This window comes from Roseinatronobacter alkalisoli, assembly GCF_028745735.1.
GTDB classification, from domain to species: Bacteria; Pseudomonadota; Alphaproteobacteria; order Rhodobacterales; family Rhodobacteraceae; genus Roseinatronobacter; species Roseinatronobacter alkalisoli.
On record NZ_JAQZSM010000007.1, the window covers coordinates 1 to 54,641 of the forward strand.

The 54,641-nt window shown below is 62.6% G+C and carries 61 protein-coding genes, 1 pseudogene and 1 riboswitch (1 of these 63 running past the window's edge); of the genes and pseudogenes, 44 read left to right on the forward strand and 18 right to left on the reverse strand.

All coding sequences use genetic code 11. From position 1 onward, the window contains the following. From PUT78_RS09360 to PUT78_RS09390, 7 genes and pseudogenes are all read left to right on the forward strand, one after another. A pseudogene (locus PUT78_RS09360) lies at positions 1–115 on the forward strand (IS5/IS1182 family transposase); the annotation flags it as partial. Positions 116–167: 52 nt separating this feature from the next. After that, positions 168–845 (forward strand): hypothetical protein, encoded by a 678-nt coding sequence (locus PUT78_RS09365; RefSeq protein WP_274351999.1) that lies wholly within the window; start codon positions 168–170, stop codon positions 843–845. Positions 846–1,118: 273 nt separating this feature from the next. Beyond that, positions 1,119–1,826, forward strand: coding sequence for a 50S ribosomal protein L21 (locus tag PUT78_RS09370; protein ID WP_274352000.1), 708 nt, complete (start codon positions 1,119–1,121; stop codon positions 1,824–1,826). A 6-nt stretch (positions 1,827–1,832) separates the two neighbouring features. Further along, positions 1,833–2,102, forward strand: a complete 270-nt coding sequence (gene rpmA, locus PUT78_RS09375; protein ID WP_274352001.1) for a 50S ribosomal protein L27 — start codon at positions 1,833–1,835, stop codon at positions 2,100–2,102. 128 nt (positions 2,103–2,230) lie between these two features. Beyond that, entirely contained in the window at positions 2,231–2,779 is a 549-nt protein-coding gene (locus PUT78_RS09380; protein ID WP_274352002.1) for a GNAT family N-acetyltransferase, read from the forward strand. Positions 2,780–2,792: 13 nt separating this feature from the next. After that, positions 2,793–3,341: a GNAT family N-acetyltransferase gene (locus tag PUT78_RS09385; RefSeq protein ID WP_274352003.1), complete on the forward strand. Its 549-nt coding sequence runs from the start codon at positions 2,793–2,795 to the stop codon at positions 3,339–3,341. A 95-nt stretch (positions 3,342–3,436) separates the two neighbouring features. Continuing rightward, positions 3,437–4,210: a gamma-glutamyl-gamma-aminobutyrate hydrolase family protein gene (locus PUT78_RS09390; RefSeq protein ID WP_274352004.1), complete on the forward strand. Its 774-nt coding sequence runs from the start codon at positions 3,437–3,439 to the stop codon at positions 4,208–4,210. A gap of 296 nt (positions 4,211–4,506) precedes the next feature. Here the strand turns inward: PUT78_RS09390 and PUT78_RS09395 are convergent, their stop codons facing one another. The 5 genes from PUT78_RS09395 to PUT78_RS09415 all read right to left on the reverse strand — a co-directional run bounded on the left by PUT78_RS09395 (position 4,507) and on the right by PUT78_RS09415 (position 9,836). Next, on the reverse strand, positions 4,507–5,223 hold the full coding sequence (locus PUT78_RS09395; RefSeq protein WP_274352005.1) for a L,D-transpeptidase: 717 nt from the start codon (positions 5,221–5,223) through the stop codon (positions 4,507–4,509). A gap of 152 nt (positions 5,224–5,375) precedes the next feature. Further along, positions 5,376–6,017 (reverse strand): bifunctional 4-hydroxy-2-oxoglutarate aldolase/2-dehydro-3-deoxy-phosphogluconate aldolase, encoded by a 642-nt coding sequence (gene eda / locus PUT78_RS09400; RefSeq protein ID WP_274352006.1) that lies wholly within the window; start codon positions 6,015–6,017, stop codon positions 5,376–5,378. Between the two features lie 336 nt (positions 6,018–6,353). After that, positions 6,354–8,189, reverse strand: coding sequence for an SLC13 family permease (locus PUT78_RS09405; protein WP_274352007.1), 1,836 nt, complete (start codon positions 8,187–8,189; stop codon positions 6,354–6,356). A 265-nt stretch (positions 8,190–8,454) separates the two neighbouring features. Next, entirely contained in the window at positions 8,455–9,309 is an 855-nt protein-coding gene (locus PUT78_RS09410) for a TIGR00282 family metallophosphoesterase (RefSeq protein ID WP_274352008.1), read from the reverse strand. 53 nt (positions 9,310–9,362) lie between these two features. After that, the gene (locus tag PUT78_RS09415; RefSeq protein ID WP_274352009.1) at positions 9,363–9,836 is read right to left on the reverse strand and encodes a D-galactarate dehydratase; all 474 of its coding nucleotides are present in this window, start codon (positions 9,834–9,836) and stop codon (positions 9,363–9,365) included. An 83-nt stretch (positions 9,837–9,919) separates the two neighbouring features. On the opposite strand from PUT78_RS09415, the gene moaA reads away from it, so the two are divergent. From moaA to PUT78_RS09510, 19 genes are all read left to right on the forward strand, one after another. Next, on the forward strand, positions 9,920–10,924 hold the full coding sequence (gene moaA / locus PUT78_RS09420; protein WP_274352010.1) for a GTP 3',8-cyclase MoaA: 1,005 nt from the start codon (positions 9,920–9,922) through the stop codon (positions 10,922–10,924). A gap of 421 nt (positions 10,925–11,345) precedes the next feature. Further along, positions 11,346–11,861, forward strand: coding sequence for a hypothetical protein (locus PUT78_RS09425; RefSeq protein WP_274352011.1), 516 nt, complete (start codon positions 11,346–11,348; stop codon positions 11,859–11,861). Then, positions 11,830–13,131 carry a DNA-packaging protein gene (locus PUT78_RS09430; protein ID WP_274352012.1) on the forward strand — a complete coding sequence of 434 codons (1,302 nt, stop codon included), beginning with the start codon at positions 11,830–11,832 and terminating at the stop codon, positions 13,129–13,131. The genes PUT78_RS09425 and PUT78_RS09430 overlap by 32 nt, the downstream gene beginning before the upstream one ends. Positions 13,132–13,279: 148 nt before the next feature. Continuing rightward, entirely contained in the window at positions 13,280–14,503 is a 1,224-nt protein-coding gene (locus PUT78_RS09435) for a phage portal protein (protein ID WP_274352013.1), read from the forward strand. Next, positions 14,500–14,742 (forward strand): GTA head formation protein, RCAP_rcc01685 family, encoded by a 243-nt coding sequence (locus PUT78_RS09440; protein WP_274352014.1) that lies wholly within the window; start codon positions 14,500–14,502, stop codon positions 14,740–14,742. The genes PUT78_RS09435 and PUT78_RS09440 overlap by 4 nt, the downstream gene beginning before the upstream one ends. A gap of 11 nt (positions 14,743–14,753) precedes the next feature. After that, a complete protein-coding gene (locus tag PUT78_RS09445; RefSeq protein ID WP_274352015.1) occupies positions 14,754–15,284 on the forward strand; it encodes an HK97 family phage prohead protease in 531 nt (176 codons plus the stop codon). Between the two features lie 100 nt (positions 15,285–15,384). Then, positions 15,385–16,584, forward strand: coding sequence for a phage major capsid protein (locus tag PUT78_RS09450; RefSeq protein WP_274352016.1), 1,200 nt, complete (start codon positions 15,385–15,387; stop codon positions 16,582–16,584). A gap of 213 nt (positions 16,585–16,797) precedes the next feature. Continuing rightward, entirely contained in the window at positions 16,798–17,385 is a 588-nt protein-coding gene (locus PUT78_RS09455; protein WP_274352017.1) for a head-tail connector protein, read from the forward strand. Then, the gene (locus PUT78_RS09460) at positions 17,382–17,726 is read left to right on the forward strand and encodes a head-tail adaptor protein (protein WP_274352018.1); all 345 of its coding nucleotides are present in this window, start codon (positions 17,382–17,384) and stop codon (positions 17,724–17,726) included. The genes PUT78_RS09455 and PUT78_RS09460 overlap by 4 nt, the downstream gene beginning before the upstream one ends. Beyond that, positions 17,723–18,136, forward strand: coding sequence for a DUF3168 domain-containing protein (locus PUT78_RS09465; protein ID WP_274352019.1), 414 nt, complete (start codon positions 17,723–17,725; stop codon positions 18,134–18,136). The genes PUT78_RS09460 and PUT78_RS09465 overlap by 4 nt, the downstream gene beginning before the upstream one ends. A gap of 24 nt (positions 18,137–18,160) precedes the next feature. After that, positions 18,161–18,574 carry a phage major tail protein, TP901-1 family gene (locus PUT78_RS09470; protein ID WP_274352020.1) on the forward strand — a complete coding sequence of 138 codons (414 nt, stop codon included), beginning with the start codon at positions 18,161–18,163 and terminating at the stop codon, positions 18,572–18,574. A gap of 2 nt (positions 18,575–18,576) precedes the next feature. After that, positions 18,577–18,891: a gene transfer agent family protein gene (locus PUT78_RS09475; RefSeq protein ID WP_274352021.1), complete on the forward strand. Its 315-nt coding sequence runs from the start codon at positions 18,577–18,579 to the stop codon at positions 18,889–18,891. After that, positions 18,888–19,094 carry a rcc01693 family protein gene (locus PUT78_RS09480; RefSeq protein ID WP_274352022.1) on the forward strand — a complete coding sequence of 69 codons (207 nt, stop codon included), beginning with the start codon at positions 18,888–18,890 and terminating at the stop codon, positions 19,092–19,094. Before PUT78_RS09475 ends, PUT78_RS09480 begins: the two co-directional genes overlap by 4 nt. Further along, on the forward strand, positions 19,094–19,753 hold the full coding sequence (locus tag PUT78_RS09485) for a phage tail tape measure protein (RefSeq protein ID WP_274352023.1): 660 nt from the start codon (positions 19,094–19,096) through the stop codon (positions 19,751–19,753). Before PUT78_RS09480 ends, PUT78_RS09485 begins: the two co-directional genes overlap by 1 nt. A gap of 20 nt (positions 19,754–19,773) precedes the next feature. After that, positions 19,774–20,406: a DUF2460 domain-containing protein gene (locus PUT78_RS09490; RefSeq protein WP_274352024.1), complete on the forward strand. Its 633-nt coding sequence runs from the start codon at positions 19,774–19,776 to the stop codon at positions 20,404–20,406. Continuing rightward, complete coding sequence (locus PUT78_RS09495) at positions 20,403–21,281, forward strand: DUF2163 domain-containing protein (protein WP_274352025.1); 879 nt, start codon at positions 20,403–20,405, stop codon at positions 21,279–21,281. The genes PUT78_RS09490 and PUT78_RS09495 overlap by 4 nt, the downstream gene beginning before the upstream one ends. Positions 21,282–21,285: 4 nt before the next feature. Continuing rightward, positions 21,286–21,732, forward strand: a complete 447-nt coding sequence (locus tag PUT78_RS09500) for a C40 family peptidase (RefSeq protein ID WP_274352026.1) — start codon at positions 21,286–21,288, stop codon at positions 21,730–21,732. Between the two features lie 17 nt (positions 21,733–21,749). Then, complete coding sequence (locus PUT78_RS09505; RefSeq protein ID WP_274352027.1) at positions 21,750–25,697, forward strand: baseplate multidomain protein megatron; 3,948 nt, start codon at positions 21,750–21,752, stop codon at positions 25,695–25,697. 115 nt (positions 25,698–25,812) lie between these two features. Next, entirely contained in the window at positions 25,813–28,068 is a 2,256-nt protein-coding gene (locus PUT78_RS09510) for a DUF7742 family protein (protein WP_476453965.1), read from the forward strand. Between the two features lie 310 nt (positions 28,069–28,378). Here the strand turns inward: PUT78_RS09510 and PUT78_RS09515 are convergent, their stop codons facing one another. From PUT78_RS09515 to PUT78_RS09525, 3 genes are all read right to left on the reverse strand, one after another. Beyond that, positions 28,379–28,885, reverse strand: a complete 507-nt coding sequence (locus PUT78_RS09515) for a DUF2383 domain-containing protein (RefSeq protein WP_274352028.1) — start codon at positions 28,883–28,885, stop codon at positions 28,379–28,381. A gap of 29 nt (positions 28,886–28,914) precedes the next feature. Beyond that, positions 28,915–29,088, reverse strand: coding sequence for a DUF1328 domain-containing protein (locus PUT78_RS09520; RefSeq protein ID WP_274352029.1), 174 nt, complete (start codon positions 29,086–29,088; stop codon positions 28,915–28,917). 238 nt (positions 29,089–29,326) lie between these two features. After that, the gene (locus PUT78_RS09525) at positions 29,327–30,121 is read right to left on the reverse strand and encodes a response regulator (RefSeq protein ID WP_274352030.1); all 795 of its coding nucleotides are present in this window, start codon (positions 30,119–30,121) and stop codon (positions 29,327–29,329) included. A 217-nt stretch (positions 30,122–30,338) separates the two neighbouring features. On the opposite strand from PUT78_RS09525, the gene PUT78_RS09530 reads away from it, so the two are divergent. From PUT78_RS09530 to PUT78_RS09585, 12 genes are all read left to right on the forward strand, one after another. Continuing rightward, complete coding sequence (locus PUT78_RS09530) at positions 30,339–30,518, forward strand: NepR family anti-sigma factor (protein WP_274352031.1); 180 nt, start codon at positions 30,339–30,341, stop codon at positions 30,516–30,518. Beyond that, positions 30,515–31,093: a sigma-70 family RNA polymerase sigma factor gene (locus PUT78_RS09535; protein WP_274352032.1), complete on the forward strand. Its 579-nt coding sequence runs from the start codon at positions 30,515–30,517 to the stop codon at positions 31,091–31,093. Before PUT78_RS09530 ends, PUT78_RS09535 begins: the two co-directional genes overlap by 4 nt. Before the next feature lie 120 nt (positions 31,094–31,213). Further along, the gene (locus tag PUT78_RS09540; protein WP_274352033.1) at positions 31,214–32,935 is read left to right on the forward strand and encodes a sensor histidine kinase; all 1,722 of its coding nucleotides are present in this window, start codon (positions 31,214–31,216) and stop codon (positions 32,933–32,935) included. Positions 32,936–32,967: 32 nt separating this feature from the next. Continuing rightward, the gene (locus tag PUT78_RS09545) at positions 32,968–33,477 is read left to right on the forward strand and encodes a DUF2231 domain-containing protein (RefSeq protein WP_274352034.1); all 510 of its coding nucleotides are present in this window, start codon (positions 32,968–32,970) and stop codon (positions 33,475–33,477) included. Positions 33,478–33,529: 52 nt separating this feature from the next. Beyond that, positions 33,530–34,942: a ferredoxin reductase family protein gene (locus PUT78_RS09550; RefSeq protein ID WP_274352035.1), complete on the forward strand. Its 1,413-nt coding sequence runs from the start codon at positions 33,530–33,532 to the stop codon at positions 34,940–34,942. A 405-nt stretch (positions 34,943–35,347) separates the two neighbouring features. Beyond that, the gene (locus tag PUT78_RS09555; protein WP_274352036.1) at positions 35,348–35,530 is read left to right on the forward strand and encodes a PLD nuclease N-terminal domain-containing protein; all 183 of its coding nucleotides are present in this window, start codon (positions 35,348–35,350) and stop codon (positions 35,528–35,530) included. Between the two features lie 266 nt (positions 35,531–35,796). After that, positions 35,797–36,807, forward strand: coding sequence for a PRC-barrel domain-containing protein (locus PUT78_RS09560; protein ID WP_274352037.1), 1,011 nt, complete (start codon positions 35,797–35,799; stop codon positions 36,805–36,807). A gap of 397 nt (positions 36,808–37,204) precedes the next feature. Beyond that, entirely contained in the window at positions 37,205–37,930 is a 726-nt protein-coding gene (locus PUT78_RS09565) for a cytochrome c oxidase assembly protein (RefSeq protein WP_274352038.1), read from the forward strand. Further along, entirely contained in the window at positions 37,927–38,433 is a 507-nt protein-coding gene (locus PUT78_RS09570) for a CopD family protein (protein WP_274352039.1), read from the forward strand. The genes PUT78_RS09565 and PUT78_RS09570 overlap by 4 nt, the downstream gene beginning before the upstream one ends. Further along, a complete protein-coding gene (locus PUT78_RS09575) occupies positions 38,430–39,143 on the forward strand; it encodes a cytochrome c oxidase subunit II (protein WP_274352040.1) in 714 nt (237 codons plus the stop codon). Before PUT78_RS09570 ends, PUT78_RS09575 begins: the two co-directional genes overlap by 4 nt. Beyond that, entirely contained in the window at positions 39,140–41,689 is a 2,550-nt protein-coding gene (gene ctaD, locus PUT78_RS09580) for a cytochrome c oxidase subunit I (protein ID WP_274352041.1), read from the forward strand. Before PUT78_RS09575 ends, ctaD begins: the two co-directional genes overlap by 4 nt. Then, complete coding sequence (locus PUT78_RS09585) at positions 41,686–41,988, forward strand: hypothetical protein (RefSeq protein WP_274352042.1); 303 nt, start codon at positions 41,686–41,688, stop codon at positions 41,986–41,988. The genes ctaD and PUT78_RS09585 overlap by 4 nt, the downstream gene beginning before the upstream one ends. 92 nt (positions 41,989–42,080) lie before the next feature. On the opposite strand, the gene PUT78_RS09590 is transcribed toward PUT78_RS09585, so the two are convergent. From PUT78_RS09590 to PUT78_RS09610, 5 genes are all read right to left on the reverse strand, one after another. Continuing rightward, on the reverse strand, positions 42,081–42,719 hold the full coding sequence (locus tag PUT78_RS09590) for a LysE family translocator (protein ID WP_274352043.1): 639 nt from the start codon (positions 42,717–42,719) through the stop codon (positions 42,081–42,083). Between the two features lie 444 nt (positions 42,720–43,163). Beyond that, complete coding sequence (locus tag PUT78_RS09595) at positions 43,164–43,451, reverse strand: hypothetical protein (RefSeq protein ID WP_274352044.1); 288 nt, start codon at positions 43,449–43,451, stop codon at positions 43,164–43,166. Between the two features lie 317 nt (positions 43,452–43,768). Continuing rightward, the gene (locus PUT78_RS09600; protein ID WP_274352045.1) at positions 43,769–44,155 is read right to left on the reverse strand and encodes a phage holin family protein; all 387 of its coding nucleotides are present in this window, start codon (positions 44,153–44,155) and stop codon (positions 43,769–43,771) included. Continuing rightward, a complete protein-coding gene (locus PUT78_RS09605; RefSeq protein WP_274352046.1) occupies positions 44,155–44,556 on the reverse strand; it encodes a hypothetical protein in 402 nt (133 codons plus the stop codon). Before PUT78_RS09605 ends, PUT78_RS09600 begins: the two co-directional genes overlap by 1 nt. Before the next feature lie 124 nt (positions 44,557–44,680). Continuing rightward, positions 44,681–44,878 carry a CsbD family protein gene (locus PUT78_RS09610; protein ID WP_274352047.1) on the reverse strand — a complete coding sequence of 66 codons (198 nt, stop codon included), beginning with the start codon at positions 44,876–44,878 and terminating at the stop codon, positions 44,681–44,683. A 199-nt stretch (positions 44,879–45,077) separates the two neighbouring features. Between PUT78_RS09610 and PUT78_RS09615 the strand changes: the two genes are divergently transcribed. Together PUT78_RS09615 and PUT78_RS09620 are read left to right on the forward strand one after the other, a co-directional pair. Next, entirely contained in the window at positions 45,078–45,773 is a 696-nt protein-coding gene (locus PUT78_RS09615) for a GntR family transcriptional regulator (RefSeq protein ID WP_274352048.1), read from the forward strand. Between the two features lie 27 nt (positions 45,774–45,800). After that, positions 45,801–45,933: riboswitch (FMN riboswitch) on the forward strand. A 70-nt stretch (positions 45,934–46,003) separates the two neighbouring features. Continuing rightward, positions 46,004–46,474, forward strand: coding sequence for a 6,7-dimethyl-8-ribityllumazine synthase (locus PUT78_RS09620; protein ID WP_274352049.1), 471 nt, complete (start codon positions 46,004–46,006; stop codon positions 46,472–46,474). 146 nt (positions 46,475–46,620) lie between these two features. Here PUT78_RS09620 and PUT78_RS09625 read toward each other — a convergent pair whose 3' ends face one another. The 4 genes from PUT78_RS09625 to PUT78_RS09640 form a co-directional block, all read right to left on the reverse strand. Further along, positions 46,621–48,570 (reverse strand): TadE/TadG family type IV pilus assembly protein, encoded by a 1,950-nt coding sequence (locus PUT78_RS09625; RefSeq protein WP_274352050.1) that lies wholly within the window; start codon positions 48,568–48,570, stop codon positions 46,621–46,623. Between the two features lie 6 nt (positions 48,571–48,576). Continuing rightward, on the reverse strand, positions 48,577–49,128 hold the full coding sequence (locus tag PUT78_RS09630) for a TadE/TadG family type IV pilus assembly protein (RefSeq protein WP_274352051.1): 552 nt from the start codon (positions 49,126–49,128) through the stop codon (positions 48,577–48,579). Further along, positions 49,125–50,450, reverse strand: a complete 1,326-nt coding sequence (locus PUT78_RS09635) for a TadE/TadG family type IV pilus assembly protein (RefSeq protein WP_274352052.1) — start codon at positions 50,448–50,450, stop codon at positions 49,125–49,127. Before PUT78_RS09635 ends, PUT78_RS09630 begins: the two co-directional genes overlap by 4 nt. 182 nt (positions 50,451–50,632) lie before the next feature. Next, positions 50,633–51,301, reverse strand: coding sequence for an SDR family NAD(P)-dependent oxidoreductase (locus tag PUT78_RS09640; protein ID WP_274352053.1), 669 nt, complete (start codon positions 51,299–51,301; stop codon positions 50,633–50,635). 215 nt (positions 51,302–51,516) lie between these two features. On the opposite strand from PUT78_RS09640, the gene nrdR reads away from it, so the two are divergent. The 4 genes from nrdR to PUT78_RS09660 all read left to right on the forward strand — a co-directional run bounded on the left by nrdR (position 51,517) and on the right by PUT78_RS09660 (position 54,542). After that, on the forward strand, positions 51,517–51,984 hold the full coding sequence (gene nrdR, locus PUT78_RS09645) for a transcriptional regulator NrdR (RefSeq protein WP_274352054.1): 468 nt from the start codon (positions 51,517–51,519) through the stop codon (positions 51,982–51,984). Positions 51,985–52,014: 30 nt separating this feature from the next. Continuing rightward, positions 52,015–53,088 (forward strand): bifunctional diaminohydroxyphosphoribosylaminopyrimidine deaminase/5-amino-6-(5-phosphoribosylamino)uracil reductase RibD, encoded by a 1,074-nt coding sequence (gene ribD / locus PUT78_RS09650; protein ID WP_274352176.1) that lies wholly within the window; start codon positions 52,015–52,017, stop codon positions 53,086–53,088. 341 nt (positions 53,089–53,429) lie between these two features. Next, positions 53,430–53,882 carry a nucleoside deaminase gene (locus tag PUT78_RS09655; protein WP_274352055.1) on the forward strand — a complete coding sequence of 151 codons (453 nt, stop codon included), beginning with the start codon at positions 53,430–53,432 and terminating at the stop codon, positions 53,880–53,882. Positions 53,883–53,888: 6 nt separating this feature from the next. Continuing rightward, entirely contained in the window at positions 53,889–54,542 is a 654-nt protein-coding gene (locus tag PUT78_RS09660; protein ID WP_274352056.1) for a hypothetical protein, read from the forward strand. Between the two features lie 80 nt (positions 54,543–54,622). On the opposite strand, the gene PUT78_RS09665 is transcribed toward PUT78_RS09660, so the two are convergent. Next, positions 54,623–54,641 carry the 3' portion of a hypothetical protein gene (locus PUT78_RS09665; RefSeq protein ID WP_274352057.1) on the reverse strand. The gene runs 260 nt beyond the window's last position, so 19 of the gene's 279 nt are visible here — the last part of the coding sequence; the start codon falls outside the window, past its right edge; the stop codon is at positions 54,623–54,625.

Below are 54,641 nucleotides of genomic sequence, written 5' to 3' on the forward strand. Positions count from 1 at the left end.
AATCATGTTTGGCAGGCTCAAGGACTGGCGGCGTGTCGCAACCCGCTATGATCGCTGCCCAAAAGTCTTCCTCTCAGCCATCGCGCTCGCCGCTACAGTCATCTATTGGCTATGAGTCCTGACCCTAACATCTACCAGTCTCATTTGAGAACATGAGGAGATCACCTTTGGCTTGGTCGACTGTTATACAAACATTTTCGGCAATGGTTGCCGCTATCTCAGTTTTATTTGGGGTTACTTCTTGGCGAAGGACGGAGCTTGGGAAACGGCGCGTTGATTTAGCGGAAGAAACGGTGGAGATTTTTGGCAAGCTCCGAGATGCCTTCCAACATATCCGGTCACCATTCAGTTTCTCAGGTGAAGGATCATCTCGAGAGCGTAATGAAGGAGAAACACCAGAGGAATCCGAGATTCTTGATCGAGCGAATATAGTATTTGAAAGGTACAGAAAATACGAAAACACATTCAACAGGGCATACGCGCTGAAATTTCGAGCCAAGGCGTATTTTGGCAAGGACGTTGGCAACTGCTTTGATGAAATGTTCATTATTAGAGCAGAAATTTTTTCTGCTGCTCAGAGTCTTGCTCGTTCTTGGCGAGATCAGGGGCGGAGAAAAATGAATCAAGGGCAACTTGCTCAGCATATAGAACGAATGCATAAGAACGAGGAGATATTCTGGGAGACCGGAGGTGAAGATGAAATTAAAAAAAGAATTAACAATTCGGTTCAGCGGATAGAGGATGTTTGTACGGGAATCATTCAACCGCGACCAACGCTAAAGGTTCATGCAAAGTCTATCTGTTGTGCGATCGCTCGATACATAGGCTTAGCTTCATATGAGTAACGTTGGTAATTGAGCATACCTCAATGCGATGACCATATCGCGTGCCCAAGGTGATTCAGCAACACCGTGAGGACATTGATTTGCGAATGCACACCCCCATCCCCCCGCTTGACACCCGTCCCTGTTTCCCCCATAGGACAGCTTCCGTTCGGGCATGCGGTCCGCGCGGGGTTATGGTATTGTCCGCGCAGGCGGGCACGCCGCCCGAGGCAGAGCAACGCCCGCATCAGCGCGGGGGCCACAGGGCGCGGCAGATGATGAAGGAACAGACCGATGTTTGCGGTCCTTAAAACTGGTGGCAAGCAATACCGCGTGCAGGCAGGCGATGTGCTGCGCGTGGAACGTATTGCTGCGCAAGCTGGCGACAAAGTCCAGTTCAACGAAATTCTCATGCTGGGCGGTGATGCGCCTGTGATCGGTGCGCCTGTTGTTGATGGCGCTGCCGTGCAGGCCGAAGTCATTGACCAGATCAAGGCCGACAAGGTCATCCATTATGTCAAGCGTCGCCGCAAGCACAGCTCGCAGCGCACCAAGGGCCACCGCCAGAAACTGACACTGGTGCGTGTGACCGACATTCTGGCCTCCGGCGCGGATGCATCGGGCGTGATGGCCGCTATCGGCACCGGTTCGGTATCGGGCTTCGCTATTGAAGCGGCGGCTCCTGCGAAAGCGGCCAAACCTGCGAAAGCCAAACCCGCAAAAGCCGCCAAGGCAGACGCCCCAGCAGTTGAAGGCACCAAGCCCGCCAACCTGCTGAGCGAGGCCCGCGATGGCCAGCCTGATGACCTGAAAAAGATTTCCGGCGTCGGCCCCAAGCTGGAAGGTTTGCTGCATCAGAATGGCGTGTTCCATTTTGACCAGATTGCCGCTTGGAATACCGCAGAGATTGCCTATATGGATGATCAACTGTCATTCAAGGGCCGGATCGAACGTGATGGCTGGATTGATCAGGCCAAACAATTCGCAGCCGAGAAGGAGTAAAACCTCATGGCACATAAGAAAGCAGGCGGTTCCTCCCGCAACGGTCGCGACTCTGCGGGTCGCCGTCTTGGCGTCAAGCTCTATGGTGGGCAGCACGCGATTCCCGGCAATATCATCGTGCGTCAGCGCGGCACCAAGCATTGGGCCGGCGATGGCGTGGGCATGGGCCGCGATCACACCCTGTTTGCGCTGTCCGAAGGTCGCGTGACCTTCACCAAAGGTCTGAAGGGGCGCAGCTATGTGTCCGTGACCCCGATGGTGGATGCAGCAGAGTAAGCCGAACTTTTACATTTTGCATGTAGAACAGGGTCGGCAGCAATGCCGGCCCTGTTTCTTTTCCGGCATCCCACACGCCTGGAGGAGTGGGCAGTGGTATCGCCAACCCCATGTTTTGGAGGAGTAGAATGACCGTGACGACCCCAATTCTTGCAGATCAGCCGGTTCTGACATCGGAACGGCTGGTTCTGCGGCCCTTGCAGAAATCCGATTCCGCACTTCTGGCGATGCATTCGGGCGACAAGCGCGTGGCCGAAGGCACGCGGTCCATCCCGCACCCGTTGCCACCCGGCGCGACAGAGCAATTCATCGAACGCGCCCTCTCGCCCAAGCGCGATGAAGATGTGTGGGTCATGGACGGGTCGGCCACGGGGTCTGCGCATGTGCTGGGCCTGTTGTCGCTGAAACCACTGGACCGCCAGCAAAGCCAGATCGGGTTCTGGGTCGCGCCCGCCTTCTGGAATGCAGGCTATGCCTCGGAGGCGCTGCGTTGCGTTATCAAGGCCAACCCGCACCAGTCGCGCACGCTGTTTGCCGAAGTGTTTCAGGACAATACCGCATCCGCGCATGTGCTGACCAATGCCGCGTTCGATTATCTGGGCGATGCAGAGGCCTATTCCGTCGCGCGCCGCGCCAATGTGCCGACATGGACCTATCTGCGCCGGATGTCTGCCTGACAGGGGGGCGGAAATGCTGCCACTCCCCCTGGCCATACCCCATGCGGCCTTGCCGGGCCTGCATCTGCGCCGGTTACAGCCGCAGGATGCAGGCCCGTTGCGCGCCATCGTCACCCGGCCCGAAGTCGGACGCATGTTGCTGGCCTTTCCCGCAGACTGGACGCTGGAACAGGCGCAGGCACTGATTGCGAAAACCGCGCCGCGCAACACGCCGCCCTTCCGGCTGGCGATTGATACGGGCAATGGCGCGCTGATCGGCACTGTGGGTTTCGTGCAGGGAAAGGCCGATGAAATCGCCTATTTCCTGGACCCCGCATGTCAGGGACAGGGCATCATGCGCGCCTGTCTGGCGGGGTTCATTGACATGATCTTCACGCAATTTGCGTGCGAAAACCTGCGTGCGGAAGTGTATCATGACAATCCCGCGTCCATGGGGTTGCTGAAGGCGCTTGGGTTTGCGCAAACCGGCATCTATACCGGCACATGTTCAGCCCAGCGTGCCAGTGCCGAAAGCCTGCATGTTTTCGATCTGCCGCGCGCGGTGTGGCAGGCGGGCAGGTGATGAATTCTTTGGCGTTTTATGCGCTTTGGCCGCGTGCCCTCTCGACCTTTTGCCGGGGTTTGCTACAGTAGGCGTATCAGGCAACAGGACATGTGATGCGCAGACCAGTCGTCGGAATCATTGGCAACGCTTTTCTGATCAATGATCAATACCCCGCCCATGCCGGCGGCACCATGAATTCCGAAGCAGTGGCCGAAGTGTCCGGCTGCCTGCCGCTTCTGGTGCCGTCCGATCCGCGTTTTGTGTCGGTCGCGGAATTGCTGGATGTGTGCGACGGGTTCCTGCTGACCGGCGGGCGACCCAATGTCCACCCCGAAGAATATGGCGAAGACCCGACCCCCGCGCATGGCGAATTCGACCGCGCGCGCGATGCGATTGCCCTGCCGCTGGTACGCGCCTGCGTGGAACGCGGCCAGCCGTTTTTCGGCGTCTGTCGCGGCTTTCAGGAAGTGAATGTGGCGATGGGCGGCACACTTTACCCCGAAATCCGCGACCTGCCGGGGCGGATGAACCACCGCATGCCGCCCGATGGCACGCTGGCGGAAAAATTTGCCCTGCGCCATAAGGTCCGCTTTTCCGAAGGCGGGGTATTTCACCGCCTGATGGGGGCCCCCGAAGTGATGACAAACACCCTGCACGGGCAGGGCATCAAGACAGCAGGACAGCGCGTGGTCATTGACGGACATGCCCCCGATGGTACGCCAGAGGCGATCTATATCGAGGGTGCGCAGGGCTTTACCCTGTCAGTGCAATGGCACCCCGAATGGCAGGCAGGGGCTGATCCTGTGTCGCGCCCGCTGTTCGAAGCCTTCGGCGATGCAGTGCGCGCCTGGGCAGACGGGCGCAGGGCATGGCCGCTCAGCGCATAAGCGCCCCGGTGTCTGGCTGACTGAACCTGCATGGCGGGGTGTTTCACGGCGTGGAACGGTTGTTTGCGCATCCAAAGGCGCGGAATCAAGGCCGCAAGGCTGGCCCACGCCATAGGCCCGGCCGTCCCGCGGCCTGCCGGTTCCGCTGGCGGTGACTCACGCCTTGAATGCCGGTGTATGCCGCCTGCATAAAGTGAACCCCTATCACGCAGGACCGGCAGCCCCCGGCCCACCGCTGACGCGGGCTTGGTGCATAGGTCAACACCCACCCCCGTCGATAACCACCCCGGCCCGCCTCAGATGGTCACAACGCGGGTGCCGTTGGGCACACGGCCAAACAGGTCAATCACATCATGATCGACCATGCGGATACAGCCCGATGACACATATTGCCCGATCAGCCACCATTCCGGCGTGCCGTGAATGCGGTAGCCCTGATCGCGCCCGCCGGTCATCAGGTAAAGTGCGCGCGCGCCCAGCGGGTTTCGTGGCCCGCCCGGCATGCCGCCCGCAAAACGCGCCAGCCATGGCTCGCGCCGGATCATGTTGGCGGTTGGTGTCCATGTCGGCCAATGCGCGCGCCGGTAAATAGTGCCGGTGCCGCGCCAGGTGAACCCTTCGCGCCCGACCGCAATGCCATAGCGCAGCGCATGCCCGTCGGGCAGCACCAGAAACAGCTTCCGTTCCGGGTTGTCGATCACGATGGTCCCGGGGCGGAAGCGGGTGGCATAGGGCACCACATCGCGGTGGAATTCAGGGGGGATCATGCTCATGCCGATGGCGCGCAGGGAATGCGCACCATCAGGGCGGGCCTCATAGCTGAGGGGGGCAATACCATAGCGCGCGGCAATCGGGGACATCGGTTCAGTGCGCGTGGTGGCAATGGGACGGCCGTCTTCGGTCATGCGCGGGCTTGCCAAAGGGGCGGTGCTGGTGGATTCACATGCGCCAAGGGCCAGCGCAGATGCAGCTGCGCCCGTGGTCAGAAATCCGCGTCGAGAAATCAAGTTCATGGTGCAACCTGTTATGGTTGCCTGTATTTTTATCTGCCTCTGATCACAGTGATACGCAGGCACCGCTTGCCGCGTCCAGCGTGCTGAGTGGCAAACAGGCCCGCATCCGGGGTTTCGGGGCGCAGTGTTGCCAATGCGCCACCGTTGTGGTGTCAGCGTGGCAGGCTGGCCGCGTCGCGCGCAAGTGCCGTGATCCCCGCCCAGTCGCCCGCATCCATCATGGATTTTGGTGCGACCCAACTGCCGCCGACACAGGCGACATTGGGCAGTTTCAGGTAATCTGGCGCAAGGGCAGGGGTAATGCTGCCGGTCGGGCAGAATGTGACCTGCGGCAATGGCCCGCCAATGGATTTCAGCGCGCCCGCCCCCCCGATGGATTCGGCGGGAAAGAATTTCTGCACTGTATAGCCCAGTTCCAGCAGCGCCATCACCTCTGAGCAGGTCTGCGCGCCGGGCAGCAGCGCCATGTCATTCGCGCGCGCGGCGTCGGTCAGTGCAGGGGTGGACCCGGGAGAGACCGCAAAAACGGCGCCAGCGGCGCGCGCGGCTTCCATCTGCGCCGGGGTCAGCACTGTGCCCGCGCCCAGAATCGCCCCGTCAACCTGCGCCATCTGCGCGATTGCTTCCAGCGCGCAACTGGTGCGCAGGGTGACTTCCAGCACCGGCAGACCGCCCGCAACCAGCGCTTCGGCCAGCGGGCGCGCATGGGCCAGGTCATGAATGACCAGAACCGGAATGACAGGGGCCAACTGGCAGAGTTTCAGGGCGCGGTCGCTTTGTTCAGTGGGGGTCATGTCGGTGGCTCCTGCGGGATGCTTGCGCTAACGGGAATAGCGCGAAGCAGTGGCCCGCGCAAGACCGGGCTGCGCCGCCCGGACGAAACGGCAGGATGTTGCGGGGGGTGGGCGGAACCGGCAGTCGCGCGCCCCAAAGCGCGGAACAAGGGCGAAGCCCGCCGCGCCACAGGTCTGGCCGTCCCGCGGCCTGCCGGTTTCGCCAGCGCATTACCAAGCCAGGAATGCCGGAGTTATGCCGCCAGCATAAAGTGAACTTCTCCCATGCCGGACTGGCAGACCCCGGCCCACCGCTGGCGCGGCTCCGTCTGTGGCCCCGACACGCTGCGCCCGCCCCTATAGCGGCCAGAAAATCGGGATGAAAAACGCAGCAGTCGGCGCCATCACGAAATGCATCGGGATACCGACACGCATGAAATCGGTGAACTTATACCCGCCCGGCCCGTAAATCAGCGTGTTGGTCTGATACCCGATCGGCGTTGCAAATGCCGCCGATGCCCCGATCATCACCGCCACCACCAGCGGGCGCGGGTCCACCCCGATGGCCAGCCCCAGACCTATGACAATGGGCGTCAGCACCACCGCGACGGCATTATTCGTCACCAGTTCGGTCAGGGTTATCGTCAACAGATAGATTGTCAGAATCAACAGGAATGGCGGCAGATCAGCCAGCTTGGGGGCAACACTGCCCACAATCAGCGACACCGCCCCAGACGCTTCCAGCCCCGCGCCCACAGCCAGCATGGAAAACACCAGCGCCAGCAACCGGCCATCGATGAAGCCAAAGGCCTCGTCCGCGTCAATGCAGCGCGTCAGCAGCACCACCGCCACACCGGCAAAGGCCATCAGCGAAATCGGGGCCAGATTCAGCGCCGAGAAGATGACAATCGCCATCAATGTCGCAATCACAATCGGCGCATGCCCGCGCCGGTAGGCGCGTTCCGATGTCAGCGTCACATCGCCCAGATTCATGTCCTGTGCCAGCCGCTGGATGTCCTCTGGCGTTCCCTCCAGCAGCAGCGTGTCGCCCACGCGCACCACCAGATTTTCAAAATTTGTGCCGATATTCTGGTTCCTGCGATGCACTGCCAGCGGATAGACACCATAGCGCCTGCGCAACCGCATACCGCCCAGCGCGCGGCCCACCATCTTGCAGTCCGGCGCAATCAGCACCTCGACCGTGGTGGTCTGCACGGATGACAGGCGGTCCACATCATGCGCCGCCGCGGGGTCTGCGGGCAAAGCGCCTGCTTCGCGGGCTTCTTCCACCTGGGTGACATCCTTGTTGGCCTTCAGTCCCAGCACTTCGGAAATCTGGGTGCGCAGAACCACGCGGTCCCCCGCCTGCAACACCACCGCGCCCATATCCCAGCGCAAGGACGCATCCCCGCGCAACACATCGATCACGCGCGCGCCCTCGCGCTGGAACAGATCAACATCGCGCAGGGGTTTGCCGATCAGCCCCGATGTTTCGGGAATGGCAACTTCGGTGAAGAACTTGGTGCGCCCGCGATCGGCCATGATATCGCTCATGGAACTGCGTTCGGGCAGCAGGTGACGCCCGATCAACAGCAGATAGCCCACCCCCACCACGGCCATGATCGCGCCCAGTTTGGTAATTTCAAACACCGTGAACGGGGCCAGCCCGTTGGCCCGCGCCACCCCGTCCACCAGCAGGTTGGTGGATGTGCCGATCAAGGTCAGCGTGCCGCCCATGATTGACAGATAACTTAGTGGAATCAACAGTTTAGATGACGTTGTTTTCAGCGTCTTGGCCAATGTGATGAACACTGGAATCATCACAACCACAATCGGGGTGTTGTTCACGAAAGCCGACAGGCCCAGCACGGTCAGCGTCAGGATGGAAAGTGTCAGCACGGGGGCGGTCTTGACATGGCGGATGGCCAGTTGCGTGATCCAGTCCAGCGCGCCGGTGCGCACCAGCGCCCCCACAATGATGAACAATGCGCCGATGGTCCATGGCGCATGGTTCGACAGCGCCGCAAAGGCCGCATCGCGGGGCAGAATTCCCAGCACCAGCATTGCCACCGCACCGCCGATTGCGGTCACTTCAACAGGATAGACTTCTTTCATGAAGGCAATGAACATGCCCACAACAATGCCCAAGGCAATGATGGCCTGCGCAGTCTGGCCCAGTTCCAAGCCCAGCATACTACCCCCTGATGGCCCCGGCCTTCTTCGCTGGCCGTTTTCCGAACTTATTGCGATTTACCCGCATCATTGCAAGCCCGCTTCCGCTGGCCAGGCGCGCGCAAGTGGCCGCATTGCAGGACTGCCGCGATATCGGGCACATCCCGCAGGCCGCAATCACGGGCCTGTGACTGCATCTGACCGCAATGCGCATTCATCCTGCCTGAAATAAGCCCGGAGCAGGGGCAGGGCGTGGATATCCGCGCGGTGGATATAGCGCCGCGTTTCAGCCGCCAAACCCGGCAACCCCCGACAGATCCAGCGGTTGCGGTCCCGCCTGCGCCAGCCGCCCGCCAATGCGCACCATTTCAATGCGGGTGGCCTGTCCGCTGCGGTCATCGGTTTCGACATAGGTGCCTGACACTGTGGCCGCCCCCTGCGCCGGTTCAAACCGCGCGCGCGGCATGCCGGTGATGAAGCGGCGCATTGGTTCATCCTTCTGCATACCGATGACGGAATCATAATCGCCGCACATGCCCGCATCGGACTGAAACGCCGTGCCGCCTGCCAGAATCTGCGCATCCGCTGTGGGGATATGGGTATGCGTGCCCACCACAAGGCTCGCGCGTCCGTCGCACCACAGCCCCATCGCGGCCTTTTCCGATGTCGCTTCGCAATGAATATCGACAATCGCGGCCTGCACCATGCCGCCGCGCGGATGGGCGCGCAAAACCGGGTCAATCGCGGAAAACGGGTCACCATAGGGCTGTTTCATGAAAACCTGCCCCAGTGCCTGCGCCACCAGCACGCGCCGCCCGTTTGGGGCATCAAACACCCGCGCACCCGCGCCGGGGGCACCGGATTTGGCAATGTTCAGGGGCCGGATGATGCGCGGTTCCTGCACGCAGAATTCGCGCATGGTTTTCTGGTCGAACGCATGGTCCCCCAGCGTGATGACATCGGCCCCCGCATCCAGCAGCGCTTTCGCATGCTCGGGCGTCAGTCCCATACCGCCAGTTGCGTTCTCGCCGTTCACAACAGCGAAATCCAGCCGCCAGTCGCGGCGCATGACAGGCAGCAGCGCGGCTACCGCAGCGCGCCCGGCCCGTCCCATAACATCACCCAGAAACAATATCCGCATGGGCGCAGGTCATAGGGCTGCGCGCGCATCAGGGCAAGGCAAAACCGCTGCAATCAGCGTGCAATTACCCGCAGCCGTACCAATTGCGTCAAGGGCACGCCAAGGGCGCGGAACCCGTCCAGCGACAACTGGCTGCCCGCGCCTGCCGCCCCACCGGACGGGCGCAGTTCGACCTGCGCGCTGGCACCGCCCGGCGCTTCTACCCGGCCGGGGGTGGTTTGTGTCACCAGACCTGTGCGCAGCCACAGGCCCGGCTCTGACGGTGCGCCCAGACTGGCCAGTGTTTCGCCAAGCACGCCGCCGGGGCCCGCGACCGTGACAGCCGTGCCTGCCTGCACATCCCCGTCAACCGCCGTGTCACCGGGGCGCGCTGCGGGGCGCGGGGTATCCGCATCGGCGGCGCGGGCCATGGCCGCAGGTTCACGCCCATCACTGCCTGCGCGCCCGAACGCGCCGGTCAGTTGTGCGCAGGCTGGCAGGACCAGCACAGGGATCAGGATCATCAGCGGATGCAATATGTATTTCATACGCCCCAACCTAGTGCGAAGAATACGGCAGGACAATCACCTTCACGCTTGCCGCGCGCGATAGTGATGGTTACCTTCCCCCCATGACAGCGCCACTCATAGACCCTTTTGCCCGCCCGATTTCCTATCTGCGTGTCTCGGTCACGGACAGGTGCGATTTCCGCTGTGTCTATTGCATGGCCGAAAACATGACCTTCCTGCCGAAAAAGGAACTTCTGACACTGGAAGAACTGGACCGCATGTGTTCCACCTTCATCCGGCTGGGGGTGGAAAAGCTGCGCATCACCGGGGGCGAGCCGCTGGTGCGCAAGGGCATCATGACATTTTTTCAGGCCATGTCGCGCCATCTGGACGCGGGCACCCTGCGGGAGCTGACCCTGACCACCAATGGCAGCCAGCTGCGCCGTTTCGCAAAGGATCTGGTGGAGTGCGGGGTGCGGCGGGTCAATATTTCGCTGGATACGCTGGATGACCGGAAATTCGCCGATATTACCCGCTGGGGCCGCCTGGCCCAGGTGCTGGACGGCATTGACGCCGCGCAAACAGCGGGGCTGCGGGTGAAAATCAACGCGGTGGCGCTGAAGGGTTTCAATGAAGATGAGTTGTTCACCATGGTTGAATGGTGCGGGCAACGCGACATGGACCTGACCTTCATTGAGGTCATGCCAATGGGCGATCTGGGCAACGAGGACCGGCTGGACCAGTACTGGCCCCTGTCCGACCTGCGCGCCCGGCTGGCGGAGCGCTTTACCCTGACTGATCTGGATGAACGCTCGGGCGGGCCGGCGCGCTATGTCCGGCTGGATGAGACCGGCCAGAAAATCGGCTTCATCACGCCGCTGACGCATAATTTCTGCGAAAGCTGCAACCGCGTGCGCCTGACCTGCACGGGGGAATTGTATATGTGCCTTGGACAGGAAGACATGGCCGACCTGCGCGCGCCCTTGCGCGCCAGCGCGGATGACGCGGCGCTGGAACAGGCGATCCGCCGCGCGATCTCGCATAAGCCCAAAGGGCATGATTTCGACTATTCCCGCCAGAAAGTGGACGGTCAGATGACCCGCCACATGAGCCATACCGGCGGCTGAAACCCGCCCCAAAGGCGCGGAATAAAGGGCGCAGCCTGGCCCACGCCACCGGCGGGCCGTCCTGCGGCCTGCCGGTTTGGCTGGCGTCGATTCAAGCTTTTGAGCTTAAGATTATGCCGCCAGCATAAAGTGAATTCCTCCCATATGGGACCGGCAGACCCCGGCCCACCACTGGCGCGGCTTTATGCCCGCCTCTGGCGCTGCGACTGGCCGCAACCTTTCAGTGCTGCAGACCCGCTCACGCCCCCAAAGGCGCGGAGCAAAGGGCGCAAGCCCGCCGCGCCACCGGCGGGCCGTCCGGCGGCCTGCTGGTTTTGCCGATGCTGATTCAAGTCTTGAATGGCGGAGTTATGCCGCTTGTATAAAGTGAACTCCTCCCACGCCGGACCGGCAGACCCCGGCCCACCACTGGCGCGGCGTCATGCCCGCCCCCCCCCCCGGAACAGGCAGCGCACGCGCCCTTAGCATGGCGCACAGGGTTTTGTCCTATGCTGATCATCCGTGTTTGGCGGGGTCCGGTGGGTGGGGCGCGCAGATCAAGGCGCGCACCACCCCCCATGCAGGGGCCGAGAGAGACAGGCAGAACCATATGATCAACGACACGCAGCCCGACAGGGGGCCGACACCCGAAAACATGGTGTCCTATTCCGAGCAGTTGCTGAACCATTCCATCGCGCGGCTGACGCGCATTCTTGAAACCTATGATGACATGCCCGCTGTGCTGGCCGGCAAGGAACTCGCCGAAGAGTTCCGCAGCCTGCGCAAGGCATTGGAGATTGCCTATCATGAACGTGCCCATATCCAGAAACTCCGGGGTGTCGAAGATGCCCAGTCCGCCAGCCTTGACCTTGGCGCCGCAAGGGACGAAATCGCCCGCCGGCTGGCTTGCCTGCGCGCCGCCGGAGATGGTGGCGCAATTTCTGGACAGCCTGAGTGACGCGGCCCTGGCCGCTCTGCCATGGCTGTTCGAATTCTGGGCCGCCCCCCACCAACTGCCCCCCGAAGGGGACTGGCGCACATGGGTCTGCATGGGGGGGCGCGGCGCGGGCAAGACACGCGCAGGCGCGGAATGGGTGCGCGCACAGGTCGAAGGCGCGCGCCCGCTGGACACAGGGGCCGCGCGGCGCGTGGCGCTGGTGGCCGAAACCTATGATCAGGCGCGCGATGTCATGGTCTTTGGCGACAGCGGCATCATTGCCTGCTCGCCCGCTGACCGCGCGCCGCATTGGGAAGCGGGCAAGCGGCGTCTGGTCTGGCCCAACGGGGCGATTGCGCAATGTTTCAGCGCCTCTGACCCCGAAGCGCTGCGCGGCCCGCAATTTGACGCGGCATGGTGTGACGAACTGGCAAAATGGCCCAAGGCCGAAGCCACCTGGGACATGTTGCAATTCGCGCTGCGTCTGGGCACCCATCCGCGCCAGCTTGTCACCACCACGCCGCGCAATCAGGCCACGCTGAAGGGCATTCTGCGCGCCCCGTCCACCGTGCTGACCCATGCCGCGACCGAAGCGAACCGCGCCTGGCTTGCGCCATCCTTTCTGGAAGAAATCCGCCACCGCTATCGCGGCACCCGGCTGGAACGGCAGGAACTGGACGGGCATCTGCTGGAAGATGCGCAAGGCACGCTCTGGCCGCAAACCCTGCTGGAAGGGGCGCGGGTGGCGCATGTGCCGGATTTGTCGCGCGTGGTGGTCGCTGTGGACCCTGCGGTCAGCGGGCATGCGGGGTCTGACCTGTGCGGGATCGTGGTTGTGGGCGCAGTGACCGAAGGGCCGCCCGCTGACTGGCGCGCCTATGTGCTGGAAGATGCCAGCCTGCGCGCCACATCGCCCAGCGAATGGGCGCGCGCCGCCATTGACGCGCTGCACCGCCATGGTGGCGACCGCATCGTGGCCGAAGTCAATCAGGGCGGCAATCTGGTGGCCGAAGTGCTGCGCCATATCGACCCGCTGGTGCCGTTCCGCGCCGTGCATGCCAGCCGGGGCAAGGTGCTGCGCGCCGAACCGGTGGCGGCACTTTATGAACAGGGGCGGGTGTTTCATGCCGCCCGCCTTGGCCCGCTGGAGGACCAGATGGCGCAGATGACCGCGCAGGGGTTCGCAGGCACCGGCAGCCCCGACCGCGTGGATGCGCTGGTCTGGGCCTTGCATGATCTGGTGCTGGGCCCGGCGGCGCGCTGGTCGCGGCCCATGGTGCGAACGCTGTGATAAGCGCGAATTCATCCCTTCGCGTTAGGGTCACTTTCAGACAGGCCGAAACGGGCGGCGGGACGACAGACGCGGGCGCAAGGCCCGTTCGCAGCCGCCATAGCGTATTTTTGGCAAGAGGAAGGGTCAGGAATGGAGTGTATCCGACATGTTTGATATCTTTCGCAAGGCGCAGGCACCGGAAAACGCGGCGGGCGATCTGGCGCAGACCAAGGCCTCAGCCGTGGGACCACTGACCGCCGGGCGCATCGGCGCGAAAACCGCCAGCCTTGGCGTGGCCGGAACCGGTGCGGTGGCATGGACCATGCGCGATGGCGTGTCACTGGCGCGGGCGGGGTTTCTGGGCAATCCTATCGGGTTCCGTGCCGTGCGCCTGATATCCGAAGCCGCCAGCGCCCTGCCGCTGGTGGTGCAGGACAGCGCGCGCCGCTATGAATTGCACCCGCTGCTGGACCTCATCACCCAGCCCAACCCCGCACAGGGCCGCGCCGATTTCTTTGACGCGCTTTATGCGCAGCTTCTGCTGTCGGGCAATGCCTATGTCGAGGCTGTGACCGGCCCGGATGGCGGTGTGCAGGAGCTGCATGTCCTGCGGTCCGAGCGCATGAGCGTGGTGCCCGGTGCCGATGGCTGGCCCGTTGCATGGGATTACACCGTGGGCGCGAAAAAACACCGCTTTCACATGCGCGACGGTCTGGCGCCCATCTGCCATATCCGGTCCTTTCACCCCCATGATGACCATTACGGCCTGTCGCCGCTGGCTGCGGCCGCGCGCGCGGTGGATGTGCATAATGCCGCATCGAACTGGTCCAAGGCGCTGCTGGACAATGCCGCGCGCCCGTCGGGTGCGATTGTCTATCGCGGCCCGGACGGGCAGGGCAGCATGAGTGCGGAGCAGTTTGAGCGCCTGCAATCGGAAATTGAAACCAACCATCAGGGCGCGCGCAATGCGGGGCGGCCCATGTTGCTGGAAGGCGGGCTTGACTGGAAGCCGATGGGGTTTTCGCCCTCCGACATGGAATTTCACCGCACCAAGGAAGCAGCGGCGCGCGAAATCGCCATTGCTTTCGGGGTGCCGCCCATGTTGCTGGGCATCCCGGGCGATGCGACCTATGCCAATTATCAGGAAGCGAACCGCGCCTTTTACCGGCTGACAGTCCTGCCGATGGCGCAGCGGGTCGCTGCGGCAGTGGCGCATTGGCTGTCGGGTTTTGTGCCCGGTGACGTGACCCTGAAACCCGATCTGGATCAGGTGCCCGCCCTGGCGGAAGAACGCGAACAGCAATGGCGCCGCATCGGTCAGGCCGGTTTTTTAAGTGGCGCTGAAAAACGTGTCCTTCTGGGCCTGCCTGCCCATGTCGAGGGCGCATGAGCGCGCGCCGTCAGACAGGGGGGTCACGCTACCTGTATGACAGTTTTGAGGCAGCGCAAGCGCGGATCGATGCGCAGGAGCGCGTGTTCGAGGTCCGCAAGGAAGTGCTGGAATTCCGCATGACGCGGCTGGAAACCGCCGTGGAACGTCTGGAACGGCGCTTGTGGCTGGCGGTCTATGCCGTGGCGGCGGGCGTGCTGCTGCATGGCGCGCTGGCCTTGCTGGCGGCAACCCAATGAAAGGGGTCGATATGGAGTATAAATTCTGCAAACCCGAAGCCGGTCTGACATTGCTGGAGGGGCACCGCATTGCGGGCTATGCCAGTGTGTTTGGGCGGCGCGACAAGGGGGGCGACACGGTTCTGCCCGGTGCCTATGGCGCATCGCTGCAAAAACTGGCCGCGCGCGGCGATAAGGTGCGCATGCTGTGGCAGCATGACCCCGCCCAGCCCATCGGCATCTGGGATGAAGTGTCCGAGGATGCCCATGGCCTGTTCGTCAAGGGCCGCCTTCTGCCCGATGTGGCGCGCGCGCGCGAAGCGCTGGCGCTGTTGCAGGCGGGCGCGCTGGACGGGTTGTCCATCGGCTACCGCACGGTGCGCGCGCAGGCGCTGGCCACAGGCGGGCGCAATCTGGTGGAACTGGACCTGTGGGAAGTCAGCCTTGTGACCTTTCCCATGCAGACAGAGGCCCGCATCAGCGCGAAATCCGACCTGCTGGCAGGGTTGCGGCACGCGACCGCCAGCATGCGCGACGCGCGCGAAGCTGTTGCGCGGCTCTAGGTACAGCGCACGCTGCCTTCACCTGATCTTGGGCCATGCCCGCTATTCTGGCCCCTGATCGCACCACCCCAATCTTCATTTTCGCAAGAGAGAGAGCGACATGACAGACCCCGCGCCACTGGCTGCGGGCCGGACCGGCACATCCACGCCGGACGCGCCCGAACTGAAAACTGCCTTGCAGGATTTCACCACCGAATTCGGCACATTTCAGGCCGAAATCATCCGCAAATTCCAACAACAGGAAGAACGACTGACCATGCTGGACCGCAAGACCGCACTTTCCCCCGCCCGCCCCGTGCTCAGCAGCGCAGATGCAGGCGCGACCCTGCACCATAAGGCATTTGATGCCTATCTGCGTTCGGGCGATGACACGCCCATGCGCGGGCTGGATCTGGAAACCAAGGGCCTGAATACCCAGGTCTCCGCCGATGGGGGCTATCTGGTGGACCCCGAAACCGCGCAGGCCATCCGCGGGGTGCTGCACGCAACTGCATCCATCCGCGCGATTGCGTCTGTGGTGACAGTTGAATCGACCTCCTTCGATGTGCTGGTCGATCATACGGATGTGTCCACCGGCTGGGCAACCGAGGCGCTGGACACAATCGAATCCGACACCCCCAGGATTGACCGCATTCCCATCCGCCTGCATGAATTGTCGGCCATGCCAAAGGCCAGCCAGCGCCTGCTGGACGACAGCGCGTTTGACATCGAAGGCTGGCTTGCTGCGCGCATCGCGGGCAAATTCGCCCGCGCCGAAGCAGCCGCCTTCATCAATGGCGATGGGGTGGACAAGCCGCGCGGGTTCCTGATGCATTCCGATGTTCCTGATGAATTGTGGGAATGGGGCAATCTGGGCTATATCGCCACCGGTGCCGCAGGCGATTTTGCCGGCTCCAACGCGGCGGATGCGATTGTCGATCTGGTCTATGCGCTGGGCGCGACCTACCGCGCGAATGCTGTGTTTGTGATGAACTCCAAAACCGCAGGCGCGGTGCGCAAGATGAAAGATGCCGATGGCCGCTTCCTGTGGTCGGACGGGCTGGCAGCGGGCGAACCTGCGCGGCTGATGGGCTATCCGGTGCTGGTGGCCGAAGATATGCCCGATATCGCCAATGAAGCCTGCGCCATTGCCTTTGGCGATTTCGAGGCGGGCTATACCATCGCCGAACGCCCCGATATGCGCGTGTTACGCGACCCGTTCAGCGCGAAACCGCATGTGCTGTTCTATGCCACCAAGCGTGTGGGCGGCGATGTGTCGGATTTCAAGGCCATCAAACTGCTGAAATTCGCCGAAAGCTGATCACGGGTTTCGGGGCTGCGCGCCTGATCGCGCGGCCCTGTCGCCAACCCGTCCGGTTGCGCAATCGCGCATCCGGGCGGGCAGGGGGTGCGCGGGGTGCGGGTTCTGCCTGTCCGGTGTTCCCATTGCGCGCCCCTGCATGTGCAGGCAGGCCACGCTGCGCGTGCCCCCGATCCCCCATTTCCTTTGAACCCTGCGCAAAAGGCTGCTGTCATGGACCTGCAAGCAACAAGCCCCATTCCCCTGTCTGCCCTGCCGCTGGCGGCGTTCCGGGATCATCTGCGCCTGTCGTCGGGATTTGCCGATGCCGTGACCGAAGATGCGCTTCTGGAACAGTATTTGCGCGCCGCGCTGGACGCGGTGGAAGGGCGGGTGTCGCGCGCGCTGCTCTTGCGCGATTACACCCTGCGCCTGACGCGCTGGCGTGATGATTACGCGCAAACCCTGCCGCGCGCGCCTGTGGCGCAGGTCACAGCACTGGTGCTGATTGACCGGCTGGGCGCACAGTCTGTCGTGCCCCCGGACCGCTATATCCTGCAAGCCGATGGGGCGCGCCCGCGCATTATTGCTGCGGGGTCTGCGCTGCCCGCCATCCCGTCGCGCGGCGCGGTTGAAATTACCTTCGCTGCCGGTTTCGGTGCCGCATGGGAGGACATTCCCGCCGATCTGCGCCAGGCCGTGCTGCTGCTGGCCGCGCAATATTATGAACACCGCGATACTGGCCCCGCGCCGGATATGGATTTCGGCATCCGCGCCCTGCTGGAACGCTGGCGCGACATCCGCCTTGGGGGACGGGCATGAGTGCGCGCGCACCCCGACTGACCCGCGCGCTGGTGCTGGAAACGCCGGTGACGGCCCCTGATGGCGCGGGCGGGTTTGCCACCACATGGCAGGCCCTTGGCACACTCTGGGCCGAAATCCGCGCGGGCAGCGGGCGCGAAAGGCTGGCGACACTTGGCCCCATGGGCGAAGTGCGGCTGCGCATCACCCTGCGCGCGGCCCCGCAAGGGGTGGGTCAGCGGCCCCGCCCGGACCAGCGCCTGCGCGAAGGGGCGCGTATTTTCCGCATTCTGGCAGTGGCCGAGGCTGACGCGCAGGGCCGCTACCTGATCTGCACCGCCATAGAGGAGGCCCCAGCATGAGCTATGCCATGGCACCCGCGCTGCAAGCTGCGATTTTCCAGCATCTGGCCAATGACGCCACGCTTCAGGCGGCCTTGCAGGGCGCGATTTATGACGCCATCCCGCCTGCCACACCGCCCGCAACCTATGCGCTGATCGGCACCGAAGACGCCATCGACCGGTCCGACAAGACCGGCGCGGGCGCGGAACACCGGCTGACAATTGCCGTGGTCACCAACGCCACCGGCTTTCTGGCCGCCAAGGATATTGCCGCGCGCATCTGCGATGTGCTGGCCACGCCCCTGCCTGCACTGGCACGCGGGCGTGTGGTGGGGCTGTGGTTTGAGCGTGCGCAGGCACGCAAGCTGGAAGGCAACCAGACCCGCCGCATCGACCTGCGCTTTCGCGCGCGGCTTGAAGATAACGACTGATTTCCCATTCCCGGAGGTATCGCCATGGGCGCACAAAACGGCAAAGACCTGCTGATCAAGGTCGATATGACTGGCGACGGCCAGTTCGAAACAATGGCAGGGCTGCGCGCAACGCGCGTGTCCTTCAACGCCGAAACCATCGATGTCACATCGCTGTCGTCCCAAGGGGGGTGGCGTGAATTGCTGGGCGGCGCTGGCGCGAAATCTGCCAGTATTTCCGGCGCAGGCGTGTTTCGCGATGCAGGCACCGATGAACGCGCGCGCGCCATCTTCTTCAATGGCGAAACCCCGGATTTTCAGGTCATCATCCCTGATTTCGGCGTGATTGAAGGGCCGTTTATGCTGACCGGCCTTGATTACGCAGGCAGCCATAATGGCGAAGCCACGTTCGAGTTGTCGCTGGCATCTGCGGGCCGGCTTGATTTCGTGGCGGTATAGCCATGGCCAACCCTTTCGCAGGCGATGTGACCCTGACCATTGACGGGCGCGCGCATGTGCTGCGCCTGACCCTTGGCGCGCTGGCCGAACTGGAAACCGCCATGGGCACCGACACCATCCTTGCACTCGTCGAACGGTTTGAAGGTGGGCAGTTTTCCAGCCGCGACGTGCTGGCGCTGGTGGTGGCCGGTCTGCGCGGTGGCGGCTGGCAGGGCAGCGCGGCTGATCTGATGAGCGCTGAAATCGAAGGCGGGTTGCAAGGCGCTGCGCGCGTTGCCGCCAGTCTGCTGGCCCATGCCTTCACCCCGCCTGCATGACCACCCCGCCGCACTTTGACTGGCCCGCGCTGATGCGCCTTGGCCTGCACCGGCTGCGCCTGCATCCGCGCGATTTCTGGGCGCTGACGCCGGTGGAACTGATGATCATGCTGGGGCTGGACAGCGCCCCCGCCCCCCTGACACGCGCACGGCTGGAAGATCTGGCCGCGCGCTATCCCGACCAAGCGAAAGGGCCTGAGTGATGAGCCGCATTTCCGAATTTGAAACCCAGCTGGACGCGCTGGAAACCCGCCTTGGCCAGTCTGCCGGGCTGGTCGCGGATTTCGACAGTGAATTGGCGCAACTGGGCCGCAGCCTGACATTTACCGGGCGCGAAGTGGACAGCCTGTCGCGCAATTTCGGGTCCGGGTTGCGCCGTGCCTTTGACGGGGTGGTACTTGACGGGACGCGCTTGCAGGACGCGCTGCGCAGTCTGGCGCAAAGCATGTCGCAATCGGTCTATAACACCGCCATGCGCCCGGTGCAGAATGCCTTTGGCTCGGCCTTGGCGCAAGGGGTTGCGGGGATGATGGGCGCGGTCATGCCGTTTGCCCAAGGCGGCGCGTTCAGCGCGGGTCGGGTGATGCCTTTTGCCAAGGGGGGGGTGGTCAGTCAGGCCACGGCATTTCCCATGCGCGGCGGGGCAACCGGTGTGATGGGCGAGGCGGGACCAGAAGCCATCATGCCACTGTCACGCGGGCCTGACGGGCGGTTGGGCGTGCGGGCGGCGGGCGGCGGGGGCGGCGCGGTCAATGTCACCATCCATGTCACCACCCCCGATGTTGCGGGGTTTGAACGCAGCCAGACCCAGATCGCCGCGCAGATGTCGCGCCTGTTGGCGCAGGGCCAGCGCAACCGTTGACACGAAAGGACGCCGCATCAATGGCATTTCATGACATCAGATTCCCCCCTGTGCTGAGTTTCGGCGCATTGGGCGGGCCGGAACGGCGCACAGAAATCGTGCGCCTTGCCAACGGGTATGAAGAACGCAACAGCCCATGGTCCGCATCGCGCAGGCGCTATGATGCAGGCACCGGGCTGCGCGCGCTGGATGATCTGGAAACGCTGATCGCGTTCTTTGAGGCGCGACAGGGCATGCTGCATGCTTTCCGCTGGAAGGATTGGGGCGATTTCCGGTCTGCGCCAGCATCGGTGGCCATCACTGCGCAGGACCAGTTGCTGGGCCATGGTGACGGGCAGACGCGGGCATTCGCCCTGCGCAAAGCCTATGCATCCGGCGCGCAGACCTATTGGCGCGCGGTGACCAAACCCGTTGCGGGCAGTGTGCTGGCCGCAGTGGGGCAGGACGGGCTGATTGCTGGCAATGATTACAGCGTGGATGCGGGCAGCGGCATTGTCACATTCCAGCGCCCGCCCGAAACCGGTGTGGAAATCCGCGCCGGGTTCGAATTCGACGTGCCGGTGCGGTTTGACACTGATGTGCTGCAGATTTCCGTGGCCAGTTTCCGCGCGGGCGAAGTGCCCCGTGTGCCGGTGATCGAGGTGCGCTTATGACCGGCGGCCTGCAGGACCACCTGCAAAGCGGCGCAACCACGGTTGCGCGCGCCTGGGCAGTGACGCGCGCGGATGGCGCGGTGCTGGGATTCACCGATCATGATTGCGATCTGACTTTTGATGGCGTGACATTTGCGGCCAATGCGGGCCTGTCGGCGCGTGCGCTGGAACAGGTGACAGGGCTGGCGGTGGACAATTCCGAAGCGGCGGGCGCGCTGGTGGATGCCGGCCTGAATGAGTCTGACATCATGGCGGGGCGCTATGACGGGGCTGGGCTGGTCATCTGGCAGGTGAACTGGGCGGATGTGGCGCAGCGCCGGATTCTGTTTCGCGGCTCTCTGGGCGAGATTACCCGCGCGGGCGGGGCCTTCCGCGCCGAATTGCGCGGGTTGTCAGAGGCGCTGAATACCCAAGGGGGGCGCGTTTATCACGCGGCCTGCAATGCGGTGCTGGGCGACGGGGCCTGCGGATTCAACCTGAATAGCGCAGGGTATTTTGCGCAGGTGCCACTGATCGCGATGGATGGCGCGGAACTGCGGTTTGCGCCAGTGCCGTCGGTCAGCGCGGGCTGGTTCGCGCAGGGCCGCGTCATTGTCCAGACCGGGCAGGCGGCAGGGCTGACCGGGCTGGTGCGGGCAGACCGGGCAGACGAGGGCGCGCGCGTCATCACGCTGTGGGACAGCATCCGCGCGCCGCTGGCTGCGGGGGACATGGTGCGGCTGGAAGCGGGGTGCGACAAACAGGCCGGAACCTGCCGGTTGAAATTCGCCAATTTCCTGAATTTCCGGGGCTTTCCCCATATTCCGGGCGAAGACTGGATGACCGCCTATCCCCGTCAGGGCCAGCCCAATCGTGGCGGCAGGATCAGGGGTTAGCGCGATGATACCTGCACCCCCCCCGAATACCCGCGCGCTGGAAATTGCGCGCGGCTGGATCGGCACGCCCTACCGCCACCGCGCGGCAATGCGCGGTGCGGGCGCGGATTGTCTGGGGCTGGTGCGCGGGGTGTGGTGCGCGCTTTACGGCGGCGTGGGGCCGGATGTGCCGCCCTATGCGCCCGACTGGTCAGAGCGGGCTGGAACCGAACCGCTATTGCTGGCGCTTCGCGCGCATCTGCTTGAAACCACGCGGGTTTCTGACGGGCAGGTGTTGCTGTTTCGCATGGGGCCGAATGCGATGGCCAAACATCTGGGGCTGCAATCGGGCGGCGGGGGCGCACTGGTCCATGCCTGCCCGCGCGCCGGCGTGATTGAAGCCCCCCTTTCGGCCCCCTGGGCGCGGCGCATTGTGGCGCGGTTTGATTTTCCCGCCCTGCCAAAGGGCTGAAAACGGAGTAGTAAGACATGGCAACCATAGTGCTTGCAGCGGCCGGTGCGGCCATCGGATCAGGGTTTGGCGGGGCCGTCCTTGGCCTGTCGGGCATGGTGATCGGCCGTGCGGTCGGCGCAACGGTCGGGCGCATGATCGACCAGCGCCTGATGGGCGGCGGCTCGCAGATTATTGAAGGGGGGCGCATTGAACGCCTGCGCCTGACCGGCGCATCTGAAGGGACACCTGTTGCGCAGGTCTGGGGCCGGGTGCGGCTGGGCGGGCAGGTGATCTGGGCCAGCGATTTTCTGGAAGATATACGCATCTCCGGGGGGGGTGGCGGCGGCAAGAAACCCCGGCAACCGACAATGCGCGAATACAGCTATTCGGTGTCGCTGGCGGTTGCGCTGTGCGAAGGCCCCATTCTGGGGGTCGGGCGCATCTGGGCGGACGGGCAGGAAATTGCGCCTGCGGATCTGAACCTGCGCGTTTATACCGGGCAGGAGGACCAGTTGCCCGACCCGCTGATTGATGCCGTGCAGGGCGCGGGGCACGCACCCGCCTATCGCGGGGTTGCCTATGTCGTGATCGAGGATCTGGAACTTGGTGCCTATGGCAACCGCGTGCCGCAATTCAGTTTCGAAGTGATCCGCGCCACGCCCGACGGGTCGCTGACCGATCATCTGCGCGCTGTGGCGCTGATGCCCGGCAGCGGGGATTTCGTTCTGTCCACCACGCCGGTTTATACAACGACGGATGCGGGCACTAGTGCGGCGGTGCCAGGGTGGGGCCTGCTGGGTCTGGGCCTGACGAATGCGGTTGAAGTGCCGCAAAACCTGAATTCTCCGACGGGCCGCGTTGATCTGGATGCATCGCTGGACGCATTGACGCGCGAATTGCCCAATTGCGAATCCGCGTTGCTGATTGTGGCATGGTTTGGCGATGATCTGCGCGCGGGGGAATGCCGGATTGAACCCAAGGTCGAATATTCCGACCGCAACGCCCCTGCCGCGCCATGGTCCGTGGCCGGGCGCAGTGCAGAAGAAACCCCGCAGGTAGCACGGCAGGACGGGCGGCCCGTTTATGGCGGCACGCCGTCGGATGCATCAGTGCTGCAGGCGATTGCGGGGCTGAAATCGCGCGGGCAGAAGGTGGTCTATTACCCGTTCGTGCTGATGGAAATCCTGCAAGGCAACGCCTTGCCAGACCCGTGGTCGGATGCGGATGGCCAGCCGCATCTGCCATGGCGCGGGCGCATTACCACGGCAAAAGCCCCCGGCGAAAGCGGCAGCCCCGACGGCACCGTGCAGGCTGCGGATGAAGTCGCGGCATTTTTCGGCACCGCGCAGGCCAGTGATTTCACCATTTCGGGCAATGTGGTCAGCTATGCCGGCCCGCAGGACTGGCGCTACCGGCGCTTCATCCTGCATCAGGCGGCACTATGCGCGGCAGCGGGCGGGGTGGATGCGTTCTGCATCGGGTCGGAAATGCGCGCGTTGACGCAGATTCGCGGACCGGGCAACAGCTTTCCCGCTGTGGCCGCGTTGATTGCGCTGGCGGCAGAGGTGCGCGCGATCCTTGGGCCGGATACCAAACTGACCTATGCCGCCGACTGGTCGGAATATTTCGGCTATATCACCGAAAATGGCGACCGGTTTTTCCATCTGGACCCGCTTTGGGCCGATGACAACATCGATGTCATCGGCATCGACAATTACATGCCGCTGTCGGATTGGCGCGATGGCACCGACCATCTGGATGCGCCTTGGGGGGATGTGCATGATCTGGCTTATCTGAAGGCCAATATCGCAGGCGGCGAAGGGTATGACTGGTATTATGCCAGCGATCTGGACCGCAAGGCACAGAACCGCACCCCGATTGTGGATGCAAGCGAATGGCAGGAACACTGGATCTGGCGCACCAAGGATCTGGCGGGCTGGTGGGGCAATGACCATCATGACCGCGTGGGCGGGGTGCGCAGCGTGCAGCCCACGGCATGGGTGCCACGGTCCAAACCCTTCTGGTTTACTGAATATGGCTGCGCCGCGATTGACCGGGGCACCAACCAGCCGAATGTATTTACTGACCCCAAATCCAGCGAAAGCGCTGTGCCGCATTTTTCGCGCGGCTGGCGCGATGATGCGATCCAGATGCAGTATTTCCGCGCCATGGGCGAGTATTGGGGCGATCGGGCGCATAACCCGGTGTCGGAACTTTATGACGGGCCGATGGTGGATATGTCGCGCGCCCATGCCTGGGCCTGGGACGCGCGGCCTTATCCGTGGTTTCCGGGCAATCTTGCGCTGTGGGAAGATGGCGCGAACTGGGCGCGCGGGCATTGGCTGACCGGGCGCGCGACAGGCCAGCCGCTGGACGCGGTGATTACTGCGATCTGCGCGCAGGCGGGTGTTATGGATGTGGATGTGTCGCGCGTCTATGGTGTGGTGCGCGGTTTCGCGGCCCCGTCCACCGACAGCGCGCGGGCCATGCTGCAATCGCTGATGCTGGCATATGGGGTGGAGGCGGCGGAACGTGACGGAAAGCTGATATTCGCCATGCGCCATGCCCGGCCCCTTGCGCGGCTGACAGGTGATGATCTGGTGGAGGGGCAGGGGGGCGATCTGACGTTGGTGCGCGCGCCGGAAGCTGACCTGACCGGACGCATCCGGCTGGGCTATGTCGAGGAAGGTGCGGATTTCGACATGCGGCTGGCGGAAGCGGCCTTTCCCGATGACAGCGCGCAGCGGGCGGCGGGGTCGGACCTGCCGCTGGTGATGACGGCCGGCGAGGCGCAGCTGATCGCGCAGCGCTGGCTGGCGGAAGCGCGTGTCGCGCGCGACACAGCGCGTTTTGCGCTGCCCCCGTCCAGTGCGCTTGGCGCGGGCGATGTGGTCGCGCTGGACGGCACGGACGGGGCGACAGGGCTGTGGCGGATTGACCGCGCGACACTGTCGGATGCGCGGGCCGTGGAAGCCACGCGCGTGGAACCCGGCCTTTATGGCTGGGGGGATGCCGCGCGCGAGGCCCCGTTGCTGACCGGCTATGAAGCGCCCGCGCCGGTGCAGGCGCTGTTTCTGGACCTGCCGCTGATTACGGGCGAGGAAGTGGCGCAGGCGCCCTGGCTGGCCGTAACCGCGCAGCCCTGGCGCGGCGCGGTGGCGGTGCACCGCGCGGGCATTGGCGGCGCGTTTGAGCTGGAAGCCATGATCGGTGCGCCCGCACGGGTGGGGATAAGCGAAACCGCGCTGCCCGCCGCGCCAGCGGGGCTGTGGGACCGGGGCGTGGCGCTGCGGGTGCGGATGCTGGCAGGGGAGCTGACATCGGTTGCGCCTGCTGATGTGCTGGCAGGGGCGAACCTGATGGCCATCGGCACTGGCGGGGCGTGGGAGCTGTTTCAGTTTGCGCAGGCTGAACTGGTTGCGCCTGATACATATGAATTGCGCCTGCGGTTACGCGGCCAGCAGGGCACGGATGGGGTGATGCCGACGGTCTGGCCTGCGGGCGCGGTGGTGGTGATGCTGGACGCGCGGCTTGCGCAGCTTGGCCTGCCGCTGGACGGCCTGGGGCTGGCGCGCAGCTACCGCATTGGCCCGGCCAGCCGCCCGCTGAGCGATCCCAGCCACCGCGACCATGAACAGGTTTTCGCGGGCGTCGGGCTGCGGCCTTACCGGCCTGCGCATCTGCGCGCCACTGTGCAGGCGGGGGGTGATGTTGCGCTGCATTGGGTGCGGCGCACGCGGCGCGGCGGCGATGGCTGGGGCGCGGCAGAAGTGCCGTTGTCGGAAGTGGCGGAACGCTATGTGCTGCGCGTGCGCGACGGGGCGCAGGTGCTGCGCGAGCAGGTGCTGGACGCGCCCTTCTGGACCTACGCACTGGCAGAGCAGCAGGCGGATGGCGCGGGGGCGGCCTTCGCCATTGAGGTGGCGCAGTTGTCGGATATTGTTGGGCCAGGACCGTTTGCACGGCTGGAGGTGGCGCTGTGAGAGGGCGCAGCTATGCGGCCCGCGCGCAGGTGGCCCACCCACCCGCCCCGCTGCGGCGCATGCGCGCCACAGCTTGCCACCCGCGCGCGGGCCGCCCCCGCTGGCGGGTGCGCTGATGCGCGAGATCACCCATGGCGATATCCGCGCCGCCGCCCGTGTGCTGATGGCGCGCACGCAGGCGGCATGGCCGCAGGTGATGGGCGATATGCTGCGCGACGCCCATCACGCCGACCGCTACCGCAAGGTATTCGGGCGGGTGCATCCGCGCCTTGGCAATGGCACATTGATGGCCGTGGCGCTGGCGCGCGCCCCGGTGCAGGAGCCGCGCGCGTCTGATCCGCGCTATCTGGAAGCGATTGCTGCGGCGATCATGGCCGTGCTGGACTGGCGCGCAGACCGTGTTTGCCCCGCCCGCGGATGGCAAGCTGTGCTGCGCAGGCAGCGCAGCGGGGATGGGTGGGCGGGCCATCTGCGGGCGGGGCAGATGCCGGGGGCAGGCGGGGACAAGATTTCGCTTTTCCCGGCGCGCGCCGCCCCCTATACCGCGCGCATGGCACAGGCACCCCTTCTTCAGTTATCCGGCATTTCCCTGACTTTCGGGGGCGACCCTGTTTTCGCCGGGCTTGATATGGTGATCCAGCCCGGCGACCGTGTGGCGCTGGTCGGGCGCAACGGGTCCGGAAAATCCACCCTGATGAAAATCATGGCCGGTCTGGCGGAAGCCGATCGCGGCACGCGCGCGCTCTCGCCCGGTGTGTCGGTGGGGTATATGGAACAGGATCCTGATTTCTCGGGCTTTGCGACTTTGGGGGCCTATGCCACGCAGGCGCTGGACCCGGCGGAGCATTACAAGGTTGAAATGGCCGCCGAAGGGCTGGATTTCGACCCGGCACTTGACCCCGCCCTTGCATCAGGTGGCGAGCGTCGCCGCGCGGCGCTGGCCAAGCTGCTGGCCGAAGCGCCGGAACTGATGCTGCTGGATGAGCCGACGAACCATCTGGACATTTCCGCCATTGGCTGGCTGGAAGCGCGGTTGCGTGAAACCCGCGCGGCGTTCGTGCTGATCAGCCATGACCGCGCCTTTCTGCGCGCGCTGAGCCGCGCCACGCTATGGGTGGATCGCGGGCAGGTGCGCAGGCGCGAGGCCGGTTTCGACGGGTTCGAAGACTGGCGCGACAAGATCTGGTCCGAAGAAGATGATGCGCGCCACAAGCTGAACCGCAAGATCAAGGCGGAAGCGCGCTGGGCGGTGGAAGGGATCAGCGCGCGGCGCAAGCGCAATCAGGGCCGTGTGCGCGCGCTGGCTGCGCTGCGCGATGAACGCGCAGGCCAGATCCGGCGTCAGGGCGTGGCCGCGATGGCGTTGGAAACCGCCGCCCCCTCTGGCAAGCTGGTGGCTGAACTTGAGGGCGTGAACAAAGCCTATGACGGGCGGGTGATCCTGCGTGATTTTTCGCTGCGGGTGATGCGCGGGGAACGGGTGGCCTTTGTCGGCCCGAATGGCGTGGGCAAGACCACGCTGCTGCGTCTGATCACGGGCAGCGAAGACCCCGACAGCGGGACTATCCGGCGCGGCACCAATCTGGAAATGGCGGTATTCGACCAGTCCCGCGCGCAGCTGGACCCCAATGCCAGCCTGTGGGAAAACCTGACCGGGGATCCGCTGATGCGCGTGTCCGGGCAGGCCGATCAGGTCATGGTGCGGGGCACGCCCAAGCATGTTGTGGGGTATCTGAAGGAATTCCTGTTCGACGAAGCGCAGGCGCGCGCGCCGGTGCGGTCGCTGTCGGGCGGCGAAAAGGCGCGTCTGTTGCTGGCGCGGATCATGGCGCAACCGGCCAATCTGCTGGTGCTGGATGAACCGACCAATGATCTGGATGTGGAAACGCTGGATCTGTTGCAGGATCTGCTGGGGGATTTTGACGGCACTGTGCTGCTGGTCAGCCATGACCGCGATTTCATTGACCGTGTGGCCAGCACCACATTGGTGTTTGACGGGGACGGGCAGGTGACGGCCTATGCCGGTGGCTGGTCGGATTACCTGGCACAGCGCCCTGACAGCGCGCCAGTCGCCGGGGCCACCACCCCTGCGGCGCGCGGCAGCGAGAAGGGCAAGCCCCGCGCCAAGCAGGCGCAAAGCAAACCCGCGCTGAGCTATACAGAAGCGCATCGGCTGGAAAAACTGCCCGCAGAGATTGCGCGGCTGGAAGCAGAGATTGCGAAGCTGGCGGAATTGCTGTCGGACCCGGCGTTGTTCACGCGCGAGCCTGTGAAATTCCGCAAGGCGACAGAGGCATTGTCCGAGCGTCAGGCAAAGCTGGCCGCTGCCGAGGAAGACTGGCTGGCACTGGCGGAAAAGGCGGAAGGCTAGGGCGGCGTGATCGCGGCGGGCGGGCGCGCGACGGGTTGATTCCGGTATGATGCGGTGGCTGGTGCATCCCCAAAAGCGCGGAGCAAAGGCCGCAAGGCTGGCCCACGCTATCGGCGGGCCGTCTTGCTGCCTGCCGGTGCCGCCCGCGTCAGTTCAGTCCTTTGATGCCGGAGTATTCCGCCTGCATAAAGTGAACTTCTCCGGGCGTGGGACCGGCAACCCCCGGCCCGCCGATAGCGCGGGCTTTATGTGCCGGTCAGCGATTGTTTCAGGCCGCCCGTCAAGGGCCGCCTGAAATTACGCCACCCTATCAGCCCGCGTGTTTCTGCATCAGCCGGTCGAGTTCCGACATATGGCGTGTCAGCAGCGCGTTTGCTTCGACGGTCTGTCCGACATTGCGGGCATTTTCATAGGCGTCCAGCACATGTTTTTCGCCCTGAATGATGCGGTCCATGACAGCGTCATCGACCTCTTCAAACCAGGACCGCATTTCGACCAATGCCCGGTTGACCGCGCCGAAAAATGATCCGTCATTATCCGGTTCATGCCCGCATTGCCGCAGATATGCCGCCAGTTCGGCTTCATGTTTGCGGTGCATGAACAGATATGTTTCGGCAACAGGTCTGAAGTCCGGTTCGGCCTTCTCGGTTAGTTTTTCAAACCCCTCGGTGATGTCCAGAACGCGGGTATGCGCTTCGGCAATCAATGCGACCCGGTCTTCGCCCGGATTGATTCCGGGGTCGGGGGATGTTGTGACCGTTTCACCCGCCGCAGCATCAAGTTTTGGATGAAGGTGTTTTATTTCAGTGGGTTTCATGGCGTTCTTCCTGTGGAAAAGAGGGGGGCCTACATAGGCGGTCGACCCTGAACTGCGCGTGCGATCATCGCAACGACGAACAGGATGATGAAGATCACAAACAGGATCTGCGCGATGGATGATGCGGCGCCCGCGATGCCTGAGAAACCAAGTGCCGCGGCAATAAGTGCGACGATCAGAAAAGTCAGTGCCCAACCTAGCATGTTTTTTCCTTCCATTGATGTGGTGCCGTCTTGCAGCATCTGACAGAAAAACGGATGAAGGCGGGTTCGGTTCCGGTTTAATCTGCGCATGAGCGGTTTTCTGACGCATTCGATGTCGATGCGCGAAGAAAATGACTGCCGGAAAACGCATGCGGGCCGGAATGGCAAAGGCCCGGACATGTCCGGGCCTTTGTGCGCGCGGCGGCGGGTGCTGCGCGAGGTTCTGGCTGATCTGCGTTCAGGCGTTCAGTGTTGTTGTGGATGCAAAGAACATTGCCTGTGACACCGCAGAACGGACCTGTTCTTCCTCAAATGGTTTGGTGATCAGGAAGGCGGGTTCAGGTTTTTCACCTGTCAGCAGGCGTTCGGGATAGGCGGTGATGAAGATGACCGGAATATCGGCATTGTCTCGTAGCAGTTCTGCCACCGCTTCCACGCCTGATGAATCATCGGCAAGGTGGATATCGGCCAGAATAAGGTCCGGGCGCGTGCGGTTGCCCAGTGCCACGGCTTCGGTATGGGTGCGCGCGATCCCTGTCACCTCATGGCCCATTTCGGTGACAATGCTTTTGATATCCAGCGCGATCAGCGGTTCATCTTCGATGATCTGGATGCGGCCCTGCACCGAACGGGACATTTCGGTATAGGCAATGGATACCAGTTCCTGAGCCTCTGCTTCAGTGACCTGAATGATCTGCGCGATGTCGCCATAGCTGAATTCTTCCAACGAGCGCAGCAGCAGGGCTTCGCGGGTATTGGTGGTCAGATTGGCAAGCAGTGATTGCGCGCGCGCTTCGGGCGCGGTGGCGGGGTCGTCGTTGACAGGGGAACCCGTTGTCTGCCAGACCGTGTGAAAGGCCCGGAACAACCCCAGTTTCGGGGTAATGTCGCTGTCAAGCAGGGATCTGTCTTCAAGTATTGCTTCCAGTGTTGCGGCTGCGTATCTGTCGCCTGTCTGCTGGCTGCCCGTCAGTGCGCGCGCGTAACGGCGCAGATATGGCAGCTCTTTTGCTATACGCATGGACATAGACATCTTCTCTCCTTGAGATTGCGGCATCATCTGCAGGTTCCAATCAGTGCCCGCCGTGGCGCAGCGTCCATCGGGCAGGGCAAAAAAACATACTTTCCTTGGAACCGAACGCATGTGCCCGCGTTTTGGTTCCAAGCTCGTTGCGATCAGTGCCATACTTGCGCGGTGCAACGTAAAATGCCAAGTTGGAATTTGTGGAGCAAAAGGCTGTATGGCTATAATGAGTGGCAAGGAACATGGAAACAGGAAGGGCATTCCGCCATCGGTTTCCCAGCAAATCGACGAAAACCTGAAGCGGTTGTATAGTGATGCTGAAGCAGAAGAGCTGCCGAAATCCCTGACCGACCTGCTGGAGGCGTTGCGAAAGCAGGATGCCCAGAAGGCAACGGACAAGCAATGAGTGGCGCACAAACGCCTGACGGCCCCGCTGTTGACCCGCGCGACGAAATCGTTACCCATCTGCCCGCCCTGCGTGCCTTCGCGCGTGGTCTGTCGGGGGATGTGTCCGCCGCCGATGATCTGGTTCAGGAAACGGTGCTGAAAGCATGGACCAAGTTTTCCCAGTATAATGCGGGCACGAATATGCGTGCCTGGCTGTTTACCATTCTGCGCAACACCTATCTGTCGAAGCGCCGCAAGCAGTCGCGCGAAGTGTCCGATGGCGAAGGGGTGTTTACCGCGCGTATGGCATCCAAGCCCGACCATGACGGCCGCCTTGCCCTGCAGGAACTGAATGCCGCAATGAAATTCCTGCCGGTCGAACAGCGCGAGGCGCTGATTCTGGTTGGCGCTATGGGGTTTTCCATCGAGGAAGCCGCAGAAACCTGCAACTGCGCCCCCGGCACCATCAAAAGCCGTGCGAACAGGGCGCGCAAGGCGTTGGCGGAAATGCTGCATCTGGAAAAGGGTGAAAATCCGACGACGACAGACAAATCCGTTGCGATGGTGATGGCGGGCGCACCGAACGGGTTCTGATCGCAGGCGGGCTGTGTGCGTATTCTTCATGCCGCGCAGAATCCGCAAGTGTAGGGTCAGATGCAGAAACGCGGTGCGCGTATATTGCGCGGACCTGCAATGACGAGGGTGAAACAGAGATTGGCAATATTCGATATCAGTGACCGGTTGGCAACGCGGCTGGCGATATTGATGACGCTGGCGCTTGCCCCTTTGGGGGCGATCTCGATCTATTCCGAATACCAGTCGCTGCGCGCGCAGGCCCGGTCAAATGACGCGATGCTGATCAGGCGGACGATCGATGCGGTTGCGGGGCAACGCGGGTTGCTGGAAAGTGCCATGCTGTCGGCGCACCGCCTGACGCCGCTGGTGCTGGAACAGCTGGATGATTCCGCCGCCTGTTCGGATTTCCTGCGGGAATTTGTCAGCGCCGCCGATCTTTTTGCCTTTGCCGGTTTTGTTCCGCGCGACGGGACGATGACCTGCGCGTCGCAAGGCGAGCCTGTGGATTTCAGCAATTCGGAACGCATGCAGTCGAGCATGGCAAACGCGCGCAGTTTTTTCAGCTTTCAGCCCAATGGCGCGATTACCGGCCGGCCTGTTGTCGTCGCCAGCAGGCCGGTTTTCGTGGATGGCGCGTTGCTGGGGTATATGAGCATCTCTGTCTCGCAGCATACATTCGCGCTGATTGCCGCTGAACTGGACCAGCAAAGCGGCCTGCGCGCAACCTATCTGGTGAACCCTGCCGGGGAAACACTGACCAGCGCAGATATTCCCGATGCCGCCGAACGATTGCCCGGCCGCAGCGAATTGCTGTCGATCCTTGCGCAGCGCAACGGGGTTTTCCGCGAAGTCAGCGAAGACGGCGAAAGGCGCATGTTCACGTTGGCGGAATTGATCCCCGGCCAGCTTTATGCGCTTGGCAGCTGGTCCACGGATCAATGGCCATCCGGGGCGGTGATAAATTTCTGGCGGCTGAGTTTTCCTGTGCTGATGTGGTTTGCATCATTGGCGGTTGTCATGTTCGCGGTTGATTACATGGTGGTGCGCCATCTGAAACGCCTGAATTCGCAACTGCGCCGCTTTGCACTGGGCAACAGGGCCGAATTCCAACGCCTGCCAGAGAGAGCGCCAAGCGAGTTGCGCGAGATTGATTCGACATTTTCCAAGATGGCCTTGCTGATCCGGCGCGATGAACGCGAACGCGAAGAAGCGCTGACAGAGAAGACCATTCTGCTGAAGGAAATTCACCATCGGGTAAAGAATAACCTGCAGCTTATCGGTTCTATCCTGAATCTTCAGATGCGTCGCCTGCAGGACCGCGAAGCGCGCTCGATCCTGAAAGGGGTTCAGTCACGGGTGCGGTCGCTGGCGACAATTCACCGCACGCTTTATGAACAGGACCGCATTTCCGAACGTTATGCTGCCAGTTTTTTTGACAGCATCCTGCAGGAAACCTTGTCGATTGCCAGTACCGATTCCACTGATATGCAGATCACCAAGCAGTTTGATGCTGTGGATCTGCCGCATCACAAGATCATTCCGGCATCGCTGCTTTTTGCCGAAGCCCTGACCAACGCGCTGAAATATGCCATGGCACCCGCGGGCGCGCAGGGCACGCAACTGGATATCCGCCTGACCAGCATTGACCGGGTTGCGGAACTGACCGTGTGGAATTCGGTGTCGGATACCTGTTCTGAACAGATGGACAATGGGCTGGGGCAGGAATTGATGACTGCGTTTGCGTTGCAGATACACGGGGATATCGAAATAGGACCAGCACAGCGCGATGGCGTACCGGGATGGCAGGTGCGGTTGCGCATTGCCGAACAGACCCCGTCGCAACCCGCTGCCGTGGCCTGACCGCGCGCAGCATCAAGGCCGGAGGATGCGATATGACACAGAAACACACTGGTTTCACTGACCCGGTTGAAGAACACCGCGCCCTGCATCCCACGGAATCGCTTATTGCTATTTCGGGGCACCCGCTGCATGCGATGCTGGTGGCCTTTCCCATTGCGCTTACGATGTCGGTGCTGGGGGCCGATCTGCTGTATTGGTGGACCGGGGATGCATTCTGGGCGCGCGCGGCGGGCTGGGCTGCGTTCGGGGCGTTTGTGATGGGTGTGCTGGCGGGGGTGACCGGCACGGTGGAATTGCTGCTGGTGCGCGGCATACGCAACCGTTCATCCAGCTGGACGCATTTCATTCTGGCGGTCATGCTGCTGTCGCTGATCGGGGCGAACTGGGTCTACCGCATTGGCCAGCCCGAAGAGGCGGTGCTGCCGCTGGGCCTGTGCCTGTCACTGGTGGCGGCAGGGCTGACGGCGGTGACCGGCTGGCATGGCGGCAAACTGGTCTTCGACTACCAGATCGGCACGAAAGCGCCTGATACCCCGTCATGAGTGTGGCGCGGCGGGAACCCGCATGCCGTTGGCGCGTTGCGCAAGGATGAACATGCTTCGTCCCGAGCCAGACCCCGACCAGGATTCCGGCAAGAACAGCACTGCGACCGCGCAAGCGCACCAGTCACCCCATGACCGCCCTTGGGCGGTTGTCCTGCATGCGGGGGCGGTGTTCGGTCTGGGTATTCTGGCCCTGGGCCTGCCTTTTGCCGCGATCCTGCTGATGGGCGAGGCAGTGCCTTCGGGCGGGCCGAGCTGGGATTTCAGCATGGGGCTAGGGTTTGGCGCGCTGGCCATGGTGACATTGCAATTCGCGCTGACAGGTCGGCTGCGCTGGATCACGCATCCTTTCGGGGCCGATATTGTCTATCTGGCGCATCGCTATCTCAGCTGGGGGGCGCTGGTGCTGATGGGTGCGCATTTTGCGTTGCTTTATGTGTTTCATGAACCGGCCCTTGGGCAATTGAACCCGCTTGAAGCGCGGTGGGAACTGACGGCGGGGCGCGTGGCGCTGGTGTGTTTTGCCGGGCTGGTCATCACCTCGCAATGGCGCGGGGCGCTGCGCCTGCCATATGAATGGTGGCGCAGGCTGCATCTGGCGCTGGCGATCATCGGCTTTCTTGCTGCGATTGCGCATGTGCTGGGGGTGGGGAACCTGGCGGATACGCCGCAAAAGCGCGTGGTCTGGCTGGGCGCGACGCTGGGCTGGGCAGGAATTCTGCTGTTCACGCGGCTGATCCGCCCCTGGTGGCAGTCGCGTAACCCGTGGCGCGTGATTGCCAACCATGACGAAGGCGGCGGTGTGCACCGGCTGGAACTGGCCCCCGAAGGGCAGGCGCTGAAACGCTGGAAGCCGGGGCAGTTCGCATGGCTGAAGGTTGAGCGTTCCCCCTATGCCCTGACCGAGCACCCCTTCACCATATCCGCAGCCCCCGAACATGGCCCGAACCTGTCATTTTCCATCAAGGCGCTGGGTGACCACAGCGCCACGCTGGCGCAGACACAGATCGGCGCGCGGGCTTATGTGGACGGGCCGTATGGCGCGTTTTCCGTGGACCGGATGGCCCGCGCCAAGGGGTTCGTGATGATTGCGGGCGGGGTAGGCATTACGCCGATCCTGTCGAACCTGCATGCGCTGGACGCGCGCGACGACCCGCGCCCGGTCATTCTGATCTATGCCAACCCGATCTGGGACAAGGTTGCCTTCCGCGATGAACTGGAGGTGTTGCGCAGGCGGCTGAACCTGACACTGGTGCATGTGCTGGAAGACCCCCCCGATGACTGGGACGGCGAAAGCGGGCATATTGATTTCGACATGCTGACGCGCCAGCTGGCGGCGGATACGCGCGAATGGCCGCATCTTCTGTGTGGTCCCGGCCCGATGCTGGCAGCCTTGCGCCGTGATCTGCACAGGCTTGGGGTGCGCGAGCGGCATATCGATTACGAAATATTTGAACTGGTGTGACATGCGCCCGAAACTCGCCCTTGTTTATGCGTTGCTGATGACTGCCTTAGCGGTCGCGCTGGCGGCATGGCTGGCCTTGTCGCTGGCGCTGTAGGGCTGGGGGGTACGCATCCCAAAGGCGCGGAATCAAGGCCGCGAGGCTGGCCCGCGCCATAGGTCTGGCCGTCCCGCGACCTGCCGGTTACGCTGGTGTCTTGCCAGGCCTTGAATGTCAGGATTGTGCCGCGTGGATAAAGGAAATTCCTATGACGCCGGACCGGCAGACCCCGGCCCAACGCTGGCGCGGGCTTGGGAAGCGCAACAACCGTTTCCGCCCGTTTTATCCCGCACCGTAATTTTTCCGGGAACCAACTGCGCGGACGCGCGTTTGGGTTCTGGTAGTTTGCACAACAGGGTCAGAAATACATGAATACGAACTTTACCGGTTTTCTGGGCATCGTCCATCTGGCGCTGGTCATCTGGGCGGCTGTGGCCATTCTGGGGTCGCGGACCAGTGATGGCAAAAAGGTGTTGTGGATATTGCTTGTCCTTCTGTTTCCGGTGGTCGGACTGATCATCTGGTTCATTGCCGGACCCCGCAAGGCTTAGGCCGGGCGGGTCTGAACTTTCCCTCTGTCGAATGATGAAGCTTTGTTCGGCAAACTCCGCTGGTCCTCGGGTCAGCGGTTTTTTTGTGGCGACTGGTGCGAAGATCACGGTTGGTTTGCAGGTGCCGGATATGCTTCGTGTTAAGGTTCCTGTGTTCAAGTAATTGTTATATTTAATATTTTCAGAATATTTGGAACTTTCCCTTCATAGCGTTGTTGTGTGTGCAGAGCCTTTGAATAGGTCAATGACACTAAAGGAGAGACGAGATGAATAAGCTTATGCTGACCACCGCCATTGTTGCCATCACCGCGACGGGCGCAGTTGCACAGACGACCGGTGCCACCGGAGAAGGCGATGCCACTGCAATGGCTGGGGGCGACAACCAGTTTGTGCCTGCCTTCCTGTCATCGGACTTCACGGGCAAGAATCTTTACACACTTGATACCGAACACACCCGCACCCTGACCGAGGACCGCGCGGCCGAAGACCACAGTATCTGGGACCGCACAAGGATGCGCTGGGAAAGCAATGACGCCTTCATCCCCAACCGCGACGCATGGGAGAATATCGGCAATATCGACGATATCGTCATGACCAAGGACGGCGAAATCCGTGGCATTCTTATTGATGTCGGTGGTTTCCTGGGCCTGGGCGCGCGCACGGTCATGGTTGACATCAACGAATTGTATTTCGTGGCTGATGACACCGCGCCTGAAGATCTGTCCGATTTCTTCGTCGTGGCCGCCATGAGTCAGGAACAGCTGGAAGCCCTGCCGGAATGGGATGAAGCACAACTTTCCATCGGCTATGAAGCGCAGATATATGATGACGCGGCAGCCGGGCAGGATATCGGCATGCTGGATGACGACGGTGACATGGTGCAGAATGATGCTACCATGACCGGCCAGACAGACATGACCGGCACTGACCCGGCGCTGGGCGAACAGTCCGACATGGCAGGCGCTGACCCCGCCGCACAGGACGGTTACACCGCGATGGGGGAACAGGATCTTACAGCCGATAACCTGCTGGGGGCCAGTGTCCACGGCGCCGAAGGTGACAATATCGCCACTGTCGATGATGTGGTTCTGGCAGATGATGGCGTCGTCACCCATATCATCATCGATGTGGGCGGGTTTCTGGGACTGGGAAGCCATACAGTCGCCCTTGAACCCAATGACATCGAAATCATGTGGGACGATGCAACCGGCAATGTGCGTGTTCAGGTTCCGATGACGCAGGAGCAGCTGGAAACCCTGCCTGAATATCAAGGGTAATCCCCGCCTGCCGCAGCGGGACTTCCACCGCAGCGCGTATGAATGAAGCAATGTGCCCCGCCGGTTTCCGGCGGGGCGTTTTTTATTAATTTATCAACTAGTTATTGAATTTTCGGAACCTTGATCCGGTTTGCCCGTTAAGTATCAGAGGTAACGAAAACCTGTTCTGACCATGAAAGGAAGATCGCATGCGTGGTATATTGCTTTGGGTAATCGGCATACCGATACCGATAATAATTCTGCTATTTCTGTTTGGCGTTTTCTGAACTGTCCTGATGGATCAGGCTGAAAAGGGCGCGGGCATCTGCTGCGCCCTTTTCAATTTCCTGCGCGACGGTCCGGAACCGGCGTCTGCCCGGCGCGTTGGGTGAGTGGACATGATCAACAACGGAATGTGATGGAACCCGATTTTCCCTATTGCGGCCCGGCCCCCGACCCGCAGGCATGGCTTATGGCCTGGAACCTGGACCCTGTGCTGCTGACCTGCCTTGGCGGGGCGGCATGGGCCGGGGTCTGGCTGTTGCGCGGGCAAGGCCCCATGCGGCAGCGCGCCTTCGCCGTGGCGGTATTCGCGGCGGTGCTGGCATTTGTGTCGCCGTTATGTGCGATGACAGTTGCGCTGTTTTCGGCGCGCACGCTGCATCATCTGGTGGTGATTGCCGTGCTGGCCCCGGCGCTGGCCATGGCGTTTCCGTGGCGGCGCGGCCCGCAGGCATTGGCGTTTCTTGGCCTGTCGGCGGCATTGTGGCTGTGGCACCTGCCGGTTGTCTATAGCGCGGCATGGGACAGCGCGGCGGTTTATTGGGGGTTGCAGATGGCGCTGATCCTGCCGGGCTGGGCGTTCTGGTCAGCGGTGCTGGGCAAACAGGGGCGCGGTAGTGTTCCGGGGCTGGTCTGGCTGGTGTCGCTGGTGGGGCAGATGGGCGTTCTTGGCGCGCTGCTGACCTTCGCGCCGCGCGCGTTTTATGCCGAACATCTGGCCCATGCGCCGCGCTTTGGCCTGAACGCGCTGGAAGATCAGCAACTGGCCGGGCTGATCATGTGGGTGCCGGGCATGGTGCCGCTGGCGGTTCTCGCCGCGATCATCGCATGGCGGACCCTGTGGCAGGGGGCGCGTGTATGATTGCCATGTTCAAGGCGCTGCATATCGCGGCCCTGTCCGTCTGGTGCGCGGGGCTGATCCTGTTGCCGGTCATTATCCAGACCTACAGGCATGCGCATGCATCGCGCAATCAGGCCGGTTTCAGTGAATTCCGCTGGTTGACGCATTACAGCTATCAGCTTGTCCTGACGCCTGCGGCGGTGATCGCGGTGATCGCGGGAACCGTGCTGATTTTCGCCCAGGAGGTGCTGGATACCTGGTTGCTGGTCAAGCTGGTTGCCGTGTCGGGCATGGTGCTGGTGCATGCCTGGTTGGGGCATGTCGTTGTGCAGGCGGGCGAGCGGCGCGAAGCCTATCGCCTGCCGCCCGCTGCCTTTGCGCTGGTGGCGCTGCTGCCGTTGATGGGGCTGGTGCTGTGGCTGGTGCTGGCCAAACCCGCGCTGGATGACCTGATCGCGCTGTTCCCGGAATTCCTGCGGGAACCGCGCGGGAATGCCATTCCGGCGCGGTTTGACCCGCTATGACAGGGCGGGCGTTGATATGGGTCGCGCCACTGGCGCTGGCGGCATGTGCGGGGCCATTGTCCACACTGGACCCCGGCGGGCATATCGCGCGCGACATTGCCTTGCTGTGGTGGGTCATGCTGGCGGGCGCGGGGGTGATAACCGCGTTTGTGCTGGTCCTGCTGGGTTTTGCATGGGGTGCCCCCCGCCGGACGGCGCAGGGGCGTTGGGTTTACGGGCTGGGCCTGTGGTTTCCGCTGGCGGTTCTGACAGCACTTCTGGGGGTCGGGCTATGGGTGGGCGAACGGATTTTACCGCGCGATGATGGCGCGGTCACAGTGCATGCGCATGCATTCCAGTGGGGATGGCAGTTCACCCATGACGGCGCAGACGGTCAGCCGGTGGAAAGCGACGGCGTGCTGCATATCCCTGCGGGCCAGCCCGTGGATATTCTGGTGTCATCACAGGACGTGATTCATTCCTTCTGGGTGCCGCGCCTTGGCGGCAAGATGGATGCCATTCCCGGCCGTGTAAACCGGTTGCGCGTGCAGACCGATGGCGCGGGCCGCTTTGACGGGCTGTGCGCGGAATTCTGCGGGCTGGGCCATGCGGGCATGCGGTTTGTGGTGGTCGCGCATGACGACTGGCCCCCCGCTGACCCCGATACTGACCCTGATACTGGCCCCGACACCACCCCCGAAACTGACACCAATGGGCAGGAGTTTCCATGACAGACCTGGCGCATCCCGAACCTGTGGCCGTGGGCGGATCGTCTGATCTGCCGCCCAACCCGCCGCAGCGCGCGCTGCGGCTGCACCGCGAACTGGCGCGGGTCTGGGCCAATGACCGGGGGTGGTGGGGGCAGGTCACAGCGGTCAGTCATACCACACTGGGCCTGCGCTTCATGGCAACGGCGTTTGTGTTCTTTGCCATTGGCGGGATTCTGTCGATGCTGATCCGCACGCAGCTTGCCACCCATCAGGGCGCGTTTCTGGACACGGAACTTTATAACCAGATCTTCACCATGCATGGCAGTATCATGATGTTCCTGTTCGCCATTCCGATGCTGGAGGGGTTGGGCATCTGGCTGTTGCCGAAACTGCTGGGCACGCGCGACATGGCATTCCCGCGCCTGACCGCGCTGGGGTACTGGTGCTATCTGTTCGGCGGGCTGATCATGCTGGGCGCCCTTCTGTTCGGGGTGGCGCCGCGGGATGGCTGGTTCATGTATACGCCCCTGTCGGATGCCACCCACAGCCCCGGCATCAATGCCGATGTGTGGTTGCTGGGGGTTACTTTCGTCGAAATCTCGGCGATTGCGGCGGCAGTGGAAATTACCGTCACCATCCTGCGTCAGCGTGCGCCGGGGATGAAGCTGACGGAAATGCCGCTGTTTGCGTGGTATATGCTGGGCACGGCTGCGATGATGCTGGTGGGGTTCCCGCCGCTGATTGCAGGATCAGTGCTGCTGGAGGTGGAGCGCGCCTTCGACTGGCCGTTTTTCGATGTGGCGCGCGGCGGTGACCCGCTGCTGTGGCAGCACCTGTTCTGGCTGTTCGGCCACCCGGAAGTGTATATCATTTTCCTGCCCGCAGCGGGGGCCATGTCCACCATCATCCCGGTCATGTGCCGCACGCCCATTCTGGGCTATGGCGCGATTGTTGCGGCCATTCTGGGGCTGGTGTTCCTGTCTTTCGGGTTATGGGTGCATCATATGTTTACAGTGGGCATTCCGCATATGGCGCTGGCCTTCTTTTCTGCCGCGTCCGTTCTGGTGGCCGTGCCGACGGCCGTGCAGGTCTTTGCCTGGATCGGCACGATGTGGAAGGGGCGGCCGGAACTGCATTTGCCGATGCTGCATATTCTGGGGTTTTTCCTGACCTTCGTGATGGGGGGGCTGACGGGTGTAATGCTGGCCATCGTGCCGTTCAACTGGCAGGCGCATGACACGGCCTTTGTGACCGCGCATCTGCATTATGTGCTGATTGGCGGTTTTGTGTTCCCGATGATGGCGGCGGCCACGTACTGGATGCCGCTGATCACTGGCAAGGCGCGCGTCAAGGGGCTGGGGGAGGCCGCGTTCTGTGTCATCCTGATCGGGTTTCATGGTACGTTTTTCATCATGCATCTGACCGGGTTGCTGGGTATGCCGCGCCGGATTGATGTCTATCCCGACAATCCCGAATGGGTGGCGCTGAACCTGACATCCTCTATTTTCGGGTTCGTGCTGACCATTGGGTTTGCCATGTTCGCGGTGGACCTGATCCTGCAGGCCACCCTTGGCCAGCGCGCGCGCCGTGACCCGTGGCGCGCGCCGACACTGGACTGGGCAATGCCGGTGCCGTCGCCCAATTACAATTTTGCGTCCCTGCCATTGCGGCGTCATCAGGGCGGACCCGCGCGAGAGGTGATCCATGCGCTGGCGCGGGGTGTGGGCGCGCTGCCCGGTGCGCCGCGCGGGCGGCGTGAAGTGCTGGTCACGACTGCGGGCAATGCGCGTCCCTGCCATGTGGCGGTCCTGCCGGGCAACACCGCGCTACCACTGGTGCTGTCGGCATGTATCGCGGTGTTTGTGCTGTTGATGCTGGCCAGTCTGTATGCGTTGGCGGCTGTCGCGCTGGCACCGGTCGCAGGGCTGGTCTGGGTCTGGGCGCGGGGCATGGCCCCGGTGGGTGATCTGGCCCCGGTGACGATTGCGCCGGGCGTCGATATGCCGGTGCATCACCGGGCGACACCCCCGACATTGGCGCAAAGCGGGTTGCATGCACTTCTGGTGGCGGATGGGGCGCTGTTTGCATCGCTTCTGTTCGGGCTGGGGTTCCTGAGCGTGGTGACACAAGGACCGCCGCCGCCGCCTGCACTGGTGCAGAACCCGGCGGCAGGTATTGCGCTGGTCATTGGCCTTGCTGCGGTCGCAGGGGCGGCGGTTTTTGCGCGGCTACTCGCTGCGGGATATGCCGGGCGCGGGGCAAGCTGGGCGGGGCTGGGCTGCAATCTGGTGGCCCTGGTGGCGCTGGCATGGCTGGCTGTGCAACTTGATGACCCAAGGGCGCATGCGCGCGATGCGCTGCGCGCCGCCATGCTGGGCTATGTGGGGCTGCATGTGCTGGTGGGGGCGGCGATGGCGGCATTCACGGCTGACCAGTTCCGGCGCGGCGAGATTGCACCGCAGACCGGGCGCGGGGCCATCGCTGCGTGGGGGAACTGGCAGATGTTCACGGCGGTGACAGCGGGCATTACCGTGGCGGTCGTGCTGGTGCAGGCAGGTGCGCCATGAGGTGGCTTGCCCTGTCATTGGCTGGCCCGACGCTGTGGGCCGTCATGTTCACGTTGCTTTATGCGGTGCATGGGACCGTTTGTGCGGGCAGCCCCGGCCCTGAAAGCCTGACTTTGCGCGCGCATATGCTGCTGGTCGCGCTATGGGGGGGCGGGCTGCTGGCGCATGGGCTGTTGTTTCGCGCGCTGCCTGCGGGGGGGCAGGGCGTGTCACGTTATCTGCCACGCGCAGGCGCATGGATCGGACTGGTGGCCACAGCGTTTACGCTGTTTCCGGTGTTGATGATCACCAGTTGCTAGTGTTCTGCACCTCACACAAGATTCCCAACGGAAGCAAGGAGCGCTAAGCGGATAGATGTGGAATACCACAAGGTCTTCCACATCTGTCTATGTCATGCTGCGGCCCGCTTCCAGCTCGCCGCCAGAGCACCAGCGCCGATCATCAAGGACCCACCAACACGGTTGACAGCCCTCTGCACGCTTGGCTTGCGGATCGATTTCCGGGCCATCGATGCCAGTAATGCGTAGAAAGCCGCATTCAGGGTCGCCAGGACCAAAAACGTTGTCTCGAAAATGATCATCTGGGGCAGTAAGGGCTGCGCCGGATTCATGAACTGAGGGAGGAAGGCCACGAAGAAGATGATGCTTTTCGGGTTGAGCGCCGTGATGACATAGGTGTGCAGAAAAATCCGCAGCGGCCGTTCTTTCGGAAGGTTTTCTGTATCTGCACCAGCTTCGCTGATCGATACCGGGGCGCGCCAGAGTTTTATCCCAAGGTAGATCAGGTAGGCTGCACCGATCCATTTCAACACAGTGAACAAAGTGGCCGAAGTCGCGAGCAGCACCCCGAGGCCGAGCATGGAAGCGGTCATTGCGGTGAAATCACCAAGTGCGACGCCCGCAACTGTTGCGCGTGCCGCCTTTCTACCATGTCCGAGCGCATATGAAATTACCAACAGGATCGTGGGGCCAGGAATTGCCAGCAAGACCGCGGATGCTGCTGCAAAGGCCAGCCAAAGTTCAAAAGACATGTCGTTTCTCCATTCTGATTGACGAAGCAATCCACAGGCCCGGAGATGACGCAAGCACTTTTCGGAACGTCCGCACCGTCCCGCATCGCCGACCATCGTCACTGATTGGCGGAACCTTGTGTCAGATGCGGAACACCAGGGCCGTGTGATGTCGGGGGCGTGGGGGTGATGTCTTCACGAAGCCCGCGCCACTGGCGCGACGGTCCCTTCAAATGAAAAAGCCCATCCTGCGCGGGAAGAGGGCGCGGGATGGGCAAGTCATAGTTGGAAGACATCGGGCGGGACAAAACCCCGATGTCTCAACAGGGACAATGATGAAACCCGCTTTGGCCGTTTTGGTTCCAGGGAAAATGCGATCTGACTGAGCTGTGATGCAGGCGGAAGAAAAGGCCCCCGCAGTGCTGCAGGGGCCTTGAACGCGCATATGATCCTGTCAGTTGCGGATCAGTTCTGGTCCCCCGGTGCCGGGGGGGTCGGTTCGTCAATGATTTCGGGGTTCTCGGTCGGCTGGTTTACCGGGCCGGTGACGGTGCCATCGGCGGGAATGCCGGTGCCGTCTTCAATCTGTCCGACAGGTGCTTCCTGCTGCGGCGGTTCAGGTTCCACAACCATTGTTCTGATCAGCAGCCAACCCAGAAACCCGGTCGCCAGAATAACCACGACAGCCATGCCGACCAGCGGTCCGCGATGGCGCCATGCCTGTTTCTTCACGTTCGTATCGGGTGCACTCATGTCTGCTCCTTTCCGGTTCGCGGATCGCAGGATTTGCCGGTCCGCTTGCCGTTTTGCACCCCGCTAAACACCCCGGAAACGCAGAATGCGTGTCGCAAGGGGGGGCAGGGCGCGGTTGCGTCTGTCAACTCAACGCGCGGGGGCGGGGTATGGTTCCGGCATCTTTGTGCAATGCGCAATACGCATTCCCTTGCCGACAGACCAGACAGGGCCGGCAAGGGGAAAGCTTGTTCAGGCCCATATGCAAAACACCGCATCATCGGCCAGTCAATCATCACGCACCATGGCAGCCCGGCGCCGATTCCGCAGATCGCGGGCTATTCGCGGCGACGCGGGCGGTTTTTCAACTGCACATAAGTATTTATCCCGAACAGGAACGCTTCAATCAGGGCGGGAAATTCGCCTTGCGGCGGGGAACTGCGCCCTGCTGCGGCTTCGGCGCGCAACTGCGCATCAAGGGATGGCACCTGCGGCGCGGGCCTTATGCGCCTGATCAGCAACAAGACCGCTGCCAGACCAAGAAAGATCAGCGCGATCACATAGTTCGCGATCAGGGCGGAAAACTGCTGCGCAAGCAACATCCAGCCCGCCGCAACCAGAAAGCCAAGCCCGATGGCCAGCATCGCGCCTGCGCAAACCGCAAGCGCGACATTGCCGCTATGCCAGCGCGCCTTGCGCTGCAGATGATATACAGTTCGCAGCATCAGCGACGCGACAGCGCCAGGGCCAGCAGGAAACCTGCCCCTGCGGCAATGCCCATCGCCATGGCCGGGCGTTCCTTGGCAAAGGTTTCGGCGCCTTCCAGCGCTTCATCAAGCTGGTCAGTGGCATAATCATAGCCATCCTCTGCCATTTTGACAGCACGGCGACCAGTGCGCCGGGCGCTGGCCTTGGCCTGATTCGCTGTGGCAATGCCAGCTTGCCGCGTGGCTTCTGTCAGATCGGCCAGATCGGATTTGACAAGGGCGAGTTGCTCTTTCAACTCCTCATATGTCTTATCAGCCAGATCAGCGACATCATGGGCTGCGGCATCAGCATGCGCTTTCACGCTTTGTGCTGTTTCCTTGCCTTCCTGTTTCAGCTTCGACACAGGTTGTCGTGACATTTTAACCCCCTTTTGCGGTGCGGGACCATGTCCTCGCCCCTTTTTGGATTTCATTGCAGAAAGATTCCGGTGCGCGGTAAATCAGCGGTTCCGCGTGCCCGCAGAACCGCATCTGTACCGGAGCTCAGAGTTTGGACGACCAGGAATCGACCTGCTTTTCGGCCTCATCCTTTGCGATGCCGTATTTTTCCTGGATCTTGCCCACAAGCTTGTCGCGCTTGCCTGCCGCCTGATCCAGATCATCATTGGTCAGCTTGCCCCAGTTTTCCTTGGCGGAACCGGTGAACTGCTTCCATTTACCTTCAAGAATATCCCAGTTCATTGTGAACTCCTGTGTGTTATTGGGTGTAGTCATGCAAACAGAACGCAAGAGTCGGGATAGGGTTCCGCGACGCCTGCACGGGATCGGGGGGGATTGCCGGTCTGGATGTGCGTGATGCGACACACCTGACGATTGCGCGAGCGGGTTTGTCATTTTCATATGATGATTGTAAGGACATTGGGGTTACAGGGGTGCCCGAATGCCTTGGCTTGCAGAAAACGCGAATAATGAAGCAGTTGCCCGGATATGCGACCGGGTGTGGCTGGCTGTGGTGCAGCGCAGCCTGCGCCCCGGCACGCGCCTGAAGGAAGAAGACCTTGCCGAAGTGTTCGGTGTTTCACGCGCGCGGGTGCGTCAGGCGCTTTCGCTTCTGGAAAAGGACGGGCTGGTGTCGCTGGTGCCCAATCGCGGGGCCTGTATTGCCGAACCCAGCGTCAGCGAGGCGCGCGACGCCTTCTATACGCGCGGCTTCATTGAAAAACGTCTGGTGGAACGGCTGTGCCACACCGCCACGGATGCCGATATTGCAGCGCTGCGCGCGCATATCGCGCGCGAACGCGCCGCGCATGCGGGGCAGGACAGCGAAGCGATTATCCGCCTGTCAGGGGAATTTCATCTGTTGATCGCGCGGTTGACCGATGCAGAGTTTCTGACGAAAATCCTGCGCACGCTGACCACCCGGACATCGCTGATTACCGCGATGTATCAAAGTGAAACCACCCAGACATGCGGCCCCGACGAACATGAAGCCATTGTCACCGCCATCGAATCGCGCGACGTGGTGCGGGCGGCGGAAATGATGGAACATCATCTGCATCATCTGGAATCGGCATTGCAGCTGAATGACGCCAAATCCCCCGCTGCCGGATTGCGCGAAGCATTGCGTCTGGATTGACAACCGCGCCGGAACGCCCTAGCAAATTGCCATTCTCAGGGCGGGGTGAGATTCCCCACCGGCGGTTATAGCCCGCGAGCGCCTTTCTTGTCTGAAAGGGTCAGCAGATCCGGTGAAATTCCGGGGCCGACGGTCATAGTCCGGATGGAAGAGAAAAGGGGGACGGTCAGGCGCAGGTCTGTCCGGCCTTGGCGCTCTGGGATTCTGTCATGTTGAAAGGATCCGGAGCTATGACAAAATCCCCTAAATTTGCCTTCATCAAGGCGCGCTGGCACGCGGATATCGTGGATCAGGCGCTGGTCGGTTTCCGCGCGCGGCTGGCCGACCTGGGCGTTGATGCTGAAATTGACTGTTTCGATGTGCCCGGTGCGTTTGAAATGCCGCTTCTGGCGCAACAGCTGGCCGCAACCGGCGGGTATGACGCGATTGCTGCTGCCGCACTGGTGGTGGATGGCGGCATTTACCGGCATGATTTCGTGGCGCAGGCGGTGGTTTCCGGCCTGATGGATGCGGGTCTGAAAACCGGTGTGCCGGTGCTGTCTGTGTCGCTGACGCCGCATCATTTCCAGCCATCTGCGGAACATGAAGCGTTTTTCCACGACCATTTCGTGAAAAAAGGCCGCGAAGCCGCCGATGCTGCGGTGCAGTTGGTGCAGTTGCATGGCGGGCTGGCAAGGCTGGGGGAAAGCGCCGCTGCCTGAGGTGGTCGCGGGCAGGCGCGGGCTTGGTACCCGCGCCTGCCCGCAAAAGAATATTCACCCGGTTCCTTGCCGTCCATATCCGGCACAGGCCCCCCCCGGGCCGGACCGGCCCAAAGGGGGGGTGATGCTGTGCCTTCCGGCGCGGTTCAGTAATTGCTGAACGTGATTTCGGTATTGCACTGACCGGATGACCAGCGCCCGACCCAGACAAGGATATCGCCACTGTCGACATGGCCCATATTCACCCGCGCATTGTAGTTCCAGCTACTGATGTCTTCGTTGAAATGCCACTGGCCATAAGGGTCGCGTATCAGCAACGCGGAATCGCAGCTTGCGCCGGAATTGCCGTCATTGGTTTCGATCCGAAGGCGGCTGCCATTCCAGTTTGTGTTCTGTTTGTCGTAATTGATGACAAATGTGGGGTTTGCATCGAAATGGCTGCTATAGGGGCTGAACCAGCCGCCAAAGCCCGAACAATTGGTCAGACGCTGCCCGCCGCCTGCACGGGCGAGGTGACGTAGTGCGGGAGTCGACAGTTCATCGACACTGAAACTGTGGGTTTTGGCGGACAGGCGATGATCGGGGCAGCCGGCATAGCGGGGGAATTTATTGGTGGCGTTCAGCCCGATATTCGCAGGCGGGATGAAATGACTGCCGGGTTGGCCGCGTTCCGCTGTCAGCCTGAAATTCAGCAGGCCGAAGGATTCATTGTCGATTGCCTCGTCCAGATTGGCGCTGAAGCCCAGGGTGAAGGTGGTTGCAGGGTTTTCCACTTCGACCACGACGCGCCAGATCTGGTCGGTCCAGCCAGCGCCCCAGTGGTTCTGGTTGCTTTCCAGCAGGGTCATGGTGGTGGTGAACTTTCCTTCCGCGCGCGATGCGACAGTGCGGCGTGTGGCGGCCATATTGCCCACCGGACCCGACTGAAAGACTTCAGAGGCGATGGACTGGCCATTGACTGTCAGGGCGAACATTTCGCCTTCGGGGCGTGCCCATGACGGGCTGTATCCGTCCCAGCTGTCGATGATGAACAGGTCGAATTCAATCAGCGCTGTTTCCGACTGCTCGCCCAGATTGACCGCATAGGTGACAGGCGCGGTCCATGTGTTGCCGCCAAACGGGCCAAGGAAATTGCCGATCGCCGGGTTTGCCGTCTGCGTAACCGTGTCGCTGGACCAGCCTGCGGTGTTTCCGCTGGTGAAATCGGTGTCAGTGATCGTGACATTGGTTTCGGGTTCGGCCTGTTCTTCTTCCTCTTCTTCTTCGACCGGGGCTTCGGGTTCACCCACTTCGGGCAGGATTTCAGGCAGCCCTTCGGGGAAGTTTTCGGCATTGCCTTCGTAATTGATGAAGGGCGAAAAGCGCGGGCGGGTTATGGCAATCGGGGTCAGCCGTGTGGCGGGCAGTATCTCCGTTATTAGGGGGTGCCACATGGCGAAACTTTCAACCAGCAGCAGCGCTTCGCCCGGCAGAATAGGGGGGATGCGGTCGCCCAGACTGGCCACAGGCGCATGCATATCCGCAGATGTGAACCGGCCATGACTGGTGCCGCTGGGTGGGGTGCCACTGTCCATACTGCCAAGGCGGGCATCGATCCGTGCCTGCGCAACGCTGACGCCGTTGCCGTTTGCCTGCGCGGCCGATGGGTTTGTCAGACCCCGGTATGCGGCATAATCTGCGGCGCGGTCGTCATCTGCGGTCACGGCGGCATAATCTTCAAGTGACAGAAAACCGCGCGTACCATAGGACCACATGACCGTCGGTTCTTCGGCCGTATGGTCCCACATGACAGACGACATGCGCAGCCGGGTTTCCTGATTGCCTGATGTCAGGAAATCATACACTTCGTTCAGCCCGTCCATATAGGCCGTGCTGACAGCTTCGGTGTTGCGTGACAGCAGGTCGGCGACGGTCAATGCGGCGGCTTGCGCATCCTTGCGGGCGCGGAAGGCGTCAAAAAACACCAGCGAGGCCACATAGGCGAAAATCAGCAACGGCAGAACCAGTACCAGTTCCATACTGACAGACCCGCGTATATCGGCGTGGAACCGCGCGAAAGGGCGGGTCAGACGGGCGAGCACGGATGGGCAGGTCATGACGTGTTACCTCGGTTCATTGACGAACGCACTTCTGCTGGTCAGCACAAGTTGTCCCTCAGGATTGATGTCCAGACCGGAAAACAGGCCGGTCACGCGCAGGAAGGGTTCGGCGACAACACAGATGCGCAGCAGCATCAGTTCCTGCGCAGCCCCCCCCATGCCGGGGTTGAAGGTCACGGCGGGCGTGATCTCCTGCTCGGAGTCGATGCAGGTGAACGGACCGTCAAGGCCAGTGAAATCCGATGTGTTCACGGGCATCATTTCCACGGAAATATTGCCAATGCAGTCAGGCAGCAGCATGCTGTTGGCGCAGATCAGGTCCGACATGCGCGCCGACCCGTTCGCGCCGATCTTGCCAAGGCGCACATCGCGCACAGTAATGTCCACGGCGCGGTCCAGCATGACCTGGCGCACCATGGTAATTCCCAGATCGATGGCCCCCAGCATCAGCGCCAGAACCAGCGGGAACAGGATGACAAATTCGACTGTGGCCGCGCCATCGTCATTGCGGCGAAAGCGGCGCAGCCAGTGTACGGGGCGTGATGTCCGGGTCATTGTGTCAACCGTAGCGAAAATGTCTGGACATGGGTGGCGATGGACTGGAAGGCCGCGATCAGATCTGCACCACTGCTGTTGAAGAAATGGTTGGGCGATGAGGCGCAGTTTTCCATCAGCGCGACGCCACCGGCGGGGGCTTCGAATGCGACACCATAGATATGCACATTCTGGGCCTTCAGTGCGTTGCAAACGGACACAGTGTCGGCATCCTGTATCTCGACATTGGGTTTGCGCGTGGCCGCGTGGCCCGCGGTAAAGCAGCAGTTTTCGCCATCGGTCATCAGGATCATGGCGCGCGCTATGGCGGGGCGATCCCAGTCATGCGGGCGGTTGGCGAAGATCGAATCCACCTGGCCATTGTCGATCAGGTGGTTGATGATCGGGCGCAGGGTCGGGTCAAAGAACATTGCCCCCGCACGCACGCCCAGATCAATGGATGTGCCCCAGTTCGGACCCAGCGCATTGATATAGTTGGTCGCGGTGCTGACATCGCGCACATAAGGCCGGATCGGCATGTCGGTGATCAGGTAACTGGTGTTTGACCCCAGATCGCAGTTGCGGCGGAACATGGGGGCGTTGATGCTGTCGGTCACGCTGTCCCAGGTCGAGAAATCAATGCAGAACGCATTGTGCATCGACCCGGAATGCGGATCGGCCAGGTTGTTGAAATAGCCCAGCGTGCCTGCGGGCATGATGACTTCGGTACTGTAGGGAACGAATGTGATGGCGACATTGCCGTTCTGGCTGTCGGCCAGCATTTCCTCGACGAAATCGATGGCGGCGGCGCGCAGGTTTTCCATGCGGTTGTGCTGCATCATCGACCCGGACACATCCAGTACCATGACGATTTCGATATCGACCATGGCCAGCCCTTCGCTGGCGGCGGCGGGGGTTGACATGTCCAGCGTATTGACCCCGCTCCAGCGCATGAAGAAGGTGTTCAGATGCCCTTCGGGGATGACAGTGACTGTGCGCCCCTGGGTGTTGCTTTGCTCTACAGTGATGCGCCCGTCGGCGCGCACATGATCGCCCAGCCCCTCTGCGTCGAAATAGGCCTGAACAATGTCGCGGGGGTTGGGGTTGGCGGGGTTGTCCCGCAGCATGGCGGCGGCCAGAACGGCGCGGTCGGCAGTGCCCTGCATATGCACGCGATGCGCTTCATAGCGCATCAGGTCGACAGCGATCCCGCCCACCATCAGCATGATAACGAAGGCAAACAGCCCGAAAATAAGGATCGCCCCTTCCTCTGCCTGCCGGAACAGCGCCAGACGGTGCCGAAACGAAAGAACTGCATGGGGGGGGCGGATTTTTCCAAGCATAATTCTGCACCTGTTACCAACCAGGCGGCTGCAATACAGCGCGCCTGCACCGTCCATGACGGACGGCGCTATCTACATCTGAATATTTGTAAAATTAGCTGTATATTGTGGCGGGATTTGGGCTTCATTACGCCCAAATCGGTGCTTTCCCGCCGAACCTGACTGCGCTACGGCGCGCGCGTCTAAGCGCGCAGCAGCAGCGCAAGGCGGGCCGCTTCATCTGCGCAAGTGGTCAGCTGCGCGCGGTCCTCGCCGGGGAAGAAACGCGCGCGGGTGGCTGTGGGCATGGGCGCGCAAGACTCGATCAGCACGCGCGGGCCGGTTTTGGTGCTTTCGTCCTGCCAGGCGCGTGCCAGCGCCATCTGCGCGGATTTGGAGGCACCATAGGCCCCCATGAACCGCCCTGTTGCTGCCGGGTCATCCACAAACAGCGCGGTGCCACGCCCGGCACTGGCCGCCAGCAAGGGTGCGATCATGGGAATCAGGAACCCCGTGGCGCGGATATTCACGCCCAGGCATTTTTCCCAGTCCTTCAGCGGTACATGGTCCGCCGGGGTCATGGGCGGGGCATAGATGGCCATATGCGCCCACAGATCCAGCGCGCCCCAGCGGTCATGAATGTCGCGGCACAAATGGCGCATGGCGTCATCATTGGTGATGTCCAGCGCCGCCAGTGTGGCACTGCCGCCCGCTGCCTGAATGCGGTCATCCAGTTCTTCCAGCGCGCCCAGCGTGCGCCCGACCGCGACAATATGCCAGCCCGCGCGTGCAAGATATTCCGCCAATGCAGCGCCAAGGCCGCGCGATGCGCCCGTGATCAGGGCAAGTTTCTTGGGGTGTTCCTGTGTCATGGGCGTTCATTGCCACTGGTTTGCCGCCATGGCAAGGGCCAGCTTGCCGCATGCGACAGCGCAGCGAAGATGCATGCCCCTGCAGCCCTGCCTGAGTCCTGCCTGCAACAGCGCGGCGTCCTTATCTGGTGGGGCGAAATTCGCGCTACCCAAGCCGTCGGGGTTTGCCTATAGTCCTTGGGGTAAGGCACCCGAACAAACCCGAGGGAGAGGTCATGCGCTGTCCGTTCTGTGGCAATACCGACACCCAGGTGAAGGATTCACGCCCTGCCGAGGATCATGGCGCCATCCGGCGGCGGCGCTTCTGTCCGGCCTGCGGGGGGCGATTCACCACCTATGAGCGCGTGCAGCTGCGCGATCTGGTTGTGGTGAAAACCAATGGCCGTCGCGAAGCTTTCGACCGCGAGAAGCTGGAACGCTCTATCCGGATTGCGATGCAGAAACGCCCGATTGAACATGAACGCATCGATCAGATGATTTCGGGCATGGTGCGGCGGCTGGAATCGCTGGGGGATACTGATATCCCGTCCAAGATGATCGGCGAGATTGTCATGGAAACGCTGGCGCGGATCGACACCGTTGCCTATGTGCGTTTTGCCAGTGTTTACAAGAATTTCCAGGAAGCGGATGATTTCGACAAATTCGTTTCCGAACTGCGCCCCGAACCGAAAGAGGCCCAGTAGACCTTGACCGACCGGATTGACCCCGCCTTCATGCGGCAGGCCATTGCGCTGGGGCAGCGCGGGCTTGGCCGGGTCTGGCCCAATCCGGCGGTGGGCTGTGTGATTGTGAAGGGCGGGCGCATTCTGGCGCGCGGCTGGACGCAACCGGGCGGGCGTCCCCATGCCGAAGCGATGGCGCTGGCCGCCTGCGATGCGCGCGGCGCTACGGTCTATGTCAGTCTGGAACCCTGCGCGCATCACGGCAAAACACCCCCCTGTTCGGAAGCCCTGATCACCGCAGGCGTGGCGCGTGTGGTCACAGCACTGACCGACCCTGACCCGCGCGTGGCCGGGCGCGGGCATGCCATGCTGCGCGCCGCAGGAATTGATGTGGTCGAAGGGGTGGAAGCGGATGCCGCCCATGCCGCCAATGCGGGCTTTTTGCTGCGCGTGACGCAGAACCGCCCGTTTGTGACATTGAAACTGGCGCTGACACTGGACGGGCGTATTGCCACCGCCAGTGGCGAAAGCCGCTGGATCACCGGGCCGGAGGCGCGCCGCATGGTCCATGCGATGCGCGCGCGCCATGATGCGGTGCTGGTGGGGGCGGGCACAGCGCGCGCTGATGATCCTGACCTGCGGGTGCGGGGGCTGGGCGTGGGGCATCAGCCGGTGCGGGTGGTGGCCCTGCCGCAGCTGGATCTGGACACGGACAGCCGGTTGGGGCGCACTGCGCGCGATGCCCCGGTCTGGGTGTTGCACGGCCCGCAGACCACTGCGGAACGGGTGGCGGCATGGCAGGGCACGGGCGCGCGCGCGCTGGCCTGCCCGGTGGCGCAGGGCGGGCAGGGGCTGGACCCTGCCGCGATGATGCAGGCCCTTGCCGGTCAGGGGCTGACGCGGGTGTTCTGCGAAGGGGGCGGGATGCTGGCGGCCAGCCTGCTGCGCGCAGGGCTGGTGGACCAGATGGTTGTGTTCAGCGCAGGCAGACTTATCGGTGCCGACGGGCGGGCCGGGCTGGGCGCGCTGGGGCTGACCCGGCTGGAGGACGCGCCGCGATTTCGCCTGATGCAGGTGCAGCCTGTGGGCGGCGATGTCATGCAGGTCTGGACGCGCGCGGGGTGATCCGAACTGTAGCAGTCCTTCGCGGTTTTAAAGGCGCGGAGTAAGGCCGCAGGCCGCCGCGCCACCGGCGGGCCGTCCCGCGGCCTGCCGGTTTCGCTGATGGTAATTCAGTCCTTGAATGCCGGAGTTATGCCGCCGGCATAAAGTGAACATCTCCAACGCCGGACCGGCAGACCCCGGCCCGCCGCTGGCGCGGGCTTTGTGCATTCCGCCACCTGTTTCACACGGCCCCCCATGCACAAAATGCTCCGCCCCGATCCGGACCCCTGTGCGGGGCGCAGGACGGCATCCGCATGTCATTCTTCTTGCATCGCGCAGCGTCACGGGCCATCTGAAAGCGCATGAGTCCCTTTCGCAGTCATATGCAACTGGCGCTGGATGAAGCGCAGGCCGCCGCCCTGCGCGGCGAGGTGCCGGTGGGCGCCGTGATTGCCCATCCCGACGGGCGGGTCATTGCCGCAGCAGGCAATCGCACGCGCGAATTGAATGACCCGACTGCCCATGCCGAAATGCTGGTCATCCGCGCGGCCTGTGCGGCGTTGGGGCAGGAACGGCTGACAGGCTATGATCTGTATGTCACGCTGGAACCTTGTCCCATGTGCGCGATGGCGATGTCGCATGCGCGGATTGCACGGCTGTATTACGGCGCATCGGACCCGAAATCGGGCGGGGTTGCGCAGGGGCCGCGGGTGTTTTCGCATGCGCAATGTCATCATGTGCCCGAAATCTATGATGGCTTGCGCGCGGGGGACGCGGGCGCGCTGCTGAAATCGTTTTTTGACAGGCTGCGGTAGGACCAGATGTGGAATGAACAGATCATTGCCTATTGCGAAAGAACGGATTTTTCCTATTGGTCCGAACCCGTCAATGCAGTGACAAATCTGGCCTTCGTGATTGCGGCGCTGGTGGTCTGGCCGCGCACGCGCGGGCTGGTGCTGGCGCGGGGCATGGCCGTTGTGCTGATGGCGGTCGGGGTGGGGTCGTTCCTGTGGCACACGCATGCCACCGACTGGGCGGGGCTGATGGATGTGGTGTTTATTCTGGTGTTCATTCTGCTGTATCTGTTTGCTGCGACGCGGGATTTTCTGTACGCGCCCGGCTGGCTGGCGGCTTTGGCGACAGTGATGTTCCTGCCCTATGCGGCGGGGTTTTCATGGGCGGCGGGTCTGGTTTTGCCGGGGCTGGGCGCGAATGCGGCGTATTTCAGCGTGGCGGTGCTGATTGCGGGATACGGGGTCTGGCTGCGCAACAGGCCTGTTGGCAAGGGGTTGCTGGTGGGGGCAGGGATTTTATGTGTGTCGCTGGGGTTCCGTATGGCGGACGAGGCTGTATGCGCTGCCTTCCCGACGGGTACGCATTTCATGTGGCATATCCTGAATGCGGTCATGCTGGGCTGGATGATCCATATCTATTGTCGGCATGTGGCAGATGCGCGCGGGACGGCACGCCGATAGCGCGGGCCAGCCTTGCGCCCTTTGTTCCGCGCCTTTGGATGCATAACGACGGCTTCACGCAGGGGGCAAGGCGTGTCGGATCACTTTGTCAGGACAAGA

Bases quoted from the DNA above. Each gene is read 5' to 3' on its own strand.
- PUT78_RS09530 (WP_274352031.1), top strand. From the start codon at position 30,339: ATGAGTGGCAAGGAACATGGAAACAGGAAGGGCATTCCGCCATCGGTT.
- PUT78_RS09380 (WP_274352002.1), top strand. From the start codon at position 2,231: ATGACCGTGACGACCCCAATTCTTGCAGATCAGCCGGTTCTGACATCG.
- PUT78_RS09565 (WP_274352038.1), top strand. From the start codon at position 37,205: ATGGAACCCGATTTTCCCTATTGCGGCCCGGCCCCCGACCCGCAGGCA.
- PUT78_RS09535 (WP_274352032.1), top strand. From the start codon at position 30,515: ATGAGTGGCGCACAAACGCCTGACGGCCCCGCTGTTGACCCGCGCGAC.
- PUT78_RS09410 (WP_274352008.1), bottom strand. From the start codon at position 9,309: ATGCGGATATTGTTTCTGGGTGATGTTATGGGACGGGCCGGGCGCGCT.
- PUT78_RS09465 (WP_274352019.1), top strand. From the start codon at position 17,723: ATGAGCTATGCCATGGCACCCGCGCTGCAAGCTGCGATTTTCCAGCAT.
- PUT78_RS09395 (WP_274352005.1), bottom strand. From the start codon at position 5,223: ATGAACTTGATTTCTCGACGCGGATTTCTGACCACGGGCGCAGCTGCA.
- PUT78_RS09610 (WP_274352047.1), bottom strand. From the start codon at position 44,878: ATGAACTGGGATATTCTTGAAGGTAAATGGAAGCAGTTCACCGGTTCC.
- PUT78_RS09595 (WP_274352044.1), bottom strand. From the start codon at position 43,451: ATGAGTGCACCCGATACGAACGTGAAGAAACAGGCATGGCGCCATCGC.
- PUT78_RS09470 (WP_274352020.1), top strand. From the start codon at position 18,161: ATGGGCGCACAAAACGGCAAAGACCTGCTGATCAAGGTCGATATGACT.
- PUT78_RS09575 (WP_274352040.1), top strand. From the start codon at position 38,430: ATGACAGGGCGGGCGTTGATATGGGTCGCGCCACTGGCGCTGGCGGCA.
- PUT78_RS09425 (WP_274352011.1), top strand. From the start codon at position 11,346: ATGCCCGCCCCCCCCCCCGGAACAGGCAGCGCACGCGCCCTTAGCATG.
- PUT78_RS09635 (WP_274352052.1), bottom strand. From the start codon at position 50,450: ATGCTTGGAAAAATCCGCCCCCCCCATGCAGTTCTTTCGTTTCGGCAC.
- PUT78_RS09600 (WP_274352045.1), bottom strand. From the start codon at position 44,155: ATGCTGCGAACTGTATATCATCTGCAGCGCAAGGCGCGCTGGCATAGC.
- PUT78_RS09570 (WP_274352039.1), top strand. From the start codon at position 37,927: ATGATTGCCATGTTCAAGGCGCTGCATATCGCGGCCCTGTCCGTCTGG.
- PUT78_RS09505 (WP_274352027.1), top strand. From the start codon at position 21,750: ATGGCAACCATAGTGCTTGCAGCGGCCGGTGCGGCCATCGGATCAGGG.
- PUT78_RS09555 (WP_274352036.1), top strand. From the start codon at position 35,348: ATGAATACGAACTTTACCGGTTTTCTGGGCATCGTCCATCTGGCGCTG.
- PUT78_RS09520 (WP_274352029.1), bottom strand. From the start codon at position 29,088: ATGCTAGGTTGGGCACTGACTTTTCTGATCGTCGCACTTATTGCCGCG.
- nrdR (WP_274352054.1), top strand. From the start codon at position 51,517: ATGCGCTGTCCGTTCTGTGGCAATACCGACACCCAGGTGAAGGATTCA.
- PUT78_RS09435 (WP_274352013.1), top strand. From the start codon at position 13,280: ATGTTTGATATCTTTCGCAAGGCGCAGGCACCGGAAAACGCGGCGGGC.
- PUT78_RS09515 (WP_274352028.1), bottom strand. From the start codon at position 28,885: ATGAAACCCACTGAAATAAAACACCTTCATCCAAAACTTGATGCTGCG.
- PUT78_RS09630 (WP_274352051.1), bottom strand. From the start codon at position 49,128: ATGACCCGGACATCACGCCCCGTACACTGGCTGCGCCGCTTTCGCCGC.
- PUT78_RS09475 (WP_274352021.1), top strand. From the start codon at position 18,577: ATGGCCAACCCTTTCGCAGGCGATGTGACCCTGACCATTGACGGGCGC.
- PUT78_RS09430 (WP_274352012.1), top strand. From the start codon at position 11,830: ATGGTGGCGCAATTTCTGGACAGCCTGAGTGACGCGGCCCTGGCCGCT.
- PUT78_RS09390 (WP_274352004.1), top strand. From the start codon at position 3,437: ATGCGCAGACCAGTCGTCGGAATCATTGGCAACGCTTTTCTGATCAAT.
- PUT78_RS09455 (WP_274352017.1), top strand. From the start codon at position 16,798: ATGGACCTGCAAGCAACAAGCCCCATTCCCCTGTCTGCCCTGCCGCTG.
- PUT78_RS09550 (WP_274352035.1), top strand. From the start codon at position 33,530: ATGCTTCGTCCCGAGCCAGACCCCGACCAGGATTCCGGCAAGAACAGC.
- PUT78_RS09605 (WP_274352046.1), bottom strand. From the start codon at position 44,556: ATGTCACGACAACCTGTGTCGAAGCTGAAACAGGAAGGCAAGGAAACA.
- PUT78_RS09385 (WP_274352003.1), top strand. From the start codon at position 2,793: ATGCTGCCACTCCCCCTGGCCATACCCCATGCGGCCTTGCCGGGCCTG.
- eda (WP_274352006.1), bottom strand. From the start codon at position 6,017: ATGACCCCCACTGAACAAAGCGACCGCGCCCTGAAACTCTGCCAGTTG.
- PUT78_RS09585 (WP_274352042.1), top strand. From the start codon at position 41,686: ATGAGGTGGCTTGCCCTGTCATTGGCTGGCCCGACGCTGTGGGCCGTC.
- PUT78_RS09495 (WP_274352025.1), top strand. From the start codon at position 20,403: ATGACCGGCGGCCTGCAGGACCACCTGCAAAGCGGCGCAACCACGGTT.
- rpmA (WP_274352001.1), top strand. From the start codon at position 1,833: ATGGCACATAAGAAAGCAGGCGGTTCCTCCCGCAACGGTCGCGACTCT.
- PUT78_RS09405 (WP_274352007.1), bottom strand. From the start codon at position 8,189: ATGCTGGGCTTGGAACTGGGCCAGACTGCGCAGGCCATCATTGCCTTG.
- PUT78_RS09500 (WP_274352026.1), top strand. From the start codon at position 21,286: ATGATACCTGCACCCCCCCCGAATACCCGCGCGCTGGAAATTGCGCGC.
- PUT78_RS09510 (WP_476453965.1), top strand. From the start codon at position 25,813: ATGCGCGAGATCACCCATGGCGATATCCGCGCCGCCGCCCGTGTGCTG.
- ribD (WP_274352176.1), top strand. From the start codon at position 52,015: ATGCGGCAGGCCATTGCGCTGGGGCAGCGCGGGCTTGGCCGGGTCTGG.
- PUT78_RS09485 (WP_274352023.1), top strand. From the start codon at position 19,094: ATGAGCCGCATTTCCGAATTTGAAACCCAGCTGGACGCGCTGGAAACC.
- PUT78_RS09490 (WP_274352024.1), top strand. From the start codon at position 19,774: ATGGCATTTCATGACATCAGATTCCCCCCTGTGCTGAGTTTCGGCGCA.
- PUT78_RS09480 (WP_274352022.1), top strand. From the start codon at position 18,888: ATGACCACCCCGCCGCACTTTGACTGGCCCGCGCTGATGCGCCTTGGC.
- PUT78_RS09545 (WP_274352034.1), top strand. From the start codon at position 32,968: ATGACACAGAAACACACTGGTTTCACTGACCCGGTTGAAGAACACCGC.
- PUT78_RS09440 (WP_274352014.1), top strand. From the start codon at position 14,500: ATGAGCGCGCGCCGTCAGACAGGGGGGTCACGCTACCTGTATGACAGT.
- PUT78_RS09625 (WP_274352050.1), bottom strand. From the start codon at position 48,570: ATGACCTGCCCATCCGTGCTCGCCCGTCTGACCCGCCCTTTCGCGCGG.
- PUT78_RS09640 (WP_274352053.1), bottom strand. From the start codon at position 51,301: ATGACACAGGAACACCCCAAGAAACTTGCCCTGATCACGGGCGCATCG.
- PUT78_RS09370 (WP_274352000.1), top strand. From the start codon at position 1,119: ATGTTTGCGGTCCTTAAAACTGGTGGCAAGCAATACCGCGTGCAGGCA.
- ctaD (WP_274352041.1), top strand. From the start codon at position 39,140: ATGACAGACCTGGCGCATCCCGAACCTGTGGCCGTGGGCGGATCGTCT.
- PUT78_RS09655 (WP_274352055.1), top strand. From the start codon at position 53,430: ATGAGTCCCTTTCGCAGTCATATGCAACTGGCGCTGGATGAAGCGCAG.
- PUT78_RS09460 (WP_274352018.1), top strand. From the start codon at position 17,382: ATGAGTGCGCGCGCACCCCGACTGACCCGCGCGCTGGTGCTGGAAACG.
- PUT78_RS09660 (WP_274352056.1), top strand. From the start codon at position 53,889: ATGTGGAATGAACAGATCATTGCCTATTGCGAAAGAACGGATTTTTCC.
- PUT78_RS09525 (WP_274352030.1), bottom strand. From the start codon at position 30,121: ATGTCTATGTCCATGCGTATAGCAAAAGAGCTGCCATATCTGCGCCGT.
- PUT78_RS09445 (WP_274352015.1), top strand. From the start codon at position 14,754: ATGGAGTATAAATTCTGCAAACCCGAAGCCGGTCTGACATTGCTGGAG.
- PUT78_RS09620 (WP_274352049.1), top strand. From the start codon at position 46,004: ATGACAAAATCCCCTAAATTTGCCTTCATCAAGGCGCGCTGGCACGCG.
- PUT78_RS09415 (WP_274352009.1), bottom strand. From the start codon at position 9,836: ATGAAATACATATTGCATCCGCTGATGATCCTGATCCCTGTGCTGGTC.
- PUT78_RS09615 (WP_274352048.1), top strand. From the start codon at position 45,078: ATGCCTTGGCTTGCAGAAAACGCGAATAATGAAGCAGTTGCCCGGATA.
- PUT78_RS09450 (WP_274352016.1), top strand. From the start codon at position 15,385: ATGACAGACCCCGCGCCACTGGCTGCGGGCCGGACCGGCACATCCACG.
- moaA (WP_274352010.1), top strand. From the start codon at position 9,920: ATGACAGCGCCACTCATAGACCCTTTTGCCCGCCCGATTTCCTATCTG.
- PUT78_RS09560 (WP_274352037.1), top strand. From the start codon at position 35,797: ATGAATAAGCTTATGCTGACCACCGCCATTGTTGCCATCACCGCGACG.
- PUT78_RS09590 (WP_274352043.1), bottom strand. From the start codon at position 42,719: ATGTCTTTTGAACTTTGGCTGGCCTTTGCAGCAGCATCCGCGGTCTTG.